We start from the raw sequence: 55,583 nt of genomic DNA, 5'->3' as shown, positions 1-55,583 counted from the left end.
CCAGCCGTATTCGACGCCGGCGTGAAAGCCGCCGATCAGGCCGGACACCAGGATCGCCAGAGCCGCCACTGCGACCAGCGGCCGCACCGGGCGCCAGAAGAACGCCAGCGCCGCCAGCACGATCGCGGCCGCATGCGGATAGCGCTGCCACCAGCACATCTCGCAAGGGTGGAGGCCGAAAACGTACTGGCTGACCAGAGCCCCGCCGAGCGCGATGACGGGAACCCCCAGCGCCAGCCAGCGGGCGGCGCGCACGGGTGCGGCTACGGAAACGGCCATGTGGTCCTGCCCCCGTCCGTCAGTTCTTGGCCGAGGCGGCGGCGAGCGCGGGCTTGCCGGCGGTCCGCTGCAGCGTCGAGATCGCGTAGTGCAGCTGGAAGTCCTTGATCCCCTGCTTCTCCAGTTCGGCGGCGGAGACCTTGAAGCGCGGATCGTCCTGCTTGTCGGTTTCCAGATCCTTGTCCTTGAGCGCCGCCTCGTTGATGAGGTGGCCGCGCAAGTCGGATTCGCGCACCGCCCGCTCGGCCCGGGCGCGGGCATCGGGGTCGGACAGCTGCGGCACCTTGATGTCGGGCGTGATCCCGCCCTCCTGCACCGAATGGCCCGAAGGCGTGTAGTAGCGTGCGGTGGTGATCTTGATCGCGCTGTTCTGGTCGAGCGGCAGGAACGACTGGACCGAACCCTTGCCGAACGTGCGCTCGCCCATGATGACCGCGCGGTGCTGGTCCTGCAGCGCGCCCGCGACGATCTCCGAGGCCGAGGCCGATCCCGCGTCCACCAGCACCACCACCGGCATGCCCTTGGCGACGTCGCCCTTGAACACCGATTCGGCGCGGTAGAACTGGTTCTCGTTGGCATTGCGCCCGCGCTGCGAGACGATGTCGCCATGGTCCAGGAACAAGTCGGACAGCGCCACCGCCTCGTCCAGCGAACCGCCGGGGTTGGAGCGCAAGTCGAGCACGAGGCCGGTCAGCTTGCCGCCCTTGACCGCCGCCTGCTTGCGCAAGTCGGCGATCGCGCCGTTGACGTCGTTGCCGACATCGCGCGAGAACTCGTTCACCGAGATCACGCCGACGTTGTCCTTGAATTCCCAGGTCACCGGCTCAAGCTCGATCACGCCGCGTGTCACGGTGACGTCGAACGGCTCGTCGCGGCCGGGGCGGAAGATCGTCAGGCGGATCGAGGTGCCCGCCGTGCCGCGCATCTTGGCCACCGCCTCGTCCAGGTCACGCTCGTAATAGAGCACGCCGTCGAGGTGCGTGATGTAGTCGCCGGCCTTGAGGCCCGCCTTGTCGGCCGGGCTGCCCTTGAACGGCGAGACGATCTTCACCGCGCCGTCATCTTCGACCACCGAGAGGCCGAGGCCGGTGTACTTGCCGTCGATCATCGTCTCCAGCCGCTGCAGCGACTGGCCGTCGAGGTAGTTCGAATGCGGATCGAGGCTGGCCAGCATGCCGTCGATCGCGCCCTTGAGCAACTTGTCGTCGCTCACCTGGTCGACGTAGTTGTCCTTGACGATCTGGTAGATGGTGAAGAGCTTGTCGAACTCGTGGCTGGTGCGCGTGTCCACCGCAGAGAGGCCCGATGTGGCGACCGGCAGCACGGCCACGGCGGAAACCAGCAGCGCGGCCCTGAAGACCTGGGGGCGCAGGAACGGGACAATCTTCATCGGGCGAGATGCCTCTTCACTTCATCGGTCCGGCGCGCGGGCGCGGGACTTGGGGGTTCTTGACTGTCATCCTATCGTCCGATCGGCGTGAACGCCAGCGGAACGCGGCACATGCCTTCATATAGGATGCATCGGCGCGCTTGCGCGAAAGCACATCATAACGGCCGGATGTACTGCAGCGGATTGACCGGCACCCCGTCGCGCCGCAGCTCCACCATGACGCGCGGCGCGCCCGGCCCGGTGACGCCCAGCGGAGAGCCGGCGACAAGCTCGTCTCCCACCGCCACGTCCAGCCGCGCAAGGCCGGTGACCAGCGAGGTCCAGCCGCCGGCGTGCTCGACGATGACGATGCTCTGGTACCCGCGATAGGGGCCCGCGAAGGCGACCCGGCCGGCTGCCGGCGATACCGCCTGGGCATGCTCGCGCGGGGTCAGGACCAGCCCGTTCGAGCGCGCCTGCCCCGGCGCTTCCTCGCCGAAACCGGTGAGCAGCCGCCCCGTCACCGGCAGCATGTAGCTGGCCAGCCCCTCGGGCAGCGGGGTGAACTGGCCCGAGGTGAACTGGCCTGAGGTAAACTGGGCGCCGCCGATGACTTGCGCGTCCTCGGGCCGGGCCGGCCGCATGACCGGGCCGGGCAGCGCCGCCAGCTGCGCCCGCAAGGCGCCCTGCCGCCCCATCTGCTGCACCAGGTCGCCAAGGTCGCGCGCCTTTTCGGCCAGCGCCAGCGCCCGCTCGCTTTCGCGCGCGGCGATGCCGCTGGCCTCGCGCCCGGCCAGCCGCTGGCGCGATTCGATCGTCGCCAGTTGCCCGCGCCGCTCGCGCATCTGCGCCTGCGCCTGCTGCAGCCCGGCGGCGGCGGCCTGCGCCTGCTGCTCCAGCGCCCGGCCGCGCTCGATCGCGGTGCGCAGCGAGCGCGTGCGCTTCTCCACCTCGGGCAGCATCGTGTCGAGCAGCGCACGCATGTAGACCGCGTCGCGCACCGAGCCCGGCCGCAGCAGCGCCAATAGCGGCGGCCGCCGCGACAGGCGCTGCAACGATCCCGTCAGCCGCGCGAGCGGGCCCTGCTTCTGCGCCAGCTGTGCCCGCAATCCCGCCCGCTGCGAGGCGATCAGCCGGACTTGCGCGCGCTGGACGGCGATCTGTGCATCGGTTTCCTGGATTCGCGCGGCGACGGCGGCGGCCTCCCGCGCGGTGACTTCGGCCTGTTCGGAGACCTGCCGTGCGCGCGCCTCCAGCTTCTGGGCCCGCTTGCCCGCCGCCGCACCCTCGCGCCGCGCGGCGAGCATGTCCGCCTGTGCCTGCCGGGCATCGACCGCCGGATCGAGCACCGCCAGTCCGCCCTGCTGCGTCAGCGCACGCGTGGCGAAAATCGCCGAGCCGAGCGCGGCACATGTCAGGACGGTACGGGAAACGCGCTTCACGAAACCGGTGTTAGGGCAGGCCGAGTCGGGCGGGAAGAGAGGAAATCGCCATTCCCCCGCCCGAGGGACGACGGCGCCATCCACACCCCGCACCAACGCCCCATTGACACCGCCGAAATCCAGTCCGATGCTGCACCGCAATGGACGAAGAAGACCGACCTCTGCGGCGGTCATCCGAGGGCGACTTCGGAGCCGCCAGCCACCTCGCCGGTGAAAGCCTCGATCGCTATTCGCTGGACGAACTCGACGCGCGGGTTGCGCTTCTCGAAACCGAGATCGCCCGCATCCGCGCGCACCGGAACGCATCATCGGCTCACCGCCTCGCGGCGGACGCCCTGTTCAGGCCGCGATCATCTTGAGAATCGCAGCCTCCTCTGGCAGCCTTCGGGCGACCTCGGGCGCTTACTCCCATGGCCACCCTCGCAACCATCCTGAACGTCCCTATATCAACCTCGTAACCCTGACCCGCCAATCTCCCCTGCGGGCCGGGAACCTCCCGGGAGAGCCGTCCCTCACGATGAAGGTCGCCTAAATGCCAAGTTTCGCCCAAAGCCTTGAAAAGACCCTGCACTCGGCTCTGTCTCACGCGTCTGAGCGGAGCCACGAGTACGCGACGCTCGAGCACCTGCTGCTCGCGCTGATCGACGACACCGACGCGGCGCAGGTCATGCAGGCCTGCGGCGTGGACCTCGGCGATCTGGGCGACGTGGTGCGCCAGTATCTCGATCAGGAATACCAGTCGCTCAAGACCGAGGAAAAGGGCGATCCCGCCCCGACCGCCGGTTTCCAGCGCGTGATCCAGCGCGCGATCCTGCACGTGCAGTCGTCCGGCAAGGACACCGTGACCGGCGCCAACGTGCTCGTCGCGCTGTTCTCGGAGCGGGATTCGTACGCGGTCTACTTCCTGCAGCAGCAGGACATGAGCCGCCTCGACGCCGTCAGCTACATCAGCCACGGCATCGGCAAGGGCGGCAAGCGGATCGAGGATCGCACCGCCAAGGGCTCGTCCGACGAGACCCCGCCCACGCCCGAGGACAAGGCGGAGGCAAAGGCGTCCGCCAACAAGAAGGACTCCGCGCTCGACCAGTTCACCGTCAACCTCAACGAGAAGGCGCTGGCGGGCAAGGTCGATCCGCTGATCGGCCGCGGCCCCGAAGTGGACCGCACGATCCAGATCCTCTGCCGCCGCTCCAAGAACAACCCGCTCTACGTGGGCGATCCGGGTGTGGGCAAGACGGCCATCGCCGAAGGCCTGGCGCGCAAGATCGTCGAGGGCGAAGTGCCCGAAGTGCTGACCGAGGCGGTGATCTACTCGCTCGACATGGGCAGCCTGCTGGCCGGCACCCGCTATCGCGGCGACTTCGAAGAGCGTCTGAAGCAGGTCGTCTCCGAACTGGAGAAGATGCCGCACGCGGTCCTCTTCATCGACGAGATCCACACGGTGATCGGTGCCGGCGCCACCAGCGGCGGCGCGATGGACGCCTCGAACCTGCTCAAGCCCGCGCTGTCGGGCGGGACGATCCGCTGCATCGGCTCGACCACCTACAAGGAGTTCCGCAACCACTTCGAGAAGGACCGCGCCCTGCTGCGCCGGTTCCAGAAGATCGACGTGAACGAGCCCACGGTCGAGGATACCATCAAGATCCTCAAGGGTCTGCGCACCGCGTTCGAGGATCACCACCGCGTCAAGTACACGCCCGACGCGATCAAGACGGCGGTGGAGCTTTCGGCCCGCTACATCAACGACCGCAAGCTGCCCGACAAGGCGATCGACGTGATCGACGAAGTCGGCGCGATGCAGATGCTGCTGCCGCCCAGCCGCCGCAAGAAGACCATCACCGCGCGCGAGATCGAGCAGGTCATCGCGACGATGGCCCGCATCCCGCCCAAGTCGGTCTCGTCCGACGACAAGAAGGCGCTGGAGAACCTCGAGCGTGACCTGAAGCGCGTGGTGTTCGGCCAGGACAAGGCGATCGGCCTCCTCGCCACCGCGATGAAGCTGAGCCGCGCTGGCCTGCGCGATCCGGACAAGCCGATCGGCTCGTTCCTGTTCAGCGGGCCTACGGGTGTCGGCAAGACCGAAGTGGCCCGCCAGCTCGCCAGCATCATGGGCATCGAGCTGAAGCGCTTCGACATGTCCGAATACATGGAGCGTCATTCGGTCAGCCGCCTGATCGGTGCGCCTCCGGGCTATGTCGGCTTCGATCAGGGCGGCCTTCTGACCGACGCGATCGACCAGAACCCGCACTGCGTTCTCCTGCTCGACGAGATCGAGAAGGCGCACCCCGACCTGTTCAACATCCTGCTGCAGGTGATGGACAACGGCCGCCTGACCGATCACCACGGCAAGACCGTCGATTTCCGCAACGTGGTGCTCATCATGACCACCAACGCGGGCGCCTCGGACATGGCCAAGCAGGGCATCGGCTTCGGCGACACCTCGAAGGAGGATGCCGGCGAGGAAGCGGTGAAGCAGATGTTCACCCCCGAATTCCGCAACCGCCTCGATGCGATCGTGCCCTTCGCGTACCTCGCCAAGGACACCATCAGCCGGGTCGTGGACAAGTTCATCCTCCAGCTGGAACTGCAGCTGGCCGACCAGAACGTCCACATCCAGTTCGATTCGGACGCACGCAGCTGGCTGGGCGACAAGGGCTACGACAAGCTCTACGGCGCCCGCCCGATGGGCCGCGTGATCCAGGAGAAGGTCAAGCAGCCGCTGGCGGAAGAACTGCTGTTCGGCAAGCTGGCGCACGGCGGCGAAGTGCACGTCTCGGTCAAGGAGAACGCGCTGAACTTCGAACTGACTCCCTCGGCGCCCAAGGTGTCCAAGACCAAGAAGAAGGTGCCGGTGAAGCGGGCGAAGAAGCCCGGTCCGCAGGCGGATACCAACGCCGACGATTGAGGGTCATTGCTCACTTCCCGACGCAGGGGGCTTCGACAAGCTCAGCCTGAGCGGGAGGAGGGGATAGCGGCCTTACACCAACACCGCTCACCCTGAGCTTGTCGAAGGGTCTGCGCCACATTGAGACATTGGGGCGGGAACCACGCGGTTCCCGCCCCATTTTCATGACATGCCCCGCGATTTCTCCTGGATCAGACCCGAGCCCTGGGGCATCCACGTCGTCCCCGCCGACTGCTGGATCGACCCGGCCCGCCCCGTCGATCGCGCGCTGGTGACTCACGGCCATGCCGACCACGCCCGCGGCGGCCATGGCGCGACCTTCGCCACCCCCGAAACCCTCGCCATCATGAAACTGCGCTACGCCACCGAGGAAGGCGCGGTGCCCGTCCCCTACGGAACGCGCATCGCCCTGCCGGGCAAAGTCCACGCCACCTGGATTCCCGCCGGACATGTCCTCGGCTCCGCGCAGATCCTGCTGGAGCACGCGGGCGAGCGGATCATCGTCACCGGCGATTTCAAGCGCCGCGCCGATCCCACCTGCCCGCCCTTCGAGGTCACCCCTTGCGACGTGCTCGTCACCGAGGCGACCTTCGGCCTCCCCGTCTTCCGCCACCCGCCGGTGGAGGAGGAGATCGCCAAGCTGCTCTCGGCCCTCGCCGCCAATCCGGAGCGCTGCGTGCTGGTCGGTGCCTATGCGCTGGGCAAGGCACAGCGCCTGATCGCCGAACTGCGCCGCGCCGGGCACCAGGACACGATCTGGCTCCACGGCGCGATGGAGCGGATGTGCCGACTGTATGAAGAATGGGGCATCGATCTGGGCGACCTGCGGCTGGTGTCGGACGCCACCAAAGAGCAGCTGATCGGCGCGGTAATCGTCGCCCCGCCCTCGGCGCTCAATGACCGCTGGAGCCGCCGCCTGCCCGATCCGATCACGGCGATGGCCTCCGGCTGGATGCGGGTACGCCAGCGGGCCCGGCAGCGGATGGTCGAACTGCCGCTGGTGATCTCCGACCACGCGGACTGGGACGAACTGACGCAGACCGTGGTGGACGTGAACCCCGCCGAGACATGGATCACGCACGGGCGCGAGGAAGCCATGCTGCGCTGGTGCGAGTTGAACCAGAGGAAGGCGCGGGCGCTGGCTCTGGTGGGGTATGAGGATGAAGATGATTGAAGAGAAGTCCTGGGGCCATTGCCCCAGACCCCATTACTGTCGTCCTCGCGCATGCAGCCGCCTCAACCCCACATGGCGCCGCAGGCTATTTGTCTCCCGGCTCGAAGTGAGCGCAAAACGAGGCTGCGCGCGTGCCCTCGACGCTATGGGGGTCTGGGGCGATGGCCCCAGAACTTCTCTTTCCTGATGGAACACTTCGCCGCCCTTCTCGATGCGCTGGTCTACACCCGCAGCCGCAACGCCAAGCTCAAGCTGCTGGCCGACTACCTGCGCGACACGCCCGACCCGGATCGCGGCTGGGCGCTCGCCGCGCTGACCGATGGACTCGATTTCCCGGCAGTGAAGAGTTCCACCATCCGCAATCTGCTGACCGAGCGGATCGACCCGGTGCTCTGGACGCTCAGCCGCGAATATGTGGGCGATTCCGCCGAGACCGCCAGCCTGCTCTGGCCCGAACCGGCGGAGGCACCCTCTCCGCCTACGGTGTCCGAGGCGGTGGATGCGCTTTCCCGCATGACGCGCGCCAATGTCATGGTGGAATTGCCGAAGCTGCTCGACCGGCTGGATGCGAACGGCCGCTATGCCCTGCTCAAGCTGGCCACCGGGGCGATGCGCATCGGCATTTCGGCGCGTCTCGCCAAGACGGCTTTCGCGCAGGCTTTCGACGTCGCGGTGGAGGATGTGGAGGAGCACTGGCACGGCCAGACGCCGCCTTATGCCCCGCTGTTCGACTGGGCCGCGCACGGTGCCGAGCCTCCCAATTCCGAAGATCTGCCGCTGTTCCGGCCCTTCATGCTGGCGCATGGGCTGGAGGACACCGAGATCGATCTGGCCGACTATGCTGCCGAGTGGAAGTGGGACGGCATCCGTGTGCAGGTGGTCCGTGCGGGCGGAGAAACGCGCGTCTACTCCCGCTCCGGCGACGACATTTCCGCCACCTTTCCCGAGGTCGCCGAAGCGCTGCATATCGACGGCGTGCTGGACGGCGAACTGCTGGTGCGCGGTGCCCATCAGGGCGGCGAAGAGGGCGGCGCGGCCAGCTTCAACGCCTTGCAGCAGCGCCTCGGGCGCAAGACCGTCTCGAAGAAGATGCGCGAGGAATATCCCGCCTTCGTGCGCCTCTATGACGTGCTGATCCTGGAGGGGCAGGACTTGCGCCCGCTCCCCTGGAGTCAGCGCCGCGCCGCGCTGGAGGCGCTGCTTCCGCGCCTGCCCGCCGACCGGTTCGACATCTCCACCGTGATCCCCGCCGCCGACTTCGCCGACCTGTCCGCCATCCGTGAACGCGCGCGCGACGATGCGATCGAGGGGGTGATGCTCAAGCGGCGGGACAGTCCCTATGTCGCGGGGCGCAAGACCGGGCTGTGGTACAAGTGGAAGCGCGATCCGCTGCTGATCGACTGCGTGCTGATGTATGCCCAGCGCGGCTCGGGCAAGCGCAGTTCGTTCTATTCGGACTATACGTTCGGCTGCTGGGACGGCGATCCCGATACCGGCGCGGAGCTGCTGCCGGTGGGCAAGGCCTACTTCGGTTTCACCGACGAGGAACTGAAGTGGCTTGATCGCCACGTGCGCAATCACACCGTGGGCCGCTTCGGCCCGGTGCGCGAGACGGACAAGTCGCTGGTGTTCGAGGTGGCTTTTGATTCGGTCCACGCCAGCAAGCGCCACAAGTCCGGAGTCGCCATGCGTTTCCCCCGCATCAGCCGCATCCGCGCCGACAAGCCCGCGCACGAGGCCGACCGCATCGAGACTTTGCGCGCCCTGATCCGCGATTGACCGCGATCAATGCGCGCTTGAACCATGCACGGCAGACAAGCATAGCCCCCATTTCGTCATTGCGAACGCAGCGAAGCAATCCAGGGCAGTTTACGCGGCTCTGGATTGCTTCGCTGCGTTCGCAATGACGAGAGGATGAACGGAGAGACCCCTTGACCGCCCAGATCGTCGATGTCCCGGACACCCCCTACCACCGCCTCGGCGGCGCGCCGGTGTTCGAGGCGATCGCCAACCGCTTCTACGACCTGATGGACAGCGACCCGGCCTATGCCGAGTTGCGCGCGATGCATGCGGCGGACCTGACGGCGATGCGAGCCTCGCTGCCGAAGTTCCTCGCCGGATGGGCAGGCGGCCCGCGCGACTGGTTCGAGGAGAACCCCGGCCGCTGCATGGTGAGCCTGCACGCGCCCTTCACCATCGACCCGCTGACGGCGAACCAGTGGGCCGAGGCGATGGAGCGCGCCATCACCGACGTCGCGCCGGAGCCTGCGGAAATCGCGGCGTCGATGCGCGAAGTGCTCGGCAGGCTGGCGCGCGGGATGGGGCGGTAGGTCCGTGTTCCTCCCTGAGCTTGCTCGGGGAGGTGGCGCCGACGAAGTCGGTGACGGAGGGGGAATTTCCCGCCTCCTCCCCCTCCACCACCGCCTGCGGCGGCGGTCCCCCTCCCCGAGACAAGCTCGGGGAGGAACCCGCATCAGTTCACCCGGAACTGCTTCTCACGCGAGGTTGCGCCGCGCAGCAGTTCCAGCCGCGAGGGCGCCACGCCCAGCGCGCGGGCGAGCAGGTCGCGCACGGCGGCATTGGCCTTGCCGCCCTCCGGCTGCGCGCGGACTTTGGCGGTGAGGCGGTTCCCGGCGATTTCCAACGCTTCAACTTTGGCGCCCGGCGTCACCCGCAGAGCCAGCGCGCCGTCGGCATCGATTAGCGCCCGCAGCGCTCCGGCATCGGGCAGCGCTGCCTTGGGCCGCGCCATCAGCCGTTCAGCCCGAGCGCCTCGGCATGCAGGCGGCCATTGAGGACATAGCCCTTCACGCCCGCCTGATTGGCGACAACGGCCTCGTCGGTCAGATCGCGCAGGTACTTTGCCGGGCGGCCCATCCAGAGCTGGCGAGCACCGATGCGCTTGCCGGTGAGCTGCGAGCCCGCCGCCAGCATGCCGTCGCTCTCGACATAGGAGCCGTCCATCACGATCGCGCCGAGGCCGATGAAGGCGCGGTCCTCCAGCGTGCAGCCGTGCAGCATGACCATGTGGCCGATCAGCACGTCCTCGCCGATGATGGTGGCGTAGCCTTCGGGGCGTGAGGGCTTGGGGCTGTCGCAGTGGACGACGGTGCCGTCCTGGATGTTGGTGCGCGCGCCGATGACCACGCGGTTGACGTCGGCGCGGATCACGCAGTTGTACCAGATGCTGGCGTCGGGGCCGATCTCGACGTCGCCGATGATGCGGCAGCCGGGCGCGATGAAGGCGCTGGAATGGATACGCGGCATCTTGCCATTGAAAGGCGCGATCGTGATGTCGTTACGGTCGGTCATGGATTCCCCGTCAGCCTGCTCCAGCGGACATACGGCAGGATGGAAGCGTGATCGTCCGTCCAGGGTTCCGGCGCCCGTTCTTCGAGCTTGCTCCATGGGGCATCCGGGCGCTGCCTTGCAAGCCTGTCGAGCACGGCCCGGTCCGCCGAAAGCGCGATCCAGCGCGAGGGGGTGTAGCGCACTTCGTCCTCGGGAAAGTCCAGCCGCGAAAGCGCCTGCAGCCCGCTCGCTCGCGCATTGGCGCCGACCACCGGCGCAAGGTCGATGTAGCGGTTGGAGATGTGCAGGATCAGCAGGCCCCCCGGCGTCAGCGCACGGCGGTAGACCGCCAGCGCCTCGGTCGTCAGCAGGTGCATGGGGATGGCATCGGAGGAGAAGGCGTCGATCACCAGCACCTCGAAGCTGCGCGGCGCGACGTGTGCCAGTTCCAGCCGGGCATCGCCGATCACCACGCGGGCCTTGGGGGTGCAGTCCTTGAGGAAGGTGAACTGCCGCGTCGTGGAGAAGCGCAGCACCACCGGGTCGATCTCGAAGAAGGTCCAGTCCTGCCCCCGCTGCGAGCGGCAGGCGAGCGAGCCGGTGCCGAGTCCGACGACGCCCACGCGCGCCTGCGGCCCCTCGATGGCGGGTACTGCCGCCAGCGCGAGGGCGACGCCGGAGCCGGGACCGTAGTAGGTCAGCGCATCGTGCGTGTGCGCGGGATCGAGCGCCTGCATGCCGTGCAACGTAGTGCCGTGGGCCAGCGTGCGATACTTGCCGTCCGAACCGTCGCGCAGGGTATAGATGCCGAAATAGCTGCGGGTGCGCTCATGCTCCAGCGTCGCGCGCATGGTCCAGAAGCCGCCCTGCCCGACCATCGCGATCAGCAGCACCGCCGCGAAGCCCCAGCGCCAGGCCATCACCATGATCCCGAGGCCGACGAGGAACACCGTCAGCATCAGGCTGAACAGCGCCTCTTCCGGGTCGAGCATCGTCTCCAGCAGTTCCCAGCCGAGGAAACCTGCGAAGAGCAGCACCACGGTCAGCGCGATGCGCGCCATGCCAGGCTCCATATCGGTGCTGTCGCGCCAGTTCAGCAGCGGGCGCAGCGGCATCAGCAGTGCGGCGGCGAGGACCAGCAGCGGGTGCTCCCAGGCCCAGTCGAACACCAGCGGCGCGATCAGCGCGGTGAACACGCCGCCGAGCGCTCCGCCCGCCGACATGACGAGGTAGAAGCGGGTAAGCTGCGCCTCTCCCGGCCTCAGGTCGTAGAGCCGCGCGTGCAGCGCCGTCGCCACGCAGAGCAGCAGCAGGCAGGTGCCCGCCACCGCCCACAAGGTGCCCGAGCCATTCGACAGCATCGCGTAGCTGCCCATGAACAGCACCACGACCGGCGCCACGCGGCTGACGACGTTGGCGGGCCCGCGCCGGTCGGAGAACGCGATCACGAAGCTCAGCAGGTAGAGCCCGAGCGGGATCACCCAGAGCAGCGGCATCGCGAAGATGTCGGTGGTGAGATGCGTGGTGGTCGAGAGCATCAGCCCCGAGGGTACTGCCGACAGCGCCAGCCACAGGCCGATGGTGCGGGCGGGGATGCGCTCCGAAGCGTGGGCCTGTGCGATCGGCGCGGGGGTATTGCGGCGGCTGAACCCGGCCAGCGCGATCAGCAGCACCAGCACGGCGAAGCCGCCGGACCACGCGAGGCTCTGCAACCGCACGCTCAGCAGCGGCTCGGCCAGCAGCGGATAGGCGATGAGCCCCGCGAAGCTCCCGAGGTTGGAGGCGGCGTAGAGCGCCCAAGGCGCACCCGCTTCGGGCGCAGCGGCGAACCAGCGCTGCATCAGCGGCGCCTGCGCGGAGACGACGAAGAATACCGGACCGATGCTCGCGCCCAGTAGCAATGGCACCCATGCGGCCTCGGGCAGCCCGGCGATGCGCGGCATGTCGATCAGGCCCACCGGCAAGGTCAGCGCGGCGACCAGTAGCAGCGCGAGGTGAATCATCGCCTGCCGCTTCAGCGCGAACCGGCCGAGCCAGTGCGCATAGGCGTACCCCGCCAGCAGCAGCGCCTGATAGACCAGCATCGCGCTGTTCCACACGTTCGGCGCGCCGCCGAGCCGGGGCAGCGCCATGCGCGCCACCATCGGCTGCACGAGGAACAGCAGGAAACTGCCGACGAGGATGGTGGCGACGAACAGCCCGCGGCGTGGCGGGGTTGTCCGGGCGGTTTGCAGCATGTGCTCGGCGGTATCGGTCATTGCGGCAAGACAGGTACGTGGTGCCGGCAGGGAAGGATAGACCTTCACTCGTCATTGCTTCGCTGCGCTCGCAATGACGAAGGGTGTGGTGATGACCTACGGCTAGCGCCCCGCGCGCCCAATGCTCCGCCACGCCTCGGCGGTGATCGAATGGACGATCGTATCGCCCACCGGCGGCTCGAACCGCGCATCGACGAAGTCCAGTTTCTCGCGCCGCACCATGCCGAGGCGCAGCATCAGGCCCCAGCTGGCAGTGTTCTCGATATTGGTGATGGCGAAGATCTCACCCGCCCCGAACCGGCCGAACCCGGCATCGAGCGAGGCGATGGCGGCTTCCTTCGCATAGCCCTGCCCCCAGGAATCCTCACGAAACCGCCAGCCGATCTCCATCTCGCCGGGGAACGTCGCCCCCGGCGCATCGATCACCTTGAGGCCGCAGAAGCCGAGCACCGCGCCGTCGTCCTTGCGCTGGGCGATCCAGAAGGTGTGGCCGAGACGGTGCTGAAAACCCAGCACGCGCTCCTCGAACAGCGCCACCTTGGCATCGTCCATGACGCCGCCAAGGTGGCGCATGACGGCGGGCGTATTGGTGCCCTCGGCGAAGCGCGCGATGTCGCCCTCACCCCAGTCGCGCAGGATCAGGCGGTCGGTCTCGATCCTAACCACGCAGCAGCCGCGCCGCATGGGCCGCATGGTATGTCAGCACGCCCGAGGCGCCGGCGCGCTTGAAGGCGGTGAGCGTCTCCAGCACCATGGCATCGCGGTCCGCCGCGCCCGCCGCGACGGCGTGCTCGATCATCGCGTACTCGCCGGAGACCTGATAGGCGAAGACGGGCACCTCGAAAGTGTCCTTCACCCGGCGGATGATGTCGAGGTAAGGCAGGCCCGGCTTCACCATCACCGTGTCGGCGCCCTCGGCAAGGTCCATCTCGACCTCGCGCAGCGCTTCCTCGGTGTTGCCGGGGTCCATCTGGTAGGTCTTCTTGTCGCCCTTGAGCAGCCCGCGCGAACCGACCGCGTCGCGGAACGGGCCGTAGAACGCCGAGGCGTACTTGGCGGCGTAGCTCATGATCTGGACATTGATGTGGCCCGCGTCCTCCAGTGCGTCGCGGATCGCGGCGATGCGGCCGTCCATCATGTCCGACGGGGCGATGATGTCCGCGCCCGCATTGGCCTGGTTGAGCGACTGGCCGACCAGCGCCTCGACCGTCTCGTCGTTGAGGACGTAGCCCGCCGCGTCGATCAGCCCGTCCTGTCCGTGGCTGGTATAGGGATCGAGCGCCACGTCGGTCAGCAGGCCGATTTTATCGCCCACTGCATCACGGATCGCGCGCAGGGCGCGGCACATCAGGTTGTCGGGATTGAGCGCCTCTCGCCCGTCCTCGCTGCGGCGCTCGGGCTGGGTATAGGGGAACAGCGCGAGGACCGGGATGCCGAGATCGACGGCTTCCTTCGCGCGCTCCACCATCAGGTCCACCGACCAGCGCGAGACGCCGGGCAGCGCCGCGATCGGGGTTTCGAGGCCCTCCCCGTCGCTAACGAACAGCGGCCAGATGAGGTCCGCCGGGGTCAGCACCGTCTCGCGGTGGAGCGCGCGGCTCCAGGCGGTGGTGCGGGTACGGCGAAGGCGGGTGTGGGGAAAGGTGCCGGTCATGGCGGGGTGCTTGCCGGAAAACGCAGGGCGGGGCAACGGCGGCAGGCTTGCGATTTGCGCAGGGCAGAGTGCATCCACTTTCGCCATATCCCCACGCAGCCATTTGGGCAGATGAAGATCTGGTCCGACCAGGCTTCCCAGCGGACCATGGCTTCGGACACGGGTGTGGCGCGCACATCCGCCGTGCCGCAATCTCAAGATACAGAGGGCAGCAAGGAAGAACCGGTTCGCATCGACATGCGTGGATTTTCCCGCAGGCTTTGCCTCGGGCGGATTAGTTGCTTAAAGATAAGGCATGGAGATTAGACCCTTTCGCATCGACATGCGTGGATTTTCCCGCGGGCTTTGCCTCGGGTGGATTAGTTGCGTAAAGACAAGGCATGGAGATTGAACCCTTACGCATCAACGGCGTCTTGCTGATCACGCCGCGCCGCATCGGTGACGAGCGCGGCTATTTCGCAGAAACCTTCCGGGCGGATATCTTCGCGCAGCATTGCGGCGAACATTCCTTTGTCCAGGACAATGAATCCCTCAGCGCCAGGGCCGGAACGATCCGCGGCCTCCATTTCCAGAGCGATCCGCATGCACAGGGCAAGCTGGTGCGTTGCCCCGCCGGGGCGCTGTTCGACGTTGCGGTCGATATCCGGCAGGCCTCGCCGACCTATGGCCAGTGGGTGGCTGAGACGCTGACGCCGGAAAACGGCAAGCAGTTGTGGATTCCACCGGGGTTCGCGCACGGCTTCTGCTCGCTCGAACCCGATACCGTCATCTGCTACAAGGTCGCCGGGGGCTTCTACAGCGCCGAATGCGACAAGGGGCTGGCCTGGAACGACCCCGCCATCGCCATTGCCTGGCCGGATGTCGTCGATGCCGAGACGCTTTCCGCCAAGGACCGCAAGCAACCGCTGCTGGCCGATCTTCCCGCCTATTTCAGCTGGAGCGAATAGTTTCATGCGCGTGGTCGTCACCGGCATTGAAAAGACCGTGCGTTGGTATCTCGACAATGCGTGGTGGTGGCAACCCCTGCGCGCCCGCTATGACGGCGAGCGGCTGGGCCTGAATACCGCCGGGCAGACTGCGGGCGTCCCCGCGTGAAGATCGCCGTCACCGGCAAGACCGGGCAGGTCGTAACCAGCCTGATGGAACGCGGCGCGGCTGCGGGCCACGAGATCGTCGCGCTGGGCCGACCGGAACTGGACCTCGCCGATCCGGGCTCGGTCCTGCGCGCCCTGCAGGCGGCGGCGCCCGACGTGATCGTATCGGCGGCGGCCTATACCGCGGTCGACAGGGCCGAGGGCGAGAGCGAGCTGGCCCATGCCGTCAACGGTGCGGGCGCCTGTGCGGTGGCACAGGCAGCAAAGACGCTGGGTGCCCCGCTGGTGCATGTCTCGACCGACTACGTTTTCGACGGTGCGCTCGGCCGGCCCTATGTGGAAACCGATGCGACCGGTCCTTCCGGCATCTATGGTGCTTCCAAGCTGGCTGGCGAGGAAGCGGTGCTCGCCGTGCACGGCGACAACAGTGCGGTCCTGCGCGTGGCTTGGGTCTACAGCCCTTTCGGTGGCAACTTCGTGAAGACGATGTTGCGTCTGGCGGGCGACCGCGATTCGGTTTCAGTGGTGGCCGACCAGGTGGGCAACCCGACCAGCGCGCTCGACATCGCCGATGGCATCCTTGCGGTAGCGGCCAACCTTGTCGCCGATCCGGATCCGGTCTTGCGCGGCGTCTTCCACATGACTGCCAGGGGCGAGGCAAGCTGGGCCGACTTCGCGCAAGCTATCTTCGCTGCATCGGCAGCGAATGGCGGACCGTCCGCCGTGGTCACCCCGATCACCACTGCCGAATACCCTACCCCGGCCCGTCGCCCCGCGAACTCGCGGCTCGATTGCGCGCGGATAGAACGCACTCACGGCGTCGTGCTGCCCGAGTGGCGCGGCGCGTTGGAAACTGTGGTCGCCCGCCTGCAGCCCACTCCCGCCTGATCTGAGGACATGACAACGATGAAGGGTATCATCCTGGCCGGCGGCAGCGGCACGCGGCTTTATCCGATGACGCTGCCTACTTCCAAGCAGTTGATGCCGGTCTACGACAAGCCGATGATCTATTATCCGCTCAGCACGCTGATGCTGGCAGGCATCCGGGAGGTGCTTGTCATCTCCACCCCGCGCGACCTGCCCGCGTTCCACTCGTTGCTGGGCGACGGATCGCAGTGGGGCATGGCCTTCGAGTATGCCGAGCACCCAGTCCCGATGGTCTCGCGCAGGCCTACGTAATCGGCGCGGACTTCGTCGGCACCCAGCCCTCGGCGCTGATCCTGAGCGACAACATCTATCACGGCCACGGCCTGCCCGAACTGGCGAGCGCCGCCGCGCCAGCGCGTCGGCGCCAGTGTCTTTGCGTACCATGTGCAGGATCCCGAGCGGTACGGCGTGGTCGCCTTCGACGAGGGCATGAAGGCCGTCTCGATCGAGGAGAAGCCCGCGAAGCCGCATGTCCGTCTTCGACACATTTGGCGCAGATCGGGGCGTGGACTAGCGCACGCGCGAGATCAGCCGCGAGCAGCGACCAGCGATTTCAGCGCCTGTTGCAGCACCGCGCCTAGCGGCAGGTCCAGCTTGTCGGCTACCCGGTAGAGCCCGGCGATCGTATCTTCGGTGGCCTTGATGTTGATCTACTGATTGCGGCCAGTGGTGCGGTGCCGCCGGCGCAACGGGGAGGGGCAGAGGGCCGGGCGGGGGCCGGCGCGTTCTTAGCAACCTTGGTGGGAACGGCGGGCTTGGGCTGCGCCTTGCGGCTCGGAAAGCCGCTAGCCTGCGCGATCTCGTCGATTGCTGGGGTGGGGACCATAATGGGCATGGGTGAGGTCTCCGTCGAGACGGATGATATCAAGTATCTACCGTATAAGATAGCCGATGGTATCTAAAAGACGCCATCGGCTATCTTATATTCGTCACGCTTGGCTGACAGGCGCGGGCTAGAACATCAGTTGCTATTTTGGACAGTCTGTACGGCCACTGCCGCGGTCATGATTGGCGAGAACAGCTGGCTGACGAGCTGGAGCATCTTGGTAGGTTGGTTGGCCGCTGCATTGCCGAAATAGAGTACGTCGCCGTTCTGCATGGTGAAGCGTTGTGAGAGGAAATACGACTTCGTCTGCGACATGTTAAGGTGATAGATGACAGGCTGACGCTCGCCTTGGTCGACGCTCACGTAGCGAAACACGAAGATCGCTGCAGGGTCGCCATAATTGGGATTGACGCCCCCAGAGGCCGCGACCGCTTCGGCCAAGGTGATTTCGGAGCGCACGAAGGGGATCTGATCGACGCGCCCGGAAGCGCCGAGCACCGAGAACGAGCGCGGATCCTGGATCAGCATCACGCGATCGCCGGGATAGGCGCGCACATCGAGTGCCGGATTGTCCGTAAGGTCACTCAGGCGCAGGTCCACCGGATCGCCGTGGCGCATGATGCGCAGTTTCAGGTCCTTGGCACTGCCGCGATAGCCTCCGGCCAGAGCAATCACGTCCGACAGCGTTTCGCGGTTGGTCTGGAGCACGAGGCGACCGGGCCGGGCGATCTCGCCGCTCAGGATCACCGAATTGGTCACCGGTTCACTGACGGTCACGAGCACCTGTGGGTGCTGCGAAAGACCGCGCAGGGAGTTGCGGATCATGTTTTCGATTTCGAGGATGGTATGTCCCATGACGTGCAGCTTGCCGGCATAGGGAATGAAGATGTCGCCGTCGTCATTGACGCGACTGGGAGGGAGCTTCTGGCTTTTCACGCCGGAATCGATCGCAGCTGCAGCCGAGGAAGAGTCCGTGTTGGCACCGGAACTGGAACCCGAAAATAGCGAAACGCCTGCCTCGTAGATGTAGATTTGCAGTACGTCGCCAGGGCCCACCATGTCGGTCGGCGGCGGCGGCAGTTCCGCCAGCGAGGCCTTTCGCATTGCGTCGGTGTTCGGTGGCAGCGCCGTCGCGTCTGTGACCTCGACGATTTCGATGGTCGGGCCGGCTTCAGCTTGTAGCGCGCCCTTTTCAATCTGCTTGCCGGTGGGGCCGCTGGAAGGAAGCGATGCACAGGCGGTGAGAGATGACGCGAGCACCAGGCTTGCAACGAACTTTGGCTTCATCTGAATTGTAACTCGGGCCTTGTGCGCGCCTGACGTTAGGCTGACAACGTCTGCCTTAGCATCGTGATTTGTCCATCGGCAATGGCGTCAAAGAAAGTTATCCGTCAACGGCGGCGCGAGGGCGACATCCGCCGCCTCGCGCGAGGCGGATTGAAGGGCGACCCAACGCGCCGCACTTGCGCCACGCGTTGGGTCGGGCTAGCGCGTGGGTGACGTATTGTGCCGGCGAAATTCCGCTGAGCACCTGAATTTCTGTCGAGGCCCGCGCAGCTATATGAAAGTCGAGCATGCTTTTCCGGCGGAGCCCTTTACCGTCGATCGTCGTCGCAGTTTTGGTGATTGGGTGAGAAAGCGTCGCTGGTTCCTGTTGTTTGTGGCCCTGCCAACACTGTTGGCAGGAATCTACTACGCGTTCATAGCCTCGGATATCTACGTTTCGGAATCCCGTTTCGTCATAAAGAGTCCCGACCAGAAGCGGCCCCAACTTTCGTCACTGGCCAACCTGATCCAGACGACCGGATTATCTAGCGGGCAGGAACAGACGAACGAAATCCTCGAATACGTGCGTTCGCGCGATGCGCTGCGGACGCTGGACAAGAAGCTCGACGTGCGCGCACGTTTCCGGGCCGGGGATGCCGATCTGCTGTCGCGCTTTCCGCACCCTTTCATGAAGAATAGCTTCGAGGAACTTTACAAGTATTACGGGAAACGGGTTACCGCCGAACTCGACAAGGAGACCGGCACCGCCATCGTCAAGATAGAGGCGTTCACCCCCCAGGATGCCTATGCAATCAACCGTGAACTGCTGGGCCTGAGCGAGGCGCTGGTGAATCGGCTCAACGATCGTGCCCAGAACCGGGCGATCTCTGAAGCGCAAAGGCAAGTGGAACTGGCGACCTACCGAGCGAAGAAAGCTCGCATCGCGATGGCGGGGTACCGCAATTCCAAAGAGATCATTGATCCGGGCAAACAGGCAACCGGTGTGATCCAGATCTCCGACGAGATGATCGCCCAGCGCGCCGCGCTAAAGGCGCAACTGGACCTTATGCAGCGCGAGACCCCACGCAATCCCTCGATCCCCGCGCTACGCAATCGCATCAACGCGATTTCGGTGCAGATCGCCTCGCAGGACCGCCGCGTGGTCGGCGGCGACGGTGGCATCGCTTCCAAGCTGGGCGGCTATGAGAATCTGCTGGTCGAGCAGGAGTTCGCCACGCAGAACTTGACTGTCGCCAATGCCGCGCTGGTTCAGGCGCGCGCAGATGCCCAGAAACAGAAGTTCTATCTGGAACGCATCGTCAATCCCGATCAGCCGGACGAGCCGCTGCTGCCCCGCCGCCTACTCAGCGTACTGGTGGTAGCCGCGGCATCGCTTTGCATCTACTTCATCGGATGGATGCTGATCGTCGGTATTCTCGAGCACGCACCGGAAGAATAAGATGGCCGGATCGTCCATGCAGCGGCTCAAGGAAGGTTGGCGTATCCAGGTTCGCGTGATCCACGCGCTGACGCTACGTGAACTGCACACGCGTTTTGGCAGGGAGAATATCGGCTTCCTGTGGATCATGGTGGAGCCCTTGCTGTTCGCCGGGCTCGTGGCCATCATGTGGCGCTACATGAAAGGCCCCGAGGAGCACGGCATAAGCATCGTCGCTTTCGTGGTGACGGGCTATATTCCGATCACGTTGTTCCGCCACGCCGTCTCGCGCAGCATTTCGATCTTCGTGGCGAACAGTAGCCTGCTTTATCACCGGCAGGTCAAAGTGCTGGATTTCATCCTGGTGCGCTTCCTGATCGAGATGCTGGGCGGAATGATGGCCTTCACCTTCATTTCCTCCGTGCTTGGCTTGTTCGATGCGTTTCCGATGCCCGCCGATTTTGGCATGCTGATCGGAGGCTGGCTGCTTTATTCGATGGTCACGCTTTCGATCTGCTTCGTCGTCGGGCCGCTCTCAGAGATGTCGGAAGTGGTCGAGAAGTTCGTGCCGGTGCTGACATACATCATGATACCGTTCTCGGGTTCGTTCAGCATGGTGTCTTGGTTGACGCCGACGCTACGAGATTACATGCTGTGGTCGCCGTTCGTGAATGCGATCGAGATCATGCGCGGCGGTGTATGGGGCGAGAACCTGCAGGTCTTCTACAATGTGTGGCAGCCCATCGCTTTCTCGATGGTCTGCACCGTCATCGGGCTGGCCTTGTGCCGGCGTGTGCGAAGGACGCTTGCTGTCGAATGATCACCTGCCACAACGTCACCAAGAACTATGGCCATGGCGGCAGCGTTAAGCGTGTGCTGTCCGGGATCAACCTGCAGGTCAACGGCGGCGATCGCATCGCGCTGCTAGGCCGTAACGGCGCCGGCAAGAGCACTCTCATCAAGCTGATCGGCGGGGTCGAGATGCCGACGACAGGCAAGATCGCCCGCACCATGTCGGTATCCTGGCCGCTGGGATTCGCAGGGGGGTTCCAAGGTAGCCTCACCGGCTACGACAACGCCCGCTTCATCGCCCGCATCTACGATCGCGACTACAAGGACATGAAGGCCTTCGTCGAGGATTTCACCGAGATGGGCCGCCAGTTGCGGATGCCGGTAAAGACCTATTCGTCCGGCATGCGGGCGCGCCTGGCGTTTGCTCTGTCGCTGGCGATCGAGTTCGATTGCTATCTGATCGACGAGATCATCCTCGTCGGCGATCAGAACTTTCAGCGCAAGTGTCATTATGAACTGTTCGAGAAACGCAGTGATCGATCGATGATACTGGCCTCGCACAGCACGGACGTGGTGCGCGAATACTGCAACCGGGCGTTCCTGATCGATCAGGGGCAGGGCAGCGCCTACGATGATGTGAACGAAGCCGTAGAAGCTTATTCTGCCTTGTGAAGGGTAGAAAGAAACCCTTGACGCGTGCTCCGGCTGCCCAGGTTCTGGGGCGCCTCACCTCGGCCGGGCGGTTTGTGCAGCGGCATATCCGATGGGCAATTGACCGCAGTAGGAAGCATTGGTTCGATGCGATCGGGGCCGGCAGCTACATCAGGCGGGCGTGGGCCGCGCCACAGGTTCGCGACCTGCCCGCCAGGCAGGTCTATATCGACGTTTCCGTGATCTGTCGCAGCGATGCCGCCACCGGCATTCAACGCGTCGTGCGCTCAGTGGCTTTCCTGCTGGCCCGAATGGAAGGGCAGGGCCCGGGCTGGTCCGCGCCGATCTTCGTTTATGCGCACAAGGACCGGCATCAGGTCGTCCGGCTCGAAGGCGAGCGTTACGCGCTAACCGACGAACGGGTATCCTATGCTGCCGGAGACGTGTTCGTCGGGTTGGATTACGCTCTGGACGCCTTGTGGCGCATGCGTGGCCAACTGCTGGCAATGCGCCGCGCGGGTGTGCGTTTCTGGTACGTCGTGCACGATTTCCTGCCGCTGACGCATCCTCAATGGTTCTCCGCGGCCACGGTGCTGCGGTTCAGGATTTGGTTGACGCTTCTGGCGGCGACGGCGGAGGGGTTTTTCTGTGTCTCGCCCCCAGTTGAACAGGAACTGCGCGCCATCCTGCAGTCCCGCTTCGGCCGGGCGGAAGACTATCGCACGGTGGTGATCCCGATGGGCTGGGACATGAGTGCAGCGGTGCCGTCACGCGGGCTGACTTTGGGCTTTGATTCCGTTCTGCAGGCCTTGCGCGATTTTCCTTCGTTGCTGCTAGTGGGCACGATCGAGCCGCGCAAAGGGCATGCCGATGCGCTGGATGCGATGGAGCGGCTATGGTCCGCAGGAGACCAGACGCGTCTCGTCCTGGTAGGCGGCGTGGGCTGGAAAACCGAGGACCTGTGTGCGCGGCTCGAACGGCATCCCGAAGCGGGGCGGCGCTTGTTGCTGCTAGGCAAAGTAAGCGACGAAGCGCTGGAGTTGCTCTATGCGAGGTGCAGCGGGGTGTTGGTGCCTTCTCTCGCCGAGGGTTTCGGGCTGCCGGTGGTCGAAGCCATCGGGCGGGGCAAGCACGTCCTGGCTCGCGACCTGCCTGTTTTTGCCCAGCACACGGGCAAGGGTGTTTCCTTCTTCGAGCAGACGGCGTCCGCCGGGCAGTTGGCGCAGGCGGTTGGTGAATGGCTCGGCGGCATGGATCGTCTCGATCCGCCACGCCCTGATCTGCTGGCGACATGGAGCGAGACGGCCGCTGCCATCGCCACGACATTCGGGATAACGCCACCGCATGGCCAAGCTGGCAGCGCCTTGCCTCCGGTCGGTGAGGCAGGAGCGCAAGGTAGCCGGGCGGCGAATCTTGCTTTTACGAAAAAGCATAACTAGGGCTTTGTATTCAGCAACAAGAGTTTAGAAATTCATGGAATTTCCAGTTGTAATTCTTGCAGGTGGTCTTGGTACTCGTCTTCGTGAAGAAACGGATATCAAACCCAAACCCATGGTAGATGTTGGCGGGTATCCTATAATCTGGCATATCATGAAGCATTATGCTTCATTTGGGTGCAAAGAATTTGTGATTTGCCTCGGTTATAAAGGCGACGTAATACGTAAGTACTTTATGGAATATGCGTTGCAGCGTGCAAGTATTACTGTCGAGCTGTCCAGCAATAGCTGGAAGATTCATGATGGTGCCGCGCATGAGGACTGGACTGTGCACCTGCTGGAAACCGGCGCGGAAACGATGACGGGTGGGCGGATCGGCCGGGCGTCGCGGTTCCTAGGCAACCGGCCGTTCTTGGCGACGTACGGCGATGGGGTCAGCGACATCGACATTCGTGCGTTGGTCGATTTTCACAAAGCATCTGGACGGACCGCGACGTTGACCGCCGTTCGTCCTCCGGCGCGGTTCGGTGGATTGGTCATCGAGGATGGTGCGGTCAGTGAGTTCATGGAAAAGCCCCAGATCGGCGAAGGCTGGATTAACGGCGGTTTCATGGTGCTGCAGCCTGAGATCGCCGATCTGCTGACGACGGACGAGACGATCCTGGAACGTGCTCCGCTCGAAACGCTCGCCCGGCAAGGACAACTCGGCGCCTTCATGCACGACGGGTTCTGGCAATGCATGGATACCGTCCGCGATCTTACGTATCTGCGCGAACTCTGGGACGGCGGGGCAGCTCCCTGGAAGAGCTGGCGGTAATCTCCTGACATATCTGGTGGAAGCACGATAGAATGCCATTCAACGACGCATATTCGGGTCGCAAGGTCCTCATCACCGGCCACACCGGCTTCAAGGGAAGCTGGCTGGCGACCTGGTTGGACTCCCTCGGCGCTCAGGTCTGCGGTTATTCCGATGCCGTGCCGACCACGCCCTCGCTGTTTGAGAAGGCCGGGCTGGCCGGGCGGATCGATCATCGGCTCGGCGATATCCGGGATCTTGCCCGCTTCAGCCAAGTGGTGAAGACGTTCCGTCCGGACTTCGTGTTCCACCTTGCGGCGCAGGCCATCGTCTCGACCTCGTACAACAATCCGCTCGAGACCCTGGATGTCAACGTCATGGGCACGGCCACGGTGCTGGAAGTGTTGCGCGACGTCGATTGGCCCTGCACGGCGGTGATCATCACCAGCGACAAGGTCTATGACAACGTCGAGTGGCCTTGGGGTTATCGTGAGACAGACGCTCTGGGCGGCAAGGACGTATATAGTGCCTCCAAGGGCGGGGCCGAACTGGCATTCAAGTCCTATTTCCATTCGTTCTTTACCAAGAGCGACGTGTCCGTCAGGCTCGCGACCGCCCGTGCGGGCAACGTCATCGGCGGCGGTGACTGGGCGGCCGACCGGATCGTGGCCGATTGCGTGCGCGCCTGGTGCGAGGATCGCACGGTCGAGATCCGCAGCCCGCGATCCACGCGGCCTTGGCAGCATGTGCTCGAACCCCTGAGCGGTTACCTGTGGCTGGGTGCCCGGCTTGCGCAGGACGCTAACTATCATGGAGAGGCTTACAATTTCGGTCCCCGCGCAGAACAGAATGCCACGGTTCTGGAACTGCTGGCGGCCCTCGCCGAAGTCTGGGGGCATGAAAATCCCGAGCATGCCTACAAGGTGACCGGCAATATCCCATTCCACGAGGCCAGCCTGCTCAAGCTGAACGTCGATAAGGCGCTGCTTGCCCTGTCGTGGGAACCCAACCTGTCCTATCGTGAGTGCATGACGATGACCGGCGAATGGTACCGCGACGTTCTCAAGGGCGGTAACGATGCTCTGGCGATGACGCAGGAGCACATCGCTTCCTACGAGCGGTTCGCGCTCGAACGTGGCCGCGTGTGGGTGGCATGAACGGCGTGATCCTGACATCGCTGCGCAGGATCGCCACGCTCGGCGGCGACGTGCTTCACGGCATGAAGCAATCAGATGAAGGTTTTGCCGGTTTTGGCGAAGCCTATTTTTCACGGGTTAGTCAGGGCCATGTGAAGGGGTGGAAGCGTCACAACCGGATGACGCTCAATTTCGTTGTGGCCTCCGGTCAGATCCGCGTCGGCGTTCGCGACGACGCGGCAGGGGAGACGCGGTATTTCCTGCTTGGCCCAGATACGCCGGAAAGCCATGCGCGGCTGACGATCGGTGCGGGGTTGTGGGTTGCGTTTGGAGGTGTCGCGCCAGGAGAAAGCGTACTGCTCAACCTTGCCAGCATCGAGCACGATCCGACGGAATCGGAGACAATGCCGCTCGAAACTTTCTCTTGGGAATGGTGATGGTGTGGTGACGCAGGCGGATGCTGGCAGGAACGTTATGGAAACGACGGTAGTCATCGGTGCGGGCGGCTTGCTGGGCAGCGCGCTGGCGGCAGGCCTGGAACGGGCTGGCGGCAAGGTAGTGCGCCTGAGCCGCGGCGACATTGACCTTGTGCGGGTCGATGCGATCGCGGAGGCAATCGCGCGGGCGGGCGCCGTGCGGGTATTCAATTGCGCCGCTCATACCGATCTTGAAGCAGCGCAGGATGCGCCTGGGCTGGACCGGGCGGTCAATTGCGATCTGGCAGGCGCCATCGCGCGCGCCTCTGCCGACCAGAACATTCCCCTCGTCCATTTTTCCAGCACCGGCTGCTACGGGGACTGGAAAGAGACACCCTACGTCGAAGACGACGAACCACGGCCGCTCAGCAATCACCATCAAGCGAAGCTGGCCGGTGAGCACGCAGTGGCGGCGGCAGGGGGGGATCATGCCATCTTCCGGCTTGGCTGGCTTTATGGCGGAGAGACCGACCAGCCCAAGAACTTCGTGTGGAAGCGCATCGTCGAGGCCGCCGGCAAGACGCAGATGACCAGCGATGCGGTCCAGTGCGGCTGCCCCACCTATGTCGAGGATGTCGTACGCCAAGTGCTGCTGGCAGTCGGCGAAGGACAGCGGGGCGTGTTCAACGCCGTTTCGCAAGGTTCGGCGTCACGCTGCGATTACGTGCGTACAATCGTTTCGGCGGCCGGGCTGCCTTGCGTTGTCGAGGCAGGTCCGGGCTTCGCGCGCAAGGCGCCGGTGTCCTCGAACGAGACGGCAGTCAACGCGCGACTGCAGGCTGCCGGGCTCGATATCATGCCGCACTGGCGCGATAGTCTTGCCAGTTATGTGACCGGACTGCTGCGCGATAATCCCATTCCCTGACCCGCGCCTCGCCCGGGTAACACACTCTTGAAGAGGCCCTTGTCCTTAATGAGCAAGCAGCAGGAAAATCCGAAGATCCTCCACCGGATCTATTTTGAGAACTTCAAGCCGTTCCACGATCCTTTCCTGCACTATCTCGACAGCTGGCGTCGCGAGATGCCCGATTACGAAATCAAGCTGTGGGGTCCGCACAATCTCGATGTAGACACAATCCCGTGGACGCGGATCGCAAGCGAGAAGAAATCGCCGGTCTTCCTGTCGGAATATTTCCGCTGGAAGGTGCTGTCCGAATATGGCGGCGTCTATCTCGATGCGGATTGCGAGGTGCTGGACGGCAAGGTGCTGCACGGCATCGTCGAGGATCTTTACGCCCAGGACGAATACGACTGCTTCTTCGGCGTTGAGGAAGTCGGAAACGGGCATCCCACCGCACAGACCTTCGGCGCGAAGCGGGGGTCGGACCTCGTGCGTTTCATGGTTGATCTGTACGAGAACCGCCTGGAACCGCTGTGGCACTGGCGCGAGACACGTGGGCTGATCGGGCCGCAGCTGCTCTCGCTGTATTTCCGCAACCGTGACATCAATGTGGCGGATGACGGATTTTTCAAGAACCTGACCGACCCGGTTATGAGTGCCGGAGCGAAGGTCTACCCGCAGAAATACTTCTCACCCAAGTTCTCGCTGCTGGGCGATGCCCTCGACTACGAGAAGGGCAGCACTTGTGTCTATCACATGTTCGCCAACTCGAACGTCGATTTCAGAAGCAACAAGCGGCTGCAATCGGCGCGCAAGCAGGCGCTGACGTTCGCGGAATATCGCGCCGAAATTGAGAAGGCCTCGCGTTTCCCGCGTGATTACCATGCCTCGCATTTTTCGGTCCGTGACGGCTTGCAGACCGCTGAGGGTATCCAGGGGCAGGGTAATGGCCTCTTGATGTACGGCCCCTACATCTCGTTGCCGGGCGGCGAATATGTGGCGACCGTAGAGTGCCTCAAGCGTCCTCGCAAGGGCAAGGCGGTGCTTGCGGTGACGGCGGAATCCGGCGCGGCACAATTGGGGAAGGCGGAAATTGCCTTCGCGTCCAAGGCTGCGCTGCGGGTACCCTTCAACATCGCCGGCAAGGGCGCCAACATGTGCGAGATCACGCTGGTCATTGACGGCGTCGAGCGCATCGTCGTCACCAACGTTCATATTGAACGGACGTCCGAACTGGCGAACCAGTGCCCGACGGCGCTTGGACCGCCGGCCGTACCTGCCGTGGTCGCATCGCGATCCTCGCTCAAGCGCATTCACCGCATCTACTTTGGCTTCGATGGTAAGCCCGATCCATTTGGCCGCTATCTCGACACCTGGAAGCGACAGCTTCCCGATTTCGAGATCATGCACTGGAATGCTGACAACCTGCCGATGGATGCCAACGATTATGTGCGGCAGCTCTACAAGGAGAAGGACCATGCGTTCCTGACCGATTACTTTCGCTGGTATCTGTTGCGTGAATATGGCGGCAGTTATTTCGATGCCGATCTGGAGGTGGTGAACGGGTCGATCTATTCCCAGCTCATCGAGGACATGGAAGCGTCCACCAGCTACGATGCGTTGATCGGTATCGATGAAAGCAACGGCGGCTGGTACACCGCGCATTCGATGGCCTCGAAGCCGGGCAGCGAACTGGCCACCTTCATGTGCGACGTCTACGACAGCTTCGGCAAGTTCACCGCGTGGCGCAAGCGCGGCATGTTCTTCTGGGCACCGCAACTCGTCGGCCTCTATTTCTCCGACCGAGGCTTCCACACCGAAGGCATGGGGACCATGCCCCACTTGCGTAAGCCGCAGGTCGTGGAGCGGGTAAAGGTCTATCCGCAGGACTATTTCTCGCCGCTGGCGCCGACGGGCAATAGCGACAAGCCTTTCGATCTCAACGGATATTCGGACAATACTGCACTGTGCCATCATTTCGCATGCTCATGGCACGAAGAGGGATCGATCTACCTTTCCCATTCGCAGGAAAAGGGCGGGCAGGCCAAGGTGCTTCTGCGCGAACTCGCCAAGGCCGAAGGTCGCCAGATCGTGACGGAGAAGTACCGCAGCGGTGCCCTGCACATGTCCTTCGTTCCCGGTGGCAAGCACCTGCTGACGCAGATCGGGGCCGCCAGCGGAGTGGATTATGCAACGACCGCCCGGGCCGGCTACCTGGTCCATGGCCTGAGCCAGCCCGTGACCAAGGGGCGCTATCGCGTGTCCTTCCACCTCAACCGGATATCGCGGCCAGGCGAGATCACCGTGCAGGTCACGGCGGATGGCGGCGCGCGTTCGATCGGCGAACATACGCTTACACTGCCCACGGACAAATCGCAGGGTATCGTCTTTTGCGACGTGGATATCGAGTCCGACGTGGACGACCTCGATTGCCGCCTGTTGGTTGACGAGAAGTGCGCGCTGTTTTGCATCGAACTCACGATCGACAGGATTACCACCCCTGACGCTGCCCGGGCTTTTTCAGGTCCGGCCGCGGACATGGTCGAACCGGCCTGATACAGGCCATTTCCGCACAAGCGGCATCATGATGCCGCTTGTGCGGAAAGGCTATTTCAGAGCAGGCGTGGATCGGGCGGCAGCGTGCTGCCGCCTTGCGGATGCAGCGCAATTGAATCTATCTGCACCGGATCCGGGCCTGCCGGGCTGATCGAGAGGTTGAACGGCGCGCTCTGTGCGCAAACCGCGATCGTCGTCGACCAGACGAAGCCCCCACTGTCGGACCGATGATAGCATCCGCCATCCTCGCTGGGTGGCGTGATGATAATAACGGGGGGCGTCTGCGATGGCGTCGGCAGCGCCCCTTCCACAGTGACCGCATAGCGCGCAGGCACCAGGCGGATGTCGGGGCCGGTCAGGCTGTCGCCCTGGGGCACCAGAACGCTTTGGCCCCTGACGCCTAAGGCACCGCGCGGTGTCGTGGTGCGCAATTCCGGTGCACTGGCGGGATAGCTGCGGACGAGCGGGGGCATGCGCTGGGCGAGCGCGGTGCACATGTCTTCAAGCCGGCGGGCCATCCGGTCGAAGCCCAGTTGCAGGGCATGGTCGGCAGCCCGTTCACGCTGCTCGTCTTCTTCGGTCGATGGGGTAGCAGATGCCGCGAGGATTCGTGCGATGCCATCGGCAATCGCGGCAGGATCGAGGCCGTCCAGCATGTGCGCGATGCCTTCCAGCTCGGAAAAGATCGGAATCGGGGTGACTGCCAGTGGGCGACCGCTGGCCACTGCGTGACGCACCGCGCCGCTCGCCGATTCATCGGTCTGCTGATAAGGAAAGACGATCAGGTCGGCGTCGGCCAGCGCCTGCTGGATGTCTTCCTCGCGCCGGAATGTGAAATCGCCGGTGACGAGATCCGACAGGCCAAGCCTGTCGATGGACTCGCGTATCCGCGCGATCGTGTCGCGGGAAGCGGGATCGGGAAATTCGGCATTGAGCAGGAGCAGGCGCACCGGCGCTCCCGCATCGCGCAGCAGCGCCGCGCTTTCGACAAGTTCTACTAGTCCCTTATGCGGGAGGGCAAAGCCGAAGGAGGCGATCAGGGGCAGATCGTGGAACTGGCGCTTCACCCACCCGGTACCTGATGCAATCGGTGGCAGGCCATGCGAGAAAAGCGTCACGTTATCGACCAGCCCGATCGCGGCGAGCCGGTTGAGGTCGGTGGTCGAATGGACGAGGATGCGGGCGCACCGGGCCAGCGTGTCCTTCATTTCCAGCAGCACCGCGCAGCCACCTTCGGCGGCAGGCAGGGCGGTGGCATGCATTTCGATGACTACAGCCACGCCGCCGCGCGTGGCTGTGGTCACGAGCGCGGACAGATCCTCCTGATCGAAGAACGCGAAGCCGAACTGGATGACTATCACGTCGAAGTGGCGCCGGTCGGCGATCTGGGTGACTTGGATAAGACCCGTGCCGACAGGGCGCGTCCACAGAGGTATAACGCGGTGAGGGCCGCAGCCGGAAGGATCCGCGCCCTCACGCGCCAGGATCGTTATCGGTCCCGCGAAATGGGCAAGCAGATGCCGGGAGTAGGTGGCAATGCCGCAGGCTTCGCCCCATGTCGATATCCAACCTATGCGCGTCCGATCGCGTACTTGACCGCGCGCCGCCTCACGCGCTTGATCGCGTATGTGGGCAATGTGGCGCGCGGCAACGATCCGCCAGTTCTGGTCTGCTTTCGTGCGCCGGTGCGCCCGGGCAGCCATGTCCGCCCGCTGTTCGGGGCTGGAAGCGAATGCTTCGCGCAGCCGCGCACGCAGCATGGCTGGATCGGGGGCGGCCCAGGCGGACCCGGCGAGGCCCAGATGGCTGCGGGAAGGCGCGAAGCCGCAATCCACCAGCCACATGTCTGCCGCCGAGCAGAAATCCATGTGTCCGCTCCAGGCCGAGGCGATCACCGGGATGCCGCAGGCGGCGGCTTCCGCGATCGGCAGCCCGAAGCCTTCGGCACGCGTCGGATAGACGGCCACATGGCATTGTCGGTGCAGGGCCTTTAGTTCGGCCGGAGAAAGGTCTTCTTCCAGCGTGATGACATCGGGGAAGTCGGCTTGCCCTGTGCGCAGGGCCTGCAACATTGCATCGAGCGCGGGAGCATGGGCCGGGGTGATCTTGATGACGAGAGACACAGGATCGGCGCTGGTGAAACTGCGCGCGAAGGCATCGAGCAGCAGGTCCAGTCCCTTGCGATCCAGGCCGGACGATACGTGCAGGAAGCGGAATTCGCGTGCATCGAGGTGGAAATCGGAGGCAGGAGTGATCACGTCGAAATGATCCACCCCCAGACCACAGACGCTGATCGGCGTCGTCACGCCGTTGTCGATCAGAACTTTTTCGACATGGCTCGATGTCACCAGGATCAGGTCAAGGCCGGTGTTGAATTCGCGCACGCTGTCATGCGGGAATGCGGTTTCTTCCCAGGCATAGCCATGCAGCGAGCGCAGATCGCCAACCATTCCGTCGACGTGCGGCGGATAGACATTGCGGCTGTGCACTGTGAATGCACAGGTGTGTGGCGCAGACCGCCGCCGTGCATCCGCCATGCGATCGACATCGGGATTGGCCGCGAGGAAATCCGCATCAGGCTCGTAAGCGCCATCGCCGTCTGCCGATATCAGTGCGATTTCGTGGCCGAAGCGGCCGACGGCTCGCGCCAGCTCGCGGTTGACAAGTGCAAGGCTGTAGCTTGAATCGAACGGCCCTTCCATGCGCCAGGATTGGGCTCCCCCCCGCTTGGCAGGGGCCAGATGCAGCATCGCAATGCGCTCGTTTTCGGCTAGGGCATCGGCGGCATCGCGAATATCGGCGGGTGACAGGCCGCCGGCGCCGTGCAGGTCGGCGATACGATCCAGCACCGCGTCCATATTTGGAAGAGTGCCGGCTGCCGGCAGGGGGCTTCGCGCCCCGGCTTCGCGTTCCAGGGACTGAAGTGCGCGGCAGGCGCTTCTTTGCCAGTCGAACAGGGCGCTGCGCTGGCGTGCGTGATCCTCAAGTCGGCGCCGGAAGGCATCGTCGCCCAGCGCCTTGGTTAGCAGCCGTGCAAGGTCACCTTCGCGGAGCGGATCGAACAGGGCCTCGTTCCATCCGATCACTTCGGGAAGGCTGGAATTGTCAGAGGCGATCGTTGCCGTCCCGCAGCTCATCGCCTCGAGGGGGGGAAGCCCGAAGCCTTCGCGCAGGGAGGGAAAAGCGAAAACGGTGGCGCCCGAATAGAGTGCCACCAGTTCGGTGTCGGAGATCTGGCCCGTCACCACCAGTTGATCCGCGCCCAGCCCCGCCCGTCGCGCCAGCCTAAAAAGACGCGCAAGGGCAGGTTCGGGCGGTGCGCAGACGAAGACGAGCTGGGTTTGGGAACGCAGGGACTGCCGTACGCGGGCGAATTCGCGCAGCAGGGTTTCGTAGTTCTTGCGCGGTTCGAAGGTCCCGGCATGCATGACGTAGCTGCCGGTGATGCCGAAACGAGCCTGCAGCATCGCCGGATCGGGCCGCGCGCCGGAGGCGAACAGGCGCGTATCCACCGCCGATCCCGGTGAATGAACATGATCCGCCGCAAATCCGAGCAGCGCGATCGCCTCATCGCGCGAGGTATCCGAATTGGTGAGCAGGAAATCATTCCGGCACAAGGCGGACAGGCATTCGTCGAACCAGGCCCTGACCCGCTCGCCGGGCAGGTAGAGATCGGGATCGCTGAGCGGGATCAGGTCGTAGAAGATTGATCCCAAGGCATAGGCCCGGGTGAAATGGCCGCCGTGGCCAACGGTATCATCAAGGAAGCCCTCGATGGTGCTGGAAGTCAGCACCACGTCCGGGCGCAGGTCGGCCAGCAGTTTTTCGTAGATGATTCGGGCCACCCCGGCGCGCCCGGCGTTCTCCGGGTTTTGGGCGTGGATGCCCGCGAGAGCGGCGAATTCCAAGATCGTCACGTCGGCACCCGCCCGCTCCAGCAGATCGCGCCGTACCTCTTCGGCGATGGCGGGCAAGCCGGCATTGCACAACAGGATGATTTCGTGGCTCTGCGCGATGCGGATCAGCGCGGCGGTGAAATCGCGCGTGTGACGGCCTATTCCGCGATGGCGGCTGTCGTTCTGGAGGGCCTGCAGGTCGATGACGAGGCGCATCAGGACAGCCTTGCCAGCATCGCGTGCATGATCTGCCGACTGCGTACTGATGTGCCTTTGAAACGATCCGCCGGGCCTGGTCCGTCCATCGGGTCTGACACGGCGGCGATCAGACTTTCTACGCGCAGCAGTTGCACGCTCATCGCTTCATGGCTTTGCGCCAGCGCGAAGGCTATCGCCCGCTCGCGCCGCGCGGCGGCGTCCATCGGTTCAAGCCCGAGGAGGGGGCGCAGCAACCACCCGAGCAACGGCAGGCGCCCGAGCGCGCGACGCTGCAGCATCCTGTTCAGCCCCGATAGATCGGCCGACAGGCGCCGGGCTTCGTCTGATGTCGCGATCGAGGCGACAAGATCAATCTTGCGCCCGCCGCGGCGCAGGAAATCTTCCGCACTCTTTCGGCCGGAAGGGTCCAGCTTGCGGCACAGCAGGGTCACGTAGGCGAACCGCACGAAGTCCGGCCCCTCGATATCGAGAAGGTCGTGCACGTTCTCGCATGCGCGTACCCTGCGCGGCGCTTGGGGCGAAGCTGCCTGGGCTGTCGGAGTCATCGGAGCAGGTCGACTGAACCGTCGTTGCGTCAGGCGGCCACGAATCCGCCTTGCGCGGGCGTCGTCGTCACCGGCTTGACGACCATTCTGGCGCTATGGCCGGGCAGCAGCAGATCGCCTCCTCCGATCCCGGAAATGCGTGACGCGACCACGGTCTCCAGCTTGTCGAGCTTGTCGAACATGTCCGCGGCATGAGCGTGGATGGCATTTTCGAGCGCCCGCAGCCGGTATTCGCGCGAGCTGTCGCCGTCGCTTTTCCTTGCCAGGAGGAACAGCCTCCCGACCAGGGGCCAGCGCGAGCGCCGGTAATTGGCAAGTCCCTTGGCGAGGCCGGGCAGATCGGCGTCGAAATCACAGCCCTCGCGTGAGCGTACGAGCCGCGAAACGATCGCGATCTTGCGTTCACCACGACGTACCAAACGCAGATACGAAGTCATGCCGTCAGGATCGACCGGCCTGCCCAGCAAGGTCAGGTATGCGCAACGCACGAAGGCTCGATCGTGAAGGGAAAGCAGTTCGGCAAGGCTTTCCGCTGGCTGCCCGGATTCGATCAAACTCATCGTGCTCGCGCCAGTCATGAAAAGTGGTATCCTTGGAACATTGGGTTAACTCCGTTGCTTGGCCGCAGTATGGTAACGGCGCAGTGCACTCCATAACAGGTTGCAATCTGATCTTCCGGCCTCCGATGGTGCGACCCGTCTGCATCGGCGATGCTTCTACGGGCTGAAGATCCGATTGCAAACCCAGGCCCACCGCTACCGGATCTCCCGGCTCCCGCCATCTTATCGGCTGATGGACCCAGGCTTTACCTCAGGAGTCTGCCGGCATGTGTTCTGACGTCGCTGTCCTGACCGACCAGGAAGTAGTTTTCATGAAACGGCCGCGTTGCTAGGAAAGCGCGCAAATCACCCTCGAATTTCTCGATGGTGCCGTCGTCGTGCACTGTGAATATCTCTCGACCCTGCCCGCCGCATAGCGAGACGAGATCATCGAGCCGGGCGAATCTTTCCCAGCGTTCCATCCCAAGTTCGATCATGACGGCGCACGATGGAGAGCGCTCCAGTGTACGGGCGGCACCCTTAAGAATGAAAGGTTCATAGCCTTCTGCATCGAGCTTTATGAGGTCGATCTTCTCATCTTCGAGCAGAATTGCATCGAGCGTGGCGACTTCGACTTCGAATGCGGCATCGGCGTCTTGGTCGCCGAGCAGGTTTGCGGACGCCATGTTGCTGTGCGATCGAGTGAGCTGGGCAGTACCTGGCTTGTCGCCCAGTGCCAGGCGTTCGACGCGTGCATGCCCTGTAAGACCATTGATCTTCAGGTTTTCCAAACACATGCCATATACTTCGGGATTGGGCTCAAAGGCGATGAGACGACCGGAACTGCCAACCTTCGTAGCCAGTTTCACCGTATAGTAGCCCATGTTCGCGCCGATATCGACAACGTGCATTCCTGGCTTAGCGTACTCGCAAAGAACATTGTCCACATTGGTTTCCCAATGCCCACCCATGATAATCCAGGGAGTGATGTTGCGGTCTTCCGTATTAACGAAAAAAGGCTGACCTGTGTGCAGATATGTCAATCCCCACCCATTATTAAGAGGATAGTAGGGGCGACCACTGCGTTGAGCGTATAGATCGTAATGGTTGCATGAAATGTGTAGAATTTTATCAACACGTTCATTGATATAATCGAATTTATCGTCAGTAATGTCGCTCACTATTTTTCCCTCTTTGCCGCCGCTGGAGATTTGGATGGCTAATGCTGAAGGATCAGATGCGTGGATTCAATAAAGAAAATCGGCTGGAATCTTTTGGCACATCTACCGCAAGCCATTTTCGACAATTTCAATTCGATGCATTCAAAGGCTTGCCTTGCCGATGCTGTAGCCTGCTTTCCTAGTAACCGGTATCTTGATGCAGGCCGGCTTTCCGTGTGGGCAGGTGGCAGATCGCCTGCCCTTTCGGTGGCGCAGACCAGATTAACCAAGTCACCAAGGCCGTCCAGATCGACGGCGCAGGTGGACAGGTCGCAGCGCATGCCGCCGCTTGCCTATGCCGCGCAAGCCCGCAACTTGTCGCTGGTGAACGTCACTACCGTCGGCAATGGTCAGTTGCGGGCGCAGGGCGCACTTTCCGCTGCTGGGTTTCCTGGACTCGAATTCGATGCAGGAGTCACCGACATCGCCGTAACGAACGGCCGCTCCAACTCGCCGTGTGTGGATGCCTCTCAGATTGCAAGGTGATTTTCTGACTTTGCTCGGCAGAGCGCTTCATCGGTCGTGTGTCAGGCCTCTGGTGTGGCTTGCTGACGCCATGGGCCATTATGCAATTCGAACGATCCGGTCCACATCGGTTCAGTGAGCTTGGCTTGCTTTCGCTCCGGGACTGGTTAGCCGCATAGTGAACATTGGGGTGCTTGCCGCATAGTTAGTCGATCTCCTTGCCGGGATCGAGGCCCCGAGCGCTATGGCAGTCGCACCATCACGCCAAACGGTAGTCTTCCTCGCGGGTCATCATCGCCCAGATTGTCCGCGGCATTTCATTCGCCAGTGGCACGGCAACCACCATCCTCGGCCTGCGAGCCATCATGCGGCCCAGCCAGTTGTCGGGGAGAACGCCTTTGCGCACGACCCACCGTATTCTGCTCATCGCACCGACGACGAGAAGTTTGCGACTATCGCTTTGCCCCATCTTGCTCATGGATCCGAGGCGGGACTTCCCGCCTGTCGATCGCTGCTTCGGCACCAGGCCGAGCCATGCCGCAAAGTTCCTGCCGCTGGCGAACGTCCGCAAATCTGGTGCAAACGCCATAATCGCACCGGCGGTCACCGGACCAACGCCCGGCACCGTACAAAGGCGGCAAAGCTTGGCGCTGACCGCCATGGATTCCCGCAGTCTGAGTGAAACCTCGTCAATTTCGCAGAAAGAGTGTCTATATGCTCGAGGTAGAGGCCTGCGATCTCGCGGATACTGGGAGGCGGTCGACGTCCTCGTCGTCCATAGCCGTGCGTATTTCCTTCAGATTAGAAATCCCTTGGGGGAATACCAGGCCGAACTCGGCCAAGTGTCCTCGTAGCGCGTTGATAGTCTGCGTCCGCTGGCTCACAAAACATTGATGGGTGCGATAGGCCACCGCCCTGGTTTGATGCGCAGGCTTCCATAGCGACGATACAGCGGGGCTGCCCTTGAGAAGTGCCTCCAGTTTGGGCCGCGAGATCGTCCGATTATATAGAACCGACCCTGCTCGGTCAGTCGCGCACACTTGGAAGCTGCGCTTCGCCAAGTCGATCGACAGCATGTGTGCATTCGCCATATGCTCCTCCTTCGGGCGCCGCCATGGCGCCGATGAGCATCATACGATGCCTGATGAAGCGAGGCATCCACATGGGGTAATCACGGGAAGCGAGTCGGCCCTGGTCAGCTAGACATGGAAAGGGGTTGCTGTTCCCCAACAAGATGGAAGTACGGTCTCACGACGCGATGCCGGGCCCGAGCATCTGATGGAGAACAGCCATGGGAGAATATATCGGCCTCGACGTATCGATGAAGGATACTGCGATCTCGGCTCGGCGCGACGGCAAGCGGGTCTGGCGAGGCAGGTGCGCTTCAGATCCGGAGACCATTGCCCGGATTGTCCGCAAGCAGCCCAAGAACCAGAGCGAGTTATCTTCGAGACTGGCCCTTTGTCGGTCTGGTTCTAGCACGCTGCCAGGCAGAGGGGGCGCCAGCAATTTGCGTCGATGCGCGTCACGCCAACCGTCCCTGCCGGGACGTGGGCTGAGCCATTCCGACTGATGCGATACCCGGCTCTTCGCCAAGCGCGCCATCCACAATGGAAGGTTCCGTCCTCGAAGACCCATCATGCGGCGGCCTATGCCGACCGCGAAGACGCCCCTGAGCCGGCATACGGTCAGATCACAATCTGCTTGCCAACGGAGCTGCGATTAGACGACCGCATCAGTGCAAGAGCCTGAACAACGTGGCGCCGGCAGACGCTTACTTCGGCGGGGCTCCTGTCATCATCAAGCGTCGCGAAACCATCAAGCGACAGGCCATCGAACATCGGCGCGTGCTTCACCGCAAACTCGCTGCCTAATATCAAGCCCCAGATGAAGCTCGCTCTCCGATAATCCACGCCCGGATCTGTGCCAAATGTTTCGACGACGGACACTCTGAAGTCTTCGTCCGGCTGTCGGAGGGGGAAACGTGGGTCAATTCTCAGACGGAGAGGGCGAACGCGGGCAAGGCTCGGTGGCAGATTTCCGTCAATGGCTCGGCAGCTGCCGGCATCACGGAGCCAGCTTGTCGATCTCGCGCGTGGTCTCGACCGGATCGCTCGCCACCGGCTCGATAGAGCCCAGCGCCGCGCCCGGCGTCACGCCCAGCAGCGCGTTCAGCCGGGCCTTGAAGGCATCACGCTCGCGTCCGTCGATCTGCGGGCTCTGGATCACCGCGATGCCCGCCGGGTTAATGGTGCGCCCCCCGCGATAGGCCTCGAAGTGCAGATGCGGTCCCGTCGAAAGCCCGGTCGAGCCGACATAGCCGATCACCTGCCCGGCCCGCACCCGCGTCCCGTTGCCCACCGCAATGCGGCTCATGTGCCCGTAACCGGTGCCGAGCCCGCCGGAATGCTGCAGCCGCACGTAGTTGCCGTGACCGCCGTGCCGCCCCGCGAAGGTCACCACCCCGTCCGCCACGGCATAGATCGGCGACCCGTAGGGCGCGCCGAAGTCGATGCCCGCATGCATGCGCACATAGCCCAGGATCGGGTGCCGCCGGGCGCCGTAGGGGGAGGTGATGCGCGCGCTCGCCACCGGTTGGCCGATCGGCACGCTGCGCGGCTGGCCGATCGCGCCGGCCGCGAACATCTGCCCGTCGCTGCCCCAGCGCATCAGTTGCAGCTTGGGCTTTCCGCCGCGCTCGACCCCGGCATAGAGCAGGTCGCCCACCTCACGCTCGCCCTTGGCGGAGCGCTTGTAGGCGAGGATCATGTCGAACTCGTCGCCCGCGCGCACGTCGCCGTCGAGGCTGAGGTACTTGTCCACCGCGCGCAGATAGGACTGGATCGCCCCCACCGGCGCGCCGGCGTTGCGCGCCGAGCGGTAGAGGCTGGAGCCCACGGTGCCGCGAATGCGCAGGGGCGTTTCGTCGATCCGGATCGGATGGCGCACGGCCATCAGGCCGCCGGCGCCGCGTTCGATCGACAGGTCGAGGTCGAAGCGCGCCCGGAACGCCAGCGAATCGAGTGCCCGCGCCGCGCCCTCGGCAGGGCGGCGGCCGAGGGTGATGTCGAACCGGGTGCCCGATCCGATCTCTCCGGCAGGCACCACTTGCGAGACCAGCTGCGTCACTTGCGCCACGTCGGCCGAGCCCAGCCCGGCGCGCTCCAGCAAGCGGGGGAGGGTGTCGCCTTGGCCCAGCGTCGAGGTCAGCTGGAGCGTCGGCCGCTCCGGCACGCCGGTCAGCGGGCTGACCAGCGGGGTCGCGCCCATGTGGCGGCCGGTGTCGGCGCCGAGTGCCAGCGGGGCGATCGACTGGCTGCGGAACTCGCCCTGCTGCGCGGTGTCCAGCGGCATCGTCGCGGCGGCTTCCACGGCGGTGAACCCCGGCAGCAGCGCCAGCGCGGCGGCGCCGAGGCCGAACATCGTCGCGAGCCCCCGCAGCCACTTGCGGCTGCCGATGTCGCAGGCGAGGTCAGGGGCCAGATCGACGCGGGCGCACCATGCCTCGATGGCGGCGCGCAGGCCGGGGTGTGCGGGCTCGGCGGCCACAGGGGCGGCGGGGAAGGCGAGGATGACGGGGCTGCCGGCCGCCTTCGCGGCAGGCGCAGGCACGCGCGGCGAAGCGGTAGTGGCCGCTCGCTGCCCGTCCTCGATATCGGCGCGATCATCGGGATCGCGCTTCAGCGCCTTGAACACTCTCGCGCGGTTCCTTCGTAACTGCCGTAGGGCCCACAGCGGCGGGCCTCGCGCATTTTTCCTGCCTCAACAAGGTTACGAACATCCTAAGACTGTGGATTCGCGGGGGTCTTTCTGGCGAGGCGAGTCTTGCGAGCGGCGAGGCGCGGTGCCACATTCACAGGCGTAATGGCTACCCACCGGAACGGCTCGCAATCAAAGGACGCTCCCGGCGCGGTGAAGGCGGTGCTGGGCCCGACCAACACCGGCAAGACCCACCTCGCGATAGAGCGGATGTGCGCCCACTCCAGCGGCATGATCGGCTTCCCGCTGCGCCTGCTGGCGCGCGAGGTCTACGACCGCGTGGTCAAGATCAAGGGCGAGAACAGCGTCGCCCTCATCACCGGCGAGGAGCGGATCGAGCCGAAGAACGCCCGCTACCTGCTCTGCACGGCCGAGGCGATGCCGGTCAGCGAACGCTCGATGGCCTTCGTCGCCATCGACGAGGCGCAACTGGCGGCGGATCGCGAGCGCGGCCACGTCTTCACCGATCGCCTGCTGCACGCACGGGGCAGGGAGGAGACGATGATCCTCGGCTCCTCCATCGCCGAGCCGCTGGTGCGGGCGCTGGTGCCGGAGGCGGAGATCGTCACCCGCCCGCGCTTCTCCACCCTCACTCATGCGGGCGCGAAGAAGCTCAGCCGGGTTCCGCCGCGCAGCGCGATCGTCGCCTTCTCGGCCGAGCAGGTCTACGCCATCGCCGAGATGCTGCGCCGCTTCCGGGGCGGGGCGGCGGTGGTGATGGGTGCGCTCAGCCCGCAGACGCGCAACGCCCAGGTGGCGCTCTACCAGTCGGGGGAGGTGGACTACCTCGTCGCCACCGACGCGATCGGCATGGGCCTGAACCTCGATGTCGAGCATGTCGCCTTCGCGGGCCTCTCCAAATACGACGGCCGCCGCCACCGGCGCCTGACGCCGCCCGAGATGGCACAGATCGCGGGCCGGGCAGGGCGCCACCAGAAGGACGGCAGCTTCGGCACGCTGACCGGATCGGGCGGCCACGATTCCGAATTCGAGGCGGAGGAAGTCTATGCGATCGAGGAGCACCGCTTCGCCCCGCTGACCAAGCTGTTCTGGCGCGAGCCTGAGCCCCGCTTCGACAGCCTGGCGACCCTGATCGCCGATCTCGAGACGCCGCCGATGCGTCCCGAACTGGCGCCTGCGCCCGAGGCGATCGACCTCGCGGTGCTCAAGCGCCTGGCGGAGGAGGGCGCGGTGGCGGATACGGTCCGGGGCTTCGGGCAGGTGCGCCGGTTCTGGGACGTGTGCCGGTTGCCGGACTTTCGCCAGCAGGGGGTGGAGACGCATTCGCGTTTCGTCGCGCGGCTGTGGCAGGACTTGCGCAGCGGCGAACTCGGCGCGGACTTCGTGGCGGCGCAGATCGCCCAGCTGGACCGCACCGGCGGCGACATCGACACCCTGCAGGGCCGCATCGCCGCGATCCGTTCGTGGGCCTACATCGCCCAGCGTCCCGATTGGGTACTCGCGCGCGACGAAATGGCCGCCCGTGCCCGCGCGGTTGAGGCTCGACTTTCGGACGCACTTCACGGAAAGCTGACCGAGCGTTTCATCAACCGCAGGACCGCCGTTCTGATGAAGAAACTGGGAACCGATGCCGGGCTGCTCTCGGTCCGGCTGGAAGACGAGGAAGTGCTGGTCGAGGGCGAGCACATCGGCAGCTTGCGCGGCTTCACCTTCCAGGTCGATCCGGGCGCGCGCCTGTCCGACCGCAAGCTGCTGCTGGCGGCGGCGGAGCAGCACCTGGCAAGCCTGCTGGGCGCGCGCGCCGATACGCTGGTCGAGGCTATCCACGCAGGCACCGCCGCGCTCGCACTGACGGACGGCGCGATCGCGTGGGATGGGCACAAGCTGGCGACGCTGTCCCCCGGCCGTTCGCTGCTGAGCCCGGTGATGGTCCCCGACCGCGCGCTCGACGCCGTGCCGGACACGGCGCGCAAGGCGCTGGTCGCGGCGCTGGAAGGCTGGCTGGAGGCGGCGCTGAAACCGCTCGCCCCGCTGGCGAAACTCGACGAGGCGAGCCGCGCCGCCGACGCCGGGCCGGACTTGCGCGCGCTGCTCATCACCCTGGTCGAGCGCGGCGGCATGACCGCGCGCGAGGATTCGGGCATCGACAGGCTGGACAAGCCGCGCCGCACGATGCTCGCGAAGCTGGGCGTCCGGGTCGGCGCGCTCGACCTGTTCGTGCCGGCGATGCTGCGCACCCCCGTCATCGCGCTGTGGCGGCAGCTTGCCGGAGTCGGGGGCAAGGGGCAGGCTGGTACCGGGGGCATCGTGCCCGCGCCCGACATGCCGCCGGTGCTGGTGGCAGGCGCCACCCGGCCGCCGCCGGGCTACCGGGCCCTGGGCAAGCAGCTGCTGCGCCTCGACATGGCCGAGAAGCTGCTGCGCGAGGCGCACGAGGCGCGCGGCGCCAAGAAGCGCGGCAGTTTCGCGCTCGATCCCGCGCGGGCGGTGTCGATGGGGCTGACGACCTCCAGCTACGCGCGGTTGCTGCGGCTCGGCGGGTTCCAGCCGCTGATGCCGCGTCCGCTGGCCGAGGGTGCGCACGGGCCGCTCGCGCCGGTGCGCTGGCGCTGGCGGCCGCCGCGCCGGCAGGCCGAGCCCGAGCGCGCGGCGCCGGTCCGGCGCGACGGGGTTTTCGCGGCGCTGGCGGACATGGTGCGTTAGCGGCAAGCCGAAGGAGGTGCGATGCGCATAGACAAGCTGCTGTGGTTTCTCCGTCTCGCCAAGACCCGGCCGATCGCGCAGACGCTCGCCGAAGAGGGCCATATCCGCCTCAACGGCCGGCGCGTGGAACGGGCGCACCAGAAGGTCGGCGTGGGCGACATATTGACGATTCCGATCGGCGGTCCCCAAGCTGGCACAGTGCGGGTGATAGAAGTCCTATCTTTTCCCGAGCGGCGCGGACCTTATAGCGAAGCGCAAAGCTGCTACAGAGTGCTTGACGGCAACCCCGTCGATCCCATAGCTGCGCCCGAATCGAACGACGCCTGAAGGAAGGATTACCGCACTCATGACGTACGTCGTCACCGACGCCTGCATCAGGTGCAAGTACACGGACTGCGTGGAAGTCTGTCCCGTGGACTGCTTCTACGAAGGCGAGAACATGCTGGTCATCAACCCCAGCGAGTGCATCGACTGCGGCGTATGCGAGCCGGAGTGCCCGGCCGAGGCGATCCTGCCCGATACCGAGAGCGGTCTGGAGCAGTGGATGGAACTGAACGCCAAGTATTCGGCGGAATGGCCCAACCTCACCACCCGCAAGGATGCTCCGGACGATGCCGACGCCATGAAGGCGGAAGACGGCAAGTTCGAAAAGTATTTCTCGCCGGAACCCGGCGAGGGCGACTGAGTTAGCGTATGGGGATCGGCGGTTGTGCCGCCTGATCCGCAGAAATCCGTGGTTTGCGCTTTGCGCAACCATCCGGTGACCCGGCCATGAGGCGCAAAACGGAAACGTTTTCGCGCCTCTGGATTTTTTGGCTTATTGCTGCTATATAATCGCTCAACTGCCCGAGCCTTCTGCTCGTTCGGCAGGCATTTTCATTGCGAGGCAGGGTTCGAAAGCAGACGGTTGGGAGAGTGATCTGACCGGGCGTGGAGGCGAATCGTCTCCCTGTCGCACCCCCGGTTATCTCCCGATTCGAACAAACCGGAACCCTGCAGGTGAAAGGACGATACATGGCAACCAGGATCGATGCATTCGATGTTGGAGATTACGTCGTTTACCCGAAGCACGGTGTTGGCCGGGTAATTGAGCTGCAGAAGCAGGAAATTGCCGGGATGCAGCTCGAGCTTTACGTGTTGCGGTTCGAAAAAGAGCGCATGACCCTGCGCGTTCCCGTCAACAAGGTCGAATCGATCGGCATGCGCAAGCTGTCCTCGGACAAGACGCTGCGCGAGGCGCTCGATACCCTCAAGGGCAAGCCCAAGGTCAAGCGCACCATGTGGTCGCGCCGTGCCCAGGAATACGAAGCGAAGATCAACTCGGGCGACCTCGTGTCGATCGCCGAAGTGACCCGCGACCTGTTCCGCGCCGACGACCAGCCCGAGCAGAGCTATTCGGAGCGTCAGATCTTCGAAGCGGCATCGTCGCGCCTTGCCCGCGAACTCGCGGCGATGGAAAAGACCGACGAGCCGGCCGCGCTCAAGAAGATCCTCGCGATCCTCAACGAATACGCGCCCAAGTACTACGACACCGCCGAATCCGCCTGACCGGCGTTTTCAGGTGCAGCGTTTCGAGGCCGCTTCCGCAAGGAGGCGGCCTCTTTCGTTTGGGCCTCGAACCGGCGCACGTTCATTGCACTGTCATCGCAGGCGTGGGACAATGCGGGCATGACGCAGCGCCTTGCCCGTTCGCTGGCCTTCGGCCTCATCGCCACCATGGCGCTTTCCGGATGTGTGCGCACGGCGGCGAGCATCGTCACCGCGCCGGTGCGCGTGGCCGGCAAGGCGGTCGACTGGACCACCACCAGCCAGTCCGAGGCCGACGAGAAGCGCGGGCGCGAGATGCGCAAGCGCGACGAGCAGATCGGCAAGCTCGACAAGCGCTACCAGAAACACCTGCGCGACTGCCGGAGCGGTTCCGAAGACGCCTGCAACCGCGCCCGTGACGACTATGCCGAAATGCAGGAACTGCGCTCGGGCCCGTACTGAGCGGCAGCTCCTGTCCTCAGTGCACCGGCGGATCGACCGGCGGCACGGTGCCGACCGGCGCCACCGGTTCGCCGGGCAGGCGCGGGGGCAGGGCGTTCTCGGGCACGTCGTCGATCTGCATCGCCGGGGTCGGCACTTTTTCGAGATTGCGCGCGGTGACGCTGACGCGGTCGCCGTCGATGACGATCTCGTTGAAGCTGGGCGGGGTCGAGCGGATGCGCTTCGACAGCGTGCCCGCGCCGATCATCCGCAGCGGCCCGGCCGGGGTCTCCTCGACGAGGTCGAAGGGATCGTGGATGTGCCCGGACAGCACGCCCATCACCTTGCGCCCGGCCAGCACTTCCATCGTGCGGGTGCCGTTGATCGTCAGCAGCTTGCCGTCCGCGCGCCGCTCGGGGAGGGGGTGGTGGCAGGCGACCAGCACGCGCGTGCCCTCGGGCAGTTCGTCGATCGCCGTCAGCGTCTGCCGCAGCGCGTGGTCGGTCACCCAGCCGTTCGACCAGGGGAAGCGCTGGTATTGCGCCCGCGTGGTCGTGCGCAGCGGCACGATCGCGAGGTTGGGCAGGTCCAGCTGCGTCTCGACCATGCGCTCGATCGCCTTGAACCGGCGGTAGGGATCGAAGAAGCGCTGGTAGAGGTTGAAGTAGGGGATGTCGTGGTTACCCACCTCGACCGTGACGGGCACGTCGAGCGCCGAGATCCACTCGCAGGCGGCCTGGAATTCGTGGTGGCGTGCACGCATCGTCAGGTCGCCGGTGATGGCGACGGCGTGCGGCTTCTCGCGCGCGATGCAGTCCACCACCCATTCCAGCGCCCGGATATCCTCCAGCCCGAAGTGGATGTCGCTAAGGTGGAACAGTCGCAGCGGACCGCTGTGCATGGCGCCGGTCCTACCGTGCATGGTCCTGGGCCTGCTGCATTATCCGTCGAACTCCTTCGTCGTCACCAGGTCCACCTCGCAGCGGCCCAGTTCGAATTCTTCCTCGGCCGCGCCGTCGAACGGCTCGCCGTCGATGAGCAGGCCCATCGGCTCGCCCGTGGGGCAGGCCAGCCGCAGCCTGGGATGACGGCCCAATTCGTCGTGCGGGCCATCGCGGAAGTTCCTGTTGAGCAGGGCGATGCCTTGCCCGGCGTAGTCCGCCAGCGATTCGGCATAGTAGCCGTTCGCCCGCAGCCCGTCGTCCTTGGGAACCACCGTGATCGCCGCATAGCCCTCCTCGCGGCCGCAGTCGACCTCGGTGCAGACGACTTTCGGGCCATTCGCCGAATGTGCGATGGCATCGCGCGTGGACGCGACGAAGTCGATGACGTTCAGCGCCCGCATCGCCTCGCGCACTTCGTTCCACACCGTGCCCGGCCCGGCCAGCGCGCCGGTGAGGCCGATGCCATGGCGTGAGCGGATCACGTTGGGGCGCACGGTGCGACGCGCGCCGCCCGGCAGCCGTGCGACGATCTCGGCCGCCGGGACATCGCCATGCATGCGCTTGGCGAGCAGGTTCATCGTCCCGCCCGGAAGCACCAGCACCGCCCCACCCCAGCCCATCGCCGCCATGACCACCGAATGCGTCGTGCCGTCGCCGCCGAACACCGCGAGCATCGTCACGCCCGCGGCGTCGAGATCGGCGGGAGAGGGCGCCGGGTCGTCGGGAAAGCGCAGGATGCGGTCGGGATCGAGGCCCGCCGCGGCGAACGCCGCGACCAGTTCGTCCACGGCGGTATCGTTGTTGCTGCCGCTGGTCGCATTGCAGACCAGCCAGACCTTGTCGTGCGCTGTGCTCATGCGCGGCACAAGCCCGCAAGCCGGGCATGGTTCCATCGAAAATGGCCACCGATCGGTGATTCGCGGGGCATGCGCACGATTCGAACATCGCGGACCCGCCCGGCCTCATGATGTTGCATGTCATTCGTCCGACTACAAATGTCGTTGGTCCGGTTCGCCGCGCCTTCGTCGGACCGCTTCACCCCGCAATCGACCTTCGCGTGATCGTCCCGGCCGGTGCGTGCACATCACACTCATCGAGCCGGACGGAACACACCTTCCAAGGCTCACACCCTGAGGAGGAAGTCATCATGTTCAAGACCGCCATCGTCGCCGCCGCCGCTCTCTGCACCGCCGGCCTGTTCGCCGCTCCCGCCGCTTTCGCCGCCACCAGCGAAGTCAGCTACCGCGATCTCGACCTCGCCACGCCGCAAGGGCAGAAGGAACTGCGCACCCGCATCGACCACGCCGCGCGCAGCGTCTGCCGCACGAGCCGCCCCACCACCGGAACCCTGGTCGGCTCGACCATCGATCGCGAGTGCTACAAGCAGGCCCTGCACGACGTGCGCGAGCATGTCGCCGCCGCGATCGACAAGGCCGACGACACCCGCCTCGGCGGCTGATCCGGCCCCACCCCATCCATCCTGGTCCCAAAAGAGAAAAGACCCGGAAAACCTTGTGGCGGGCCCTAGCGGCCCGCCATTTTCTTCACGGCGGGAAGATAAGTCCGCCCGATCCGCAAGGCCTCGCCGTCGGCGGTTTCGGCCGACCACACGCCCAGCCCTTCGTGCCGCAGGCCGGAGACGTGGCTGCGTTGCAGGATGCAGCTGCGGTGGATGCGGATGAAGCGCTCGGGATCGAGGCGCTCCTGCAGGCTGGTGATGGTCTGGAGCAGCAGGTAGCTTTGCGCGTTGCCGTCCGGCCGCGCCACATGCAGGCGCACATAGTCGCGCTCGGCATCGATGCGCTGGACGTCGGCGGCCGGCACCCGCACCAGCTCCGAACGATGCGGCACCCAGAATTCCTCAAGCCATTCGCCGGGCGGCGGGGGCGGCACCGGCCGCTCGCTGCGGCGCGCGACGACCCGGCCGACGGCGCGCTGCAGGCGATCGGGCGCGACCGGCTTGAGCACGTAGTCCACCGCGTCGAGATCGAACGCCTCGACCGCGAACTCGTCATGCGCGGTCACGAAGATCACGGCGGGCGCATCGGCGCGGCCGGCCAGGTTGCGCGCCACCGTCAGCCCGTCGGTCTCGGGCATCGTCAGGTCGAGCAGCAGCAGGTCGGGGGACAGCGCGTCGATCAGGCGCAGCGCGGCCTGTCCGTCGCTGGCGGTGCCGATTACCGAAATCCCCTCGATCCGCGCGCAGATGACCTGCATGCGTTCCACCGCGAGCGGTTCGTCGTCGACGATGAGGGTGCGCAGGGGGGCGGAGGGGCGGGCGGGCGCGCCGCTTTCGCGCTCAAGCATGACCGAGTTCCAGCGGCATGCGCAGGATCGTCGCGAAGCCGCCTTCGGGGCGGCTGCCGAAGGTGATCTTCGCCGCCTCGCCATAGCGGGCCCGCAGCCGGTCGCGCACGTTGGCGAGGCCGATGCCGCAGCCTTCGGTCTTGAGGCGGGGCCCGCTTTCACGCTCCCCCGGCCCGTCGTCGTGGACGGCGATGACGAGCTGGCCGCCTTCGCGCCGGGCCTCGATGGCGATCGTCACCGGCCGCTGGGTGGCGGCGACGGCGTACTTGACGGAGTTCTCGACGAGGGGCTGCAGGATCATGCCCGGAACTTTCGCATCGAGAACGGCCTCGTCAATATCGATGTGCGTCAGCAATCGATTGGGGAAGCGAACCGCCTCGATTGCGAAGTAGAGCCGCTGCATGTCGATCTCGTCCACCAGCGACAGGTCGTTGGTCGGATCGCCGGAAAGCGAGCGGCGGTAGAAGGTCGACAAGGTCTGGATCATCTCCTCCGCGTCGTCCTGCCGCCCCACCATGACCAGCGCCGAAAGCGAATTGAGCGTGTTGAACAGGAAGTGCGGATTGACCTGGTAGCGCAGCGAGCGAAGCTCGGCCGCCTCGGCGGCGCGGCGGTATTCGCCTTCCCGGCGCTCGGCCGCGCGGGCTTCCTCCGCCTTGGCGAGCGCGAAATAGAGTGCCACCCAGGCCAGCACCAGGAAGTAGCGACCGAATGCGGTGTCGGCGATCGCCGCCCAGCGGCCCAGATCCTGGCCCAGCGCGGACCCGGTGTTGATGGTGATCGCCGAGGAGCCGGTTCCCTCGCGCGGCGCCGCCGGCGTTTCGGGGAGATCGTCGCGCGCGCCCGCATCGCCGGCGGCATCGGTCTCGTCGCCGGTTCCGGACCCGGTGGACAGCGGGCCGGGGGGGGCAGGGGGCAGGGGAACCTTGGGCAGATCGACCAGGATGTTGCCGGCCTCATCGCGTGAGATTCGCACGTTTCCGGCCTTCACCGCGGCGGCGTCGGCCTCGCTGCCATAAGCGGAGACCTCGATGTCGGCGAAGATCACGTCGTTGACGATGCTCAGCGCCAGCGACAGCGGCAGCGCGCCGATCAGCACGATCGCGAAGCGCACGCCGCCCGACTTGCGATCGAGCAGCTGCAGCAGCGGCCAGACCGCCGCCATGATGAGCATCGAGACGATGCAGATCGTCAGGCGCCGCGACAGGATCGGCCAGTCGAGGTCGAAGCCCATCACCGCGCCGCGCAGGCTGGCGACGATGAAGTAGCACGCCCACAGGGCGGCGAGCGACAGCAGGACGAGCCGCGCGGGAACGCGGGGATAGAGATCGGCGTCGGACATTACGTCCGGTCTAGCGCGAAAACGGTTCGTCGCACCAGTTCCCCGATCGGCCGGGATCTGTCGTTGGTCGAAGGGCGGTCAGCGCGGGTTCGAGACGCCGGTTACGCCGCGCGCAGTTCCACCCATACCGGGGCATGGTCGCTGGCCTTCTCGCGCCCGCGATGCGCCTTGTCGACGCCGCAGGCGACCAGCCGGTCCGCCAGTTCGGGCGAGAGCAGCGAATGGTCGATGCGGAAGCCATGGTCGCGCTGCCAGGCACCGGCCTGATAGTCCCAGTACGTCCACACGCCCCCGCGCGGGTTGTGCGTGGCAAGCGCATCCGTCCAGCCATCGCCGAGCAGGCGGAAGTAGGCGTCGCGCGATTCGGGCTGCATCAGTGCATCGGCGGCCATCGCCGGGGGCGCCCAGACGTCGCGGTCGGTGGGGATGACGTTGTAGTCGCCGGTGACGATCGCCGGGACTTCCTCCGCCCGGATCGCGTCCATGCGGCGGCGCAGGCGCTCCATCCAGCGCAGCTTGTAGTCGAACTTGGGACCGGGCAGCGGATTGCCGTTGGGCAGGTAGATGCACACTACCCGCACGCCGAACACCTGGGCTTCGAGATAGCGCGAATGCTCGTCCTCGGGCTCGCCATCGAGGCCGCGCTGGATTTCGACCGGCATCTCCCCGTCGGCGAGGATGGCGACGCCGTTGAAGCCCTTCTGGCCGTGCCAGATACCCTTGTAGCCCAGCTTCTCGAACTCGGCGATGGGGAAGCCTTCGTCCTGCGTCTTGATCTCCTGCAGGCAGGCGACGGCGGGGCGGGTTTCCTCCAGCCATTCGAGCAGGCGGGGAAGGCGCGCCTTCACCCCGTTGATGTTGAACGTGGAGATTTTCATACGGAAAAGCTGGATCCGCAGCCGCAGCCCGCAGCCGCATTGGGGTTCTCAACCTTGAAGGCCGCGCCGCCCAGCGATTCGACGAAATCGACGACACAGCCCTGCACGAGGTCGAGGCTGACCGAATCGACCACCAGCCGCACGCCGTCGGTCTCGACCACGCTGTCGTCCGCCTCCGCCGCGTCGGCGAGGCCGAAGCGGTACTGGAAGCCCGAGCAACCGCCGCCTTCCACGGCAAGCCGCAGGATGGCGGGCTTGCCCTGCTTGCTTGCGATCGCGGCGACGCGCGCGGCGGCCGAAGGGCTGAGTGTCAGGCTGTGCTGGTCCATGCCCCTGATGTAGGCGCGCAAGGTGGCTGCGGCAAGTTCCCCGCCGCAACCTTGCCGGACCCGGCTTGCTAGACCTGGGGCCGGGAGCCGGCGCGAAGATTCACGCCGTCTGGATATAATCCCGCATCGCCGCCGCCTCGGTCTCGATCTTGTCGATGCGATACTTCACCAGATCGCCGATCGAGACGAACCCGACCATATGCCCGTCGTTGACCACCGGCAGGTGGCGGATACGCCGCCGGGTCATCAGCGAAAGCGCGGCCATGACCGAGGTATCCGTCTCCACCGTCACCGGCATGGCGGTCATGATATGGCCCAGCGGCATGTCGAGCACGGACGCACCGAGTTCGCGCAGCTTGTAGATCACGTCGCGCTCGGAGAAGATCCCGGCGATCTCGCCGTTCTCCATCACCGGTACGGCGCCGATGCGGCGCTCGGCGAGAATGCCCGCCGCATCGCGGACGGACATGGCGACGTCGCAGGTAACCACGGCGTCACGGCCTTCGATAATACGACCAATGGTCATCGTCAGCTCTCCCTGTTGTTGAAGGAGCCTCTGTTCCCGCAGCTTGCCCCGTAGGGAGCCTAACACAACCCCGGGCCCGGCGTCACGTCATGCTTGCGATGGAACGGCATCGGGGCCAGATAAGGCGCGATGATACCGCCCTCCCCCCTCGACGATCCGGAAAAGGCCGCGCATGCCTGGGCGCGCTACCTGCGGATCATGCGCTGGATGATGACGATCACGGTCGGGCTGGTGATCGGGTCGGTGCTGGTGCTCTACCGTTCGAACGGGATGATCTCGATCCATTTCTACATCGCGACGGCGCTGGGAATCGGCTTCACCATGCTGCTGGCATCGGCGCTGATGGGCCTGGCCTTCCTGTCCAGCGGCACCGGACACGACGAAGCCGTCGTTGATCCGCTGGAAGAGGACAATCCGCACAAATAGCCTCTGTTAGCCACTGCGCGAACAGGCATCGGATATTAACCTGTCGGCGCTATCCCGGCGCCATGTTCGGCCCCAAGATCACTCACGTCTTCAAGAGCCGTTGGCATGCGCTGATGTGGTCCGCAGGCGTGCTGGCCACGGCCTACTGCAGCATCCCGACGCCGGAGGGCGGCGACGACGGCGCCGATTCGGCCGCGCAGCAGCAGGCTCAAGGGGAACAGGCCCAAAAGGAACAGGCAGAGCGTGCCATCGCCGCATGGTCGCATGCGACCGGCGGCAAATGACCACGATCAGGAATCGTCGTCGCTGAATTCGGGATCGGCCGCATTGTCCTTGCCGTAGCGGCCCTCGAGATCGTCCATCGTCTCCTCGCCGTCATAGGCGGACATGTCGATCGTGCCGCTGGTGTCCATCTGGTTCATGTGATCGACGACGTCCTCGACATCGTCTTCGCCCTGAATCCCGCCCTTGGCCTTCTCGGTATAGCCAAGGCCCTTGGCGCCGCGGGCCTGCGCCTGTTCGGCCACGGTCTGGGCCTGTGCGGCCTCGTCTTCCTGCTCGTCGTTCACCGTTTCCGGGGCGAGGTCTTCGGGGCGGTCGGTCATTTTGGGATTCTCCTTCGGTTGATGAAACGGGAAGGAGAAGGAGGAGGTTCCAGAAAGGAATCTGGGGCCATCGCCCCAGACCCCCATACTGTCGTCGTTTCGCGCGCAGCGGTGTCGGTCTCACATTGCGCCGCAGGCTATAAGTCTCCTGACGCTACGTCAGTGAGCGACGAAGCTACGCGCGTGATCTCGACGGTATACGGGGTGCAGGGGTGGTAAACCCCTGCTTTATCGCTTTTCCAGATTACCGCGAAGGAACCGGCGTCTCGCCCGAATAATCGTAGAACCCCTTACCCGATTTGCGGCCGTACCAGCCCGCCTCGACGTACTTCTGCAGCAGCGGTGCGGGGCGGTACTTCGGATCGCCGGTGGTCGAGTGGAAGACCTTCATGATCTCGAGCAGGGTGTCGAGGCCGACGAAGTCCGCCAGCGTCAGCGGTCCCATCGGATGGTTGAGGCCGATCTTGCAGCCTGCGTCGATATCCTCGACCGAGCCGATGCCGGCGCCGAGCACGAAGATCGCCTCGTTCAGCATCGGGCACAGGATGCGGTTGACGACGAAGCCGGGTTCGTCGCCCGCGAGCACCACGGTCTTGCCCAGTTTTTCGCCGAACGCCTTCATGCGGTCGATGGTGTCCTGCGAGGTCGCGAGACCGGGGATCACTTCGACCAGGCCCATCAGCGGCACCGGGTTGAAGAAATGGAGGCCGCAGAAGCGCGCGGCGTCGGGCGAGCTGGCGGCCATGCGGGTGATCGGGATCGAGCTGGTGTTCGACGCCATGATGGCATTCGCGCCCAGCACCTTGCCGGCGGCTTCGAAGATCTTGTGCTTGATGTCCTCGCGCTCGGTGGCGGCTTCGATGATGAGGTCGCAAGCCTGCATTGCGGAGTAGTCGGCGGCGGGGGTGATGCGGGCGAGCAGCGCGTCGGCGTCGGCCTGGCTGATCTTTTCCTTGGCGACCAGCCTGGCAAGGCCCTTGGCGATGCCGGCCTTGCCCTTTTCGGCGTTCTCGAGGCTGATGTCCGTGAGGATCACGTCCATGCCCTTGCTCGCCACGGTCTGGGCGATGCCCGACCCCATGATGCCTGCGCCGATGATGCCGACTGACTGCACTGCCAAACTCCTCTGTCGTTTAACCGGGCGCTTAACACCTCGGGATCGCGGAGGGAACCTAGCGGTTTTGTCCCGGCACCCAAAGCACGTCATCGGCGCCGTCGCGATTGACCGCACGGGCGAGGACGAAGAGGTAGTCGCTCAACCGGTTGAGATAGCCGAGCGCGGCGGGGTTCACGGCATCGGTCGCGGCGAGCGCGGTGGCGCGACGTTCGGCGGCGCGGGCGGAGGCGCGGGCGACGTGGACGCGCGCGGCGGCCTCGCTCCCGCCGGGCAGGATGAAGCTGCGCAGGGGAGAGAGGTTTTCGTTGATCGCGTCGATGGCATTTTCGAGCCAGACGACTTGTGCGGGGACGATGCGCAGGGTCATCTCGCCGGGGGTGAAGTCGGTGCCCGGTGTGGCGAGGTCGGCGCCGAGGTCGAACATGTCGTTCTGGATGTGCGTGAGCGTGTGGGCATGTTGAGTGCCGCTGAGTGCCGCTATGGCCACCCCTATCGCGCAGTTCGTCTCATCCACGGCACCGATCGCCTCCATGCGCGCGGCATGCTTGGGGAGGCGCGAGCCATCGACGAGGCCAGTGGTGCCGTCATCGCCGGTGCGGGTGTAGATCTTGTTGAGCCGGACCAAGGATCAGCGCGCCATGGCCAGGAGCAGCGCACAGACCACCACGGCGGCGGCCTGATACTTGATGCGGTTGAACATCATTTTGTTCTGCAGCAACTGGTTGGCAGAGGGTCCGGTGGCGTTCGGATCGCGGTGCAGGTCTTCCTTCGTGCTGTTCATGAAGGCGACGATGCCGCGCACGAGGCTGACGATCACCATGACCACGAGCACGATGATTACGGGCACGAGAATGTAGCTCATGGCGCGTGGTGTACCCCTTGCGAGAACGAAAGGCCAGCGGGCAGCACACCGTTGCGCAATGCCTCGGCGATGGCGTGGCCGTCCTCTCCGGCGCGGCGGCGGTCGGCGAGCGAGGGGGCGCCGCGCCGCTTGGCCAGCTTGCGCCCGTCCGCCTCTATGAGCAGTGGATGGTGCAGCCAGGTCGGCACCGGCAGGTCGAGCAAGGCCTGCAGCAGCCGGTGGACGTGGCTGGCTGGAAACAGGTCCATGCCCCGGGTGACGAGGGTGATGCCGTCGGTCGCATCGTCCAGCGTGGCGGCAAGGTGGTAGCTGGCGGGCAGGTCTTTGCGCAGCAGCACGACATCGCCGAAGATCTGCGGGGTAGCGGTCTTTAGTCCGGCGTTTTCGTCCAGCCATTCCAGCGGGCCGGCGAGCGCCATGGCCTTGCCCACGTCGAGCCGCCACGCGGCATTCCGAGGATCGATCTCGCGATGGCGGCAAGTGCCGGGATAGACCGGCCCGTCCGGTCCGAACTGCGTGGCGGCGGCGGCGATCTCGGCGCGGGTGCAGGTGCAGGGGTAGAGCAGGCCCATCGCGTTCAGCCGCTCACCAGCCTCAGAAAAGCTGGCCAGCCGGTGCGACTGGAACACCGCCTCGCCGTCCCATGCGAGGCCGAGCCACGCGAGGTCGAGCAGGAATTCCGCGACGAATTGGGCGCGGCTGCGGTCGCCGTCGATATCTTCGATACGCAGGATGAATTCCCCATCGCGCGCCTTTGCGGTGTCGTGCGCGACGATCGCGGCATAGGCGTGGCCAAGATGGAGGGGGCCGTTGGGGCTGGGGGCGAAGCGGGTGCGCATCGCCCTCGTCCTAGCGTTAGGTTCGGTATCCGCAAACATCCCTGTGGATTGCGCGAGGGCGTCGCGAATCCGCCATCTTGACGCGGAGTCGCGCAAGTGCTGGAAATAGCGCATGGACTGCCATCAAACCGCAATCCCGGCCTGCGACAGGAGGCCATGCTCAAGTCGGAGCTGATCGAGCGCGCGGCCCGGTTCCGCAGCGCGGAGGGTGATCCCTCCCGAAGTCTTTCCGACTGCCCTGCTCTCGTGCTGAATGCGGATTATACCCCGCTTTCCTACTACCCCTTAAGTCTCTGGCCCTGGCAGACCGCGATCAAGGCGGTGGTGCTGGAGCGGGTCGATATCGTTTCAAGCTACGAACGCGCGGTGCATTCGCCCAACTGGACGATGCAGATTCCTTCCGTGATCGCACTGCGCCAGTATGTGAAACCGAGCGAGTTTCCCGCCTTCACCCGCTTCAACCTGTTCCTGCGCGACAGGTTCTCCTGCCAGTATTGCGGCAGCCCTCATAATCTCACGTTCGACCATGTCGTCCCGCGCCGCCTGGGCGGGCGGACGAGCTGGGAGAACATCCTCACCGCCTGCGCGCCGTGCAATCTGAAGAAGGGCGGCCGCACTCCGAAGCAGGCGAACATGCCGCCTCTGGTCCATCCGATCCGGCCGACGAGCTGGCAGTTGCAGGAACGCGGCAAGGGCTTTCCGCCCAACTACCTCCACGAAACCTGGCGCGACTGGCTCTACTGGGACATCGAGCTGGAGGAATAGGCTCAGAAACCGTTGTAAAGTTCGCGATACGCGAATTTTGCGGCACCGGCCCGGCAAAGCTTCAAAAATCGCATTCGGGCATCTTCAAACGGTTTCTCAGAAGCCCAGCATTTCCGGCCGGAACAGCTTCCTGCGCGACACCCGCTTGCCCGACAGCATGAACACCCCGTCGCCTGCGTAGTGCAGGAATTCGGGCTGCTTCGGCGAGCGCCGGGCGCGGATGCGGGTGACTTCGAGAATGAACAGGTTGTAGCGCTCGACCGCCCGGTCGTCGCGCAGCCGGCATTCGAGGCGGGCGTGGCACTGCGGGAGAACCGGCGCATCGACGTCGTCCGCTTCCTCGCGCTCGATGCCGAAGGCGGCGAACTTGTCGATCTCCTCGCCCGAGCAGTTGTCCACCCGCACCACGGCGTCCAGCATCTCGCTCGTCGGCACGTTGAGCACGCACTGGCCCGAGGCGCGCAGCATGTCGAAGCTGCGGCAGCCGCGCGAAACCACGCAGCTGATGACCGATGGCGAGAAGTCCAGAACCTGATGCCAGCCCAGCGTCATGACGTTGTCGTTGCCGGCATGGCGGGTGGTCAGCAGCACGACCGGCCCGGGTTCCAGGAACTGCCGGGCGTGGGACACGGGGTGACCTGCCCCCCGTCAGTCCCTCGATCATAACGAGAGTCCAGCGGTTGAATACGATGGCCCGGACGCCTGCACAAGCGCGTCGGGCATGATGGTCTCGTCCTGCACGAAGGCTCGACGCGCTTGTG

At 65.0% G+C, this 55,583-nt stretch carries 55 protein-coding genes and 3 pseudogenes (1 of these 58 running past the window's edge); 29 read left to right on the top strand and 29 right to left on the bottom strand.

From position 1 onward, the window contains the following. From V2S85_RS21630 to V2S85_RS21620, 3 genes are all read right to left on the bottom strand, one after another. A protein-coding gene (locus tag V2S85_RS21630; protein ID WP_330704880.1) for a disulfide bond formation protein B crosses the window boundary here: on the bottom strand, positions 1-279 show its 5' portion. 216 nt of this gene lie to the left of the window's left edge; the window shows 279 of its 495 coding nt (coding positions 1-279); its start codon is at positions 277-279; its stop codon lies beyond the left edge, outside the window. Positions 280-298: 19 nt separating this feature from the next. Further along, the gene (locus tag V2S85_RS21625) at positions 299-1,669 is read right to left on the bottom strand and encodes a S41 family peptidase (protein WP_330704879.1); all 1,371 of its coding nucleotides are present in this window, start codon (positions 1,667-1,669) and stop codon (positions 299-301) included. Between the two features lie 155 nt (positions 1,670-1,824). Next, positions 1,825-3,090, bottom strand: coding sequence for a murein hydrolase activator EnvC family protein (locus tag V2S85_RS21620; protein WP_330704878.1), 1,266 nt, complete (start codon positions 3,088-3,090; stop codon positions 1,825-1,827). 140 nt (positions 3,091-3,230) lie between these two features. On the opposite strand from V2S85_RS21620, the gene V2S85_RS21615 reads away from it, so the two are divergent. From V2S85_RS21615 to V2S85_RS21595, 5 genes are all read left to right on the top strand, one after another. Further along, positions 3,231-3,449: a DUF1192 domain-containing protein gene (locus V2S85_RS21615; protein ID WP_008831392.1), complete on the top strand. Its 219-nt coding sequence runs from the start codon at positions 3,231-3,233 to the stop codon at positions 3,447-3,449. 173 nt (positions 3,450-3,622) lie between these two features. Continuing rightward, positions 3,623-5,995: an ATP-dependent Clp protease ATP-binding subunit ClpA gene (gene clpA / locus V2S85_RS21610; protein WP_036525608.1), complete on the top strand. Its 2,373-nt coding sequence runs from the start codon at positions 3,623-3,625 to the stop codon at positions 5,993-5,995. A gap of 169 nt (positions 5,996-6,164) precedes the next feature. Then, positions 6,165-7,169 carry a ligase-associated DNA damage response exonuclease gene (locus V2S85_RS21605; RefSeq protein WP_330704877.1) on the top strand — a complete coding sequence of 335 codons (1,005 nt, stop codon included), beginning with the start codon at positions 6,165-6,167 and terminating at the stop codon, positions 7,167-7,169. A gap of 186 nt (positions 7,170-7,355) precedes the next feature. Continuing rightward, entirely contained in the window at positions 7,356-8,948 is a 1,593-nt protein-coding gene (locus tag V2S85_RS21600; protein WP_330704876.1) for a cisplatin damage response ATP-dependent DNA ligase, read from the top strand. 152 nt (positions 8,949-9,100) lie between these two features. Continuing rightward, positions 9,101-9,499 carry a group II truncated hemoglobin gene (locus V2S85_RS21595; protein ID WP_330704875.1) on the top strand — a complete coding sequence of 133 codons (399 nt, stop codon included), beginning with the start codon at positions 9,101-9,103 and terminating at the stop codon, positions 9,497-9,499. A gap of 143 nt (positions 9,500-9,642) precedes the next feature. Here the strand turns inward: V2S85_RS21595 and V2S85_RS21590 are convergent, their stop codons facing one another. From V2S85_RS21590 to hemB, 5 genes are all read right to left on the bottom strand, one after another. Then, positions 9,643-9,921, bottom strand: coding sequence for a DUF167 domain-containing protein (locus tag V2S85_RS21590; RefSeq protein WP_330704874.1), 279 nt, complete (start codon positions 9,919-9,921; stop codon positions 9,643-9,645). After that, positions 9,921-10,481, bottom strand: coding sequence for a gamma carbonic anhydrase family protein (locus tag V2S85_RS21585; protein ID WP_330704873.1), 561 nt, complete (start codon positions 10,479-10,481; stop codon positions 9,921-9,923). Before V2S85_RS21585 ends, V2S85_RS21590 begins: the two co-directional genes overlap by 1 nt. Then, positions 10,478-12,718, bottom strand: a complete 2,241-nt coding sequence (locus tag V2S85_RS21580; protein WP_330704888.1) for a fused MFS/spermidine synthase — start codon at positions 12,716-12,718, stop codon at positions 10,478-10,480. Before V2S85_RS21580 ends, V2S85_RS21585 begins: the two co-directional genes overlap by 4 nt. Positions 12,719-12,820: 102 nt before the next feature. Continuing rightward, on the bottom strand, positions 12,821-13,402 hold the full coding sequence (locus V2S85_RS21575; protein ID WP_419198223.1) for a GNAT family N-acetyltransferase: 582 nt from the start codon (positions 13,400-13,402) through the stop codon (positions 12,821-12,823). Beyond that, positions 13,377-14,372 carry a porphobilinogen synthase gene (hemB, locus tag V2S85_RS21570; protein WP_330704871.1) on the bottom strand — a complete coding sequence of 332 codons (996 nt, stop codon included), beginning with the start codon at positions 14,370-14,372 and terminating at the stop codon, positions 13,377-13,379. Before hemB ends, V2S85_RS21575 begins: the two co-directional genes overlap by 26 nt. A gap of 380 nt (positions 14,373-14,752) precedes the next feature. Between hemB and rfbC the strand changes: the two genes are divergently transcribed. The 4 genes and pseudogenes from rfbC (at position 14,753) to V2S85_RS21550 (ending at position 17,005) form a co-directional block, all read left to right on the top strand. Continuing rightward, on the top strand, positions 14,753-15,319 hold the full coding sequence (gene rfbC, locus V2S85_RS21565; RefSeq protein ID WP_330704870.1) for a dTDP-4-dehydrorhamnose 3,5-epimerase: 567 nt from the start codon (positions 14,753-14,755) through the stop codon (positions 15,317-15,319). Positions 15,320-15,338: 19 nt separating this feature from the next. Then, positions 15,339-15,467 (top strand): annotated as a pseudogene (locus V2S85_RS21560) (dTDP-glucose 4,6-dehydratase); the annotation flags it as partial. Beyond that, positions 15,464-16,354 (top strand): dTDP-4-dehydrorhamnose reductase, encoded by an 891-nt coding sequence (gene rfbD, locus V2S85_RS21555; RefSeq protein WP_330704869.1) that lies wholly within the window; start codon positions 15,464-15,466, stop codon positions 16,352-16,354. The pseudogene V2S85_RS21560 and the gene rfbD, both read left to right, overlap by 4 nt. 9 nt (positions 16,355-16,363) lie before the next feature. After that, positions 16,364-17,005: pseudogene (locus V2S85_RS21550) on the top strand (sugar nucleotidyltransferase). Between the two features lie 349 nt (positions 17,006-17,354). Here V2S85_RS21550 and V2S85_RS21545 read toward each other — a convergent pair. Further along, on the bottom strand, positions 17,355-18,506 hold the full coding sequence (locus tag V2S85_RS21545; protein ID WP_330704868.1) for a polysaccharide biosynthesis/export family protein: 1,152 nt from the start codon (positions 18,504-18,506) through the stop codon (positions 17,355-17,357). A 274-nt stretch (positions 18,507-18,780) separates the two neighbouring features. On the opposite strand from V2S85_RS21545, the gene V2S85_RS21540 reads away from it, so the two are divergent. The 9 genes from V2S85_RS21540 to V2S85_RS21500 are packed head-to-tail and all read left to right on the top strand — an operon-like array spanning position 18,781 to position 28,607. After that, complete coding sequence (locus tag V2S85_RS21540) at positions 18,781-19,944, top strand: Wzz/FepE/Etk N-terminal domain-containing protein (RefSeq protein WP_330704867.1); 1,164 nt, start codon at positions 18,781-18,783, stop codon at positions 19,942-19,944. A gap of 1 nt (position 19,945) precedes the next feature. Beyond that, the gene (locus V2S85_RS21535; protein ID WP_330704866.1) at positions 19,946-20,743 is read left to right on the top strand and encodes an ABC transporter permease; all 798 of its coding nucleotides are present in this window, start codon (positions 19,946-19,948) and stop codon (positions 20,741-20,743) included. Further along, complete coding sequence (locus V2S85_RS21530) at positions 20,740-21,387, top strand: ABC transporter ATP-binding protein (protein ID WP_330704865.1); 648 nt, start codon at positions 20,740-20,742, stop codon at positions 21,385-21,387. The genes V2S85_RS21535 and V2S85_RS21530 overlap by 4 nt, the downstream gene beginning before the upstream one ends. A 17-nt stretch (positions 21,388-21,404) precedes the next feature. After that, a complete protein-coding gene (locus tag V2S85_RS21525) occupies positions 21,405-22,805 on the top strand; it encodes a glycosyltransferase family 1 protein (RefSeq protein WP_330704864.1) in 1,401 nt (466 codons plus the stop codon). A gap of 34 nt (positions 22,806-22,839) precedes the next feature. Then, on the top strand, positions 22,840-23,619 hold the full coding sequence (gene rfbF / locus V2S85_RS21520; RefSeq protein ID WP_330704863.1) for a glucose-1-phosphate cytidylyltransferase: 780 nt from the start codon (positions 22,840-22,842) through the stop codon (positions 23,617-23,619). 32 nt (positions 23,620-23,651) lie between these two features. Next, entirely contained in the window at positions 23,652-24,755 is a 1,104-nt protein-coding gene (gene rfbG, locus V2S85_RS21515; protein ID WP_330704862.1) for a CDP-glucose 4,6-dehydratase, read from the top strand. Continuing rightward, positions 24,752-25,171 carry a dTDP-4-dehydrorhamnose 3,5-epimerase gene (locus V2S85_RS21510; protein WP_330704861.1) on the top strand — a complete coding sequence of 140 codons (420 nt, stop codon included), beginning with the start codon at positions 24,752-24,754 and terminating at the stop codon, positions 25,169-25,171. Before rfbG ends, V2S85_RS21510 begins: the two co-directional genes overlap by 4 nt. 7 nt (positions 25,172-25,178) lie before the next feature. Further along, complete coding sequence (locus V2S85_RS21505; RefSeq protein ID WP_330704860.1) at positions 25,179-26,075, top strand: SDR family oxidoreductase; 897 nt, start codon at positions 25,179-25,181, stop codon at positions 26,073-26,075. Positions 26,076-26,123: 48 nt separating this feature from the next. Then, positions 26,124-28,607: a glycosyltransferase family 32 protein gene (locus tag V2S85_RS21500; protein ID WP_330704859.1), complete on the top strand. Its 2,484-nt coding sequence runs from the start codon at positions 26,124-26,126 to the stop codon at positions 28,605-28,607. A 56-nt stretch (positions 28,608-28,663) separates the two neighbouring features. Here the strand turns inward: V2S85_RS21500 and V2S85_RS21495 are convergent, their stop codons facing one another. The 4 genes from V2S85_RS21495 to V2S85_RS21480 all read right to left on the bottom strand — a co-directional run bounded on the left by V2S85_RS21495 (position 28,664) and on the right by V2S85_RS21480 (position 34,987). After that, complete coding sequence (locus tag V2S85_RS21495; RefSeq protein ID WP_330704858.1) at positions 28,664-32,719, bottom strand: glycosyltransferase; 4,056 nt, start codon at positions 32,717-32,719, stop codon at positions 28,664-28,666. Further along, positions 32,719-33,204: a hypothetical protein gene (locus tag V2S85_RS21490; protein WP_330704857.1), complete on the bottom strand. Its 486-nt coding sequence runs from the start codon at positions 33,202-33,204 to the stop codon at positions 32,719-32,721. Before V2S85_RS21490 ends, V2S85_RS21495 begins: the two co-directional genes overlap by 1 nt. Before the next feature lie 92 nt (positions 33,205-33,296). After that, positions 33,297-33,845, bottom strand: coding sequence for a hypothetical protein (locus tag V2S85_RS21485; RefSeq protein ID WP_330704856.1), 549 nt, complete (start codon positions 33,843-33,845; stop codon positions 33,297-33,299). Between the two features lie 227 nt (positions 33,846-34,072). After that, positions 34,073-34,987, bottom strand: a complete 915-nt coding sequence (locus V2S85_RS21480) for an FkbM family methyltransferase (protein WP_330704855.1) — start codon at positions 34,985-34,987, stop codon at positions 34,073-34,075. A gap of 60 nt (positions 34,988-35,047) precedes the next feature. Between V2S85_RS21480 and V2S85_RS21475 the strand changes: the two genes are divergently transcribed. Next, the gene (locus tag V2S85_RS21475; RefSeq protein ID WP_330704854.1) at positions 35,048-35,512 is read left to right on the top strand and encodes a hypothetical protein; all 465 of its coding nucleotides are present in this window, start codon (positions 35,048-35,050) and stop codon (positions 35,510-35,512) included. Between the two features lie 238 nt (positions 35,513-35,750). Here V2S85_RS21475 and V2S85_RS21470 read toward each other — a convergent pair whose 3' ends face one another. After that, complete coding sequence (locus tag V2S85_RS21470) at positions 35,751-36,152, bottom strand: transposase (RefSeq protein WP_330704853.1); 402 nt, start codon at positions 36,150-36,152, stop codon at positions 35,751-35,753. Between the two features lie 630 nt (positions 36,153-36,782). Between V2S85_RS21470 and V2S85_RS21465 the strand changes: the two are divergent. Continuing rightward, positions 36,783-37,023 (top strand): annotated as a pseudogene (locus V2S85_RS21465) (IS110 family transposase); the annotation flags it as partial. Positions 37,024-37,179: 156 nt separating this feature from the next. On the opposite strand, the gene V2S85_RS21460 reads toward V2S85_RS21465, so the two are convergent. Both V2S85_RS21460 and V2S85_RS21455 read right to left on the bottom strand, forming a co-directional pair. After that, positions 37,180-37,440 (bottom strand): hypothetical protein, encoded by a 261-nt coding sequence (locus V2S85_RS21460; protein WP_330704852.1) that lies wholly within the window; start codon positions 37,438-37,440, stop codon positions 37,180-37,182. Positions 37,441-37,558: 118 nt separating this feature from the next. Then, complete coding sequence (locus tag V2S85_RS21455; protein ID WP_330704851.1) at positions 37,559-39,187, bottom strand: M23 family metallopeptidase; 1,629 nt, start codon at positions 39,185-39,187, stop codon at positions 37,559-37,561. A gap of 168 nt (positions 39,188-39,355) precedes the next feature. Between V2S85_RS21455 and V2S85_RS21450 the strand changes: the two genes are divergently transcribed. The 5 genes from V2S85_RS21450 (at position 39,356) to V2S85_RS21430 (ending at position 43,903) form a co-directional block, all read left to right on the top strand. Next, positions 39,356-41,914, top strand: a complete 2,559-nt coding sequence (locus V2S85_RS21450) for a helicase-related protein (protein WP_330704850.1) — start codon at positions 39,356-39,358, stop codon at positions 41,912-41,914. Between the two features lie 21 nt (positions 41,915-41,935). Continuing rightward, positions 41,936-42,241: an RNA-binding S4 domain-containing protein gene (locus V2S85_RS21445; protein WP_330704849.1), complete on the top strand. Its 306-nt coding sequence runs from the start codon at positions 41,936-41,938 to the stop codon at positions 42,239-42,241. A 19-nt stretch (positions 42,242-42,260) separates the two neighbouring features. Further along, positions 42,261-42,599, top strand: a complete 339-nt coding sequence (gene fdxA, locus V2S85_RS21440; protein ID WP_330704848.1) for a ferredoxin FdxA — start codon at positions 42,261-42,263, stop codon at positions 42,597-42,599. 329 nt (positions 42,600-42,928) lie between these two features. Beyond that, on the top strand, positions 42,929-43,462 hold the full coding sequence (locus tag V2S85_RS21435) for a CarD family transcriptional regulator (protein ID WP_330704847.1): 534 nt from the start codon (positions 42,929-42,931) through the stop codon (positions 43,460-43,462). Between the two features lie 120 nt (positions 43,463-43,582). After that, on the top strand, positions 43,583-43,903 hold the full coding sequence (locus V2S85_RS21430; RefSeq protein ID WP_330704846.1) for a hypothetical protein: 321 nt from the start codon (positions 43,583-43,585) through the stop codon (positions 43,901-43,903). A gap of 16 nt (positions 43,904-43,919) precedes the next feature. Here the strand turns inward: V2S85_RS21430 and V2S85_RS21425 are convergent, their stop codons facing one another. Then, on the bottom strand, positions 43,920-44,783 hold the full coding sequence (locus V2S85_RS21425; protein ID WP_330704845.1) for a metallophosphoesterase: 864 nt from the start codon (positions 44,781-44,783) through the stop codon (positions 43,920-43,922). A 39-nt stretch (positions 44,784-44,822) separates the two neighbouring features. Beyond that, positions 44,823-45,683, bottom strand: a complete 861-nt coding sequence (locus V2S85_RS21420) for a diacylglycerol/lipid kinase family protein (RefSeq protein WP_330704844.1) — start codon at positions 45,681-45,683, stop codon at positions 44,823-44,825. Between the two features lie 290 nt (positions 45,684-45,973). Here V2S85_RS21420 and V2S85_RS21415 point away from each other — a divergent pair, with 290 nt between their 5' ends. Continuing rightward, positions 45,974-46,285: a UrcA family protein gene (locus tag V2S85_RS21415; RefSeq protein ID WP_330704843.1), complete on the top strand. Its 312-nt coding sequence runs from the start codon at positions 45,974-45,976 to the stop codon at positions 46,283-46,285. 65 nt (positions 46,286-46,350) lie between these two features. Here V2S85_RS21415 and V2S85_RS21410 read toward each other — a convergent pair whose 3' ends face one another. The 5 genes from V2S85_RS21410 to V2S85_RS21390 form a co-directional block, all read right to left on the bottom strand. Further along, the gene (locus V2S85_RS21410; RefSeq protein ID WP_330704842.1) at positions 46,351-47,133 is read right to left on the bottom strand and encodes a LytTR family DNA-binding domain-containing protein; all 783 of its coding nucleotides are present in this window, start codon (positions 47,131-47,133) and stop codon (positions 46,351-46,353) included. Then, positions 47,126-48,475: a sensor histidine kinase gene (locus V2S85_RS21405; RefSeq protein ID WP_330704841.1), complete on the bottom strand. Its 1,350-nt coding sequence runs from the start codon at positions 48,473-48,475 to the stop codon at positions 47,126-47,128. The genes V2S85_RS21410 and V2S85_RS21405 overlap by 8 nt, the downstream gene beginning before the upstream one ends. A gap of 101 nt (positions 48,476-48,576) precedes the next feature. Beyond that, positions 48,577-49,353, bottom strand: a complete 777-nt coding sequence (gene xth / locus V2S85_RS21400) for an exodeoxyribonuclease III (protein ID WP_330704840.1) — start codon at positions 49,351-49,353, stop codon at positions 48,577-48,579. Continuing rightward, on the bottom strand, positions 49,350-49,682 hold the full coding sequence (gene erpA / locus V2S85_RS21395) for an iron-sulfur cluster insertion protein ErpA (RefSeq protein WP_330704887.1): 333 nt from the start codon (positions 49,680-49,682) through the stop codon (positions 49,350-49,352). The genes xth and erpA overlap by 4 nt, the downstream gene beginning before the upstream one ends. 100 nt (positions 49,683-49,782) lie before the next feature. Next, a complete protein-coding gene (locus tag V2S85_RS21390) occupies positions 49,783-50,208 on the bottom strand; it encodes a CBS domain-containing protein (protein ID WP_330704839.1) in 426 nt (141 codons plus the stop codon). 129 nt (positions 50,209-50,337) lie between these two features. Between V2S85_RS21390 and V2S85_RS21385 the strand changes: the two genes are divergently transcribed. Both V2S85_RS21385 and V2S85_RS21380 read left to right on the top strand, forming a co-directional pair. Continuing rightward, a complete protein-coding gene (locus V2S85_RS21385) occupies positions 50,338-50,634 on the top strand; it encodes a hypothetical protein (RefSeq protein ID WP_330704838.1) in 297 nt (98 codons plus the stop codon). A gap of 62 nt (positions 50,635-50,696) precedes the next feature. Beyond that, positions 50,697-50,918 carry a hypothetical protein gene (locus V2S85_RS21380; protein ID WP_330704837.1) on the top strand — a complete coding sequence of 74 codons (222 nt, stop codon included), beginning with the start codon at positions 50,697-50,699 and terminating at the stop codon, positions 50,916-50,918. A gap of 6 nt (positions 50,919-50,924) precedes the next feature. Here the strand turns inward: V2S85_RS21380 and V2S85_RS21375 are convergent, their stop codons facing one another. The 5 genes from V2S85_RS21375 to gluQRS all read right to left on the bottom strand — a co-directional run bounded on the left by V2S85_RS21375 (position 50,925) and on the right by gluQRS (position 54,057). Then, complete coding sequence (locus V2S85_RS21375) at positions 50,925-51,239, bottom strand: hypothetical protein (protein WP_330704836.1); 315 nt, start codon at positions 51,237-51,239, stop codon at positions 50,925-50,927. A gap of 244 nt (positions 51,240-51,483) precedes the next feature. After that, a complete protein-coding gene (locus V2S85_RS21370) occupies positions 51,484-52,353 on the bottom strand; it encodes a 3-hydroxyacyl-CoA dehydrogenase family protein (protein ID WP_330704835.1) in 870 nt (289 codons plus the stop codon). A 58-nt stretch (positions 52,354-52,411) separates the two neighbouring features. Next, positions 52,412-52,981: a cob(I)yrinic acid a,c-diamide adenosyltransferase gene (locus V2S85_RS21365; protein ID WP_330704834.1), complete on the bottom strand. Its 570-nt coding sequence runs from the start codon at positions 52,979-52,981 to the stop codon at positions 52,412-52,414. A 3-nt stretch (positions 52,982-52,984) separates the two neighbouring features. Then, the gene (locus V2S85_RS21360) at positions 52,985-53,218 is read right to left on the bottom strand and encodes a hypothetical protein (RefSeq protein WP_330704833.1); all 234 of its coding nucleotides are present in this window, start codon (positions 53,216-53,218) and stop codon (positions 52,985-52,987) included. Then, a complete protein-coding gene (gluQRS, locus tag V2S85_RS21355) occupies positions 53,215-54,057 on the bottom strand; it encodes a tRNA glutamyl-Q(34) synthetase GluQRS (protein ID WP_330704832.1) in 843 nt (280 codons plus the stop codon). The genes V2S85_RS21360 and gluQRS overlap by 4 nt, the downstream gene beginning before the upstream one ends. Before the next feature lie 156 nt (positions 54,058-54,213). On the opposite strand from gluQRS, the gene V2S85_RS21350 reads away from it, so the two are divergent. Continuing rightward, positions 54,214-54,822 (top strand): HNH endonuclease, encoded by a 609-nt coding sequence (locus V2S85_RS21350; RefSeq protein WP_330704831.1) that lies wholly within the window; start codon positions 54,214-54,216, stop codon positions 54,820-54,822. A 96-nt stretch (positions 54,823-54,918) separates the two neighbouring features. On the opposite strand, the gene V2S85_RS21345 is transcribed toward V2S85_RS21350, so the two are convergent. Further along, positions 54,919-55,452, bottom strand: coding sequence for a flavin reductase family protein (locus tag V2S85_RS21345; RefSeq protein WP_330704830.1), 534 nt, complete (start codon positions 55,450-55,452; stop codon positions 54,919-54,921). Positions 55,453-55,583 lie beyond the last annotated feature (131 nt).

This window comes from Novosphingobium resinovorum, from assembly GCF_036352595.1.
Taxonomy (GTDB): Bacteria; Pseudomonadota; Alphaproteobacteria; order Sphingomonadales; family Sphingomonadaceae; genus Novosphingobium; species Novosphingobium resinovorum_B.
The sequence above is the reverse complement of the archived record's forward strand: the minus strand, read 5'-3'. Positions and strand labels throughout refer to the sequence as shown.

What these genes read in the sequence shown, in the direction of transcription:
- V2S85_RS21625 (WP_330704879.1), bottom strand. Translation starts at nt 1,669, where the DNA reads ATGAAGATTGTCCCGTTCCTGCGCCCCCAGGTCTTCAGGGCCGCGCTG.
- V2S85_RS21615 (WP_008831392.1), top strand. Translation starts at nt 3,231, where the DNA reads ATGGACGAAGAAGACCGACCTCTGCGGCGGTCATCCGAGGGCGACTTC.
- clpA (WP_036525608.1), top strand. Translation starts at nt 3,623, where the DNA reads ATGCCAAGTTTCGCCCAAAGCCTTGAAAAGACCCTGCACTCGGCTCTG.
- V2S85_RS21605 (WP_330704877.1), top strand. Translation starts at nt 6,165, where the DNA reads ATGCCCCGCGATTTCTCCTGGATCAGACCCGAGCCCTGGGGCATCCAC.
- V2S85_RS21600 (WP_330704876.1), top strand. Translation starts at nt 7,356, where the DNA reads ATGGAACACTTCGCCGCCCTTCTCGATGCGCTGGTCTACACCCGCAGC.
- V2S85_RS21590 (WP_330704874.1), bottom strand. Translation starts at nt 9,921, where the DNA reads ATGGCGCGGCCCAAGGCAGCGCTGCCCGATGCCGGAGCGCTGCGGGCG.
- V2S85_RS21585 (WP_330704873.1), bottom strand. Translation starts at nt 10,481, where the DNA reads ATGACCGACCGTAACGACATCACGATCGCGCCTTTCAATGGCAAGATG.
- V2S85_RS21580 (WP_330704888.1), bottom strand. Translation starts at nt 12,718, where the DNA reads ATGACCGATACCGCCGAGCACATGCTGCAAACCGCCCGGACAACCCCG.
- V2S85_RS21575 (WP_419198223.1), bottom strand. Translation starts at nt 13,402, where the DNA reads ATGCGGCGCGGCTGCTGCGTGGTTAGGATCGAGACCGACCGCCTGATC.
- hemB (WP_330704871.1), bottom strand. Translation starts at nt 14,372, where the DNA reads ATGACCGGCACCTTTCCCCACACCCGCCTTCGCCGTACCCGCACCACC.
- rfbC (WP_330704870.1), top strand. Translation starts at nt 14,753, where the DNA reads ATGGAGATTGAACCCTTACGCATCAACGGCGTCTTGCTGATCACGCCG.
- V2S85_RS21545 (WP_330704868.1), bottom strand. Translation starts at nt 18,506, where the DNA reads ATGAAGCCAAAGTTCGTTGCAAGCCTGGTGCTCGCGTCATCTCTCACC.
- V2S85_RS21540 (WP_330704867.1), top strand. Translation starts at nt 18,781, where the DNA reads ATGAAAGTCGAGCATGCTTTTCCGGCGGAGCCCTTTACCGTCGATCGT.
- V2S85_RS21535 (WP_330704866.1), top strand. Translation starts at nt 19,946, where the DNA reads ATGGCCGGATCGTCCATGCAGCGGCTCAAGGAAGGTTGGCGTATCCAG.
- V2S85_RS21530 (WP_330704865.1), top strand. Translation starts at nt 20,740, where the DNA reads ATGATCACCTGCCACAACGTCACCAAGAACTATGGCCATGGCGGCAGC.
- rfbF (WP_330704863.1), top strand. Translation starts at nt 22,840, where the DNA reads ATGGAATTTCCAGTTGTAATTCTTGCAGGTGGTCTTGGTACTCGTCTT.
- rfbG (WP_330704862.1), top strand. Translation starts at nt 23,652, where the DNA reads ATGCCATTCAACGACGCATATTCGGGTCGCAAGGTCCTCATCACCGGC.
- V2S85_RS21510 (WP_330704861.1), top strand. Translation starts at nt 24,752, where the DNA reads ATGAACGGCGTGATCCTGACATCGCTGCGCAGGATCGCCACGCTCGGC.
- V2S85_RS21500 (WP_330704859.1), top strand. Translation starts at nt 26,124, where the DNA reads ATGAGCAAGCAGCAGGAAAATCCGAAGATCCTCCACCGGATCTATTTT.
- V2S85_RS21495 (WP_330704858.1), bottom strand. Translation starts at nt 32,719, where the DNA reads ATGCGCCTCGTCATCGACCTGCAGGCCCTCCAGAACGACAGCCGCCAT.
- V2S85_RS21485 (WP_330704856.1), bottom strand. Translation starts at nt 33,845, where the DNA reads ATGACTGGCGCGAGCACGATGAGTTTGATCGAATCCGGGCAGCCAGCG.
- V2S85_RS21470 (WP_330704853.1), bottom strand. Translation starts at nt 36,152, where the DNA reads ATGGCGGTCAGCGCCAAGCTTTGCCGCCTTTGTACGGTGCCGGGCGTT.
- V2S85_RS21450 (WP_330704850.1), top strand. Translation starts at nt 39,356, where the DNA reads ATGGCTACCCACCGGAACGGCTCGCAATCAAAGGACGCTCCCGGCGCG.
- V2S85_RS21445 (WP_330704849.1), top strand. Translation starts at nt 41,936, where the DNA reads ATGCGCATAGACAAGCTGCTGTGGTTTCTCCGTCTCGCCAAGACCCGG.
- fdxA (WP_330704848.1), top strand. Translation starts at nt 42,261, where the DNA reads ATGACGTACGTCGTCACCGACGCCTGCATCAGGTGCAAGTACACGGAC.
- V2S85_RS21435 (WP_330704847.1), top strand. Translation starts at nt 42,929, where the DNA reads ATGGCAACCAGGATCGATGCATTCGATGTTGGAGATTACGTCGTTTAC.
- V2S85_RS21430 (WP_330704846.1), top strand. Translation starts at nt 43,583, where the DNA reads ATGACGCAGCGCCTTGCCCGTTCGCTGGCCTTCGGCCTCATCGCCACC.
- V2S85_RS21425 (WP_330704845.1), bottom strand. Translation starts at nt 44,783, where the DNA reads ATGCACAGCGGTCCGCTGCGACTGTTCCACCTTAGCGACATCCACTTC.
- V2S85_RS21420 (WP_330704844.1), bottom strand. Translation starts at nt 45,683, where the DNA reads ATGAGCACAGCGCACGACAAGGTCTGGCTGGTCTGCAATGCGACCAGC.
- V2S85_RS21415 (WP_330704843.1), top strand. Translation starts at nt 45,974, where the DNA reads ATGTTCAAGACCGCCATCGTCGCCGCCGCCGCTCTCTGCACCGCCGGC.
- V2S85_RS21410 (WP_330704842.1), bottom strand. Translation starts at nt 47,133, where the DNA reads ATGCTTGAGCGCGAAAGCGGCGCGCCCGCCCGCCCCTCCGCCCCCCTG.
- V2S85_RS21405 (WP_330704841.1), bottom strand. Translation starts at nt 48,475, where the DNA reads ATGTCCGACGCCGATCTCTATCCCCGCGTTCCCGCGCGGCTCGTCCTG.
- xth (WP_330704840.1), bottom strand. Translation starts at nt 49,353, where the DNA reads ATGAAAATCTCCACGTTCAACATCAACGGGGTGAAGGCGCGCCTTCCC.
- erpA (WP_330704887.1), bottom strand. Translation starts at nt 49,682, where the DNA reads ATGGACCAGCACAGCCTGACACTCAGCCCTTCGGCCGCCGCGCGCGTC.
- V2S85_RS21390 (WP_330704839.1), bottom strand. Translation starts at nt 50,208, where the DNA reads ATGACCATTGGTCGTATTATCGAAGGCCGTGACGCCGTGGTTACCTGC.
- V2S85_RS21385 (WP_330704838.1), top strand. Translation starts at nt 50,338, where the DNA reads ATGATACCGCCCTCCCCCCTCGACGATCCGGAAAAGGCCGCGCATGCC.
- V2S85_RS21380 (WP_330704837.1), top strand. Translation starts at nt 50,697, where the DNA reads ATGTTCGGCCCCAAGATCACTCACGTCTTCAAGAGCCGTTGGCATGCG.
- V2S85_RS21375 (WP_330704836.1), bottom strand. Translation starts at nt 51,239, where the DNA reads ATGACCGACCGCCCCGAAGACCTCGCCCCGGAAACGGTGAACGACGAG.
- V2S85_RS21360 (WP_330704833.1), bottom strand. Translation starts at nt 53,218, where the DNA reads ATGAGCTACATTCTCGTGCCCGTAATCATCGTGCTCGTGGTCATGGTG.
- gluQRS (WP_330704832.1), bottom strand. Translation starts at nt 54,057, where the DNA reads ATGCGCACCCGCTTCGCCCCCAGCCCCAACGGCCCCCTCCATCTTGGC.
- V2S85_RS21350 (WP_330704831.1), top strand. Translation starts at nt 54,214, where the DNA reads ATGCTCAAGTCGGAGCTGATCGAGCGCGCGGCCCGGTTCCGCAGCGCG.